Source organism: Dyadobacter sp. HNCC25DJ183 (assembly GCF_056895175.1).
In genome coordinates this window covers 692057-749727 of the sequence record NZ_JBXHAP010000002.1, presented here as the reverse complement: position 1 = coordinate 749727, position 57671 = coordinate 692057, and the positions used below count along the sequence as shown (strand labels likewise).

General features: G+C 47.3%; 39 protein-coding genes and 1 pseudogene (2 of these 40 running past the window's edge). 14 read left to right on the top strand and 26 right to left on the bottom strand.

What is annotated here, in order from left to right; translation table 11 throughout:
* Positions 1-415, top strand: the 3' portion of a protein-coding gene (rfaE2, locus tag AC1XTG_RS07120) for a D-glycero-beta-D-manno-heptose 1-phosphate adenylyltransferase (protein ID WP_056280559.1). The gene continues 74 nt to the left of window position 1, outside the view; 415 of the gene's 489 nt are visible here — the last part of the coding sequence; the start codon falls outside the window, past its left edge; its stop codon occupies positions 413-415.
* A gap of 8 nt (positions 416-423) precedes the next feature.
* Complete coding sequence (locus tag AC1XTG_RS07115) at positions 424-1104, top strand: zinc metallopeptidase (RefSeq protein WP_056280556.1); 681 nt, start codon at positions 424-426, stop codon at positions 1102-1104.
* Positions 1105-1252: 148 nt separating this feature from the next.
* Here the strand turns inward: AC1XTG_RS07115 and AC1XTG_RS07110 are convergent, their stop codons facing one another.
* The gene (locus AC1XTG_RS07110; RefSeq protein WP_056283229.1) at positions 1253-2422 is read right to left on the bottom strand and encodes an FG-GAP repeat domain-containing protein; all 1170 of its coding nucleotides are present in this window, start codon (positions 2420-2422) and stop codon (positions 1253-1255) included.
* Positions 2423-2584: 162 nt separating this feature from the next.
* Here AC1XTG_RS07110 and gcvT point away from each other — a divergent pair, with 162 nt between their 5' ends.
* From gcvT to AC1XTG_RS07075, 7 genes are all read left to right on the top strand, one after another.
* Entirely contained in the window at positions 2585-3667 is a 1083-nt protein-coding gene (gene gcvT, locus AC1XTG_RS07105; RefSeq protein ID WP_484841471.1) for a glycine cleavage system aminomethyltransferase GcvT, read from the top strand.
* Positions 3668-3694: 27 nt separating this feature from the next.
* Positions 3695-4405 (top strand): 2-phosphosulfolactate phosphatase, encoded by a 711-nt coding sequence (locus AC1XTG_RS07100; RefSeq protein WP_056280549.1) that lies wholly within the window; start codon positions 3695-3697, stop codon positions 4403-4405.
* 17 nt (positions 4406-4422) lie between these two features.
* A complete protein-coding gene (locus AC1XTG_RS07095; RefSeq protein WP_484841470.1) occupies positions 4423-6417 on the top strand; it encodes a hypothetical protein in 1995 nt (664 codons plus the stop codon).
* Between the two features lie 59 nt (positions 6418-6476).
* Entirely contained in the window at positions 6477-8291 is a 1815-nt protein-coding gene (locus AC1XTG_RS07090; RefSeq protein WP_484841469.1) for a PorZ beta-propeller-like domain-containing protein, read from the top strand.
* Between the two features lie 53 nt (positions 8292-8344).
* Entirely contained in the window at positions 8345-8983 is a 639-nt protein-coding gene (locus tag AC1XTG_RS07085; RefSeq protein WP_056280536.1) for a uridine kinase family protein, read from the top strand.
* 36 nt (positions 8984-9019) lie between these two features.
* A complete protein-coding gene (locus tag AC1XTG_RS07080; RefSeq protein WP_056280534.1) occupies positions 9020-9739 on the top strand; it encodes a hypothetical protein in 720 nt (239 codons plus the stop codon).
* Positions 9740-10218: 479 nt separating this feature from the next.
* Positions 10219-12003: an asparagine synthase-related protein gene (locus AC1XTG_RS07075; protein ID WP_484841468.1), complete on the top strand. Its 1785-nt coding sequence runs from the start codon at positions 10219-10221 to the stop codon at positions 12001-12003.
* A gap of 3 nt (positions 12004-12006) precedes the next feature.
* On the opposite strand, the gene porU2 (AC1XTG_RS07070) is transcribed toward AC1XTG_RS07075, so the two are convergent.
* Complete coding sequence (porU2, locus tag AC1XTG_RS07070; protein WP_484841467.1) at positions 12007-15321, bottom strand: putative type IX secretion system sortase PorU2; 3315 nt, start codon at positions 15319-15321, stop codon at positions 12007-12009.
* 72 nt (positions 15322-15393) lie between these two features.
* A complete protein-coding gene (gene porU2, locus AC1XTG_RS07065) occupies positions 15394-18417 on the bottom strand; it encodes a putative type IX secretion system sortase PorU2 (protein ID WP_484841466.1) in 3024 nt (1007 codons plus the stop codon).
* A 326-nt stretch (positions 18418-18743) separates the two neighbouring features.
* Between porU2 (AC1XTG_RS07065) and AC1XTG_RS07060 the strand changes: the two genes are divergently transcribed.
* Complete coding sequence (locus AC1XTG_RS07060; protein ID WP_157474563.1) at positions 18744-19427, top strand: hypothetical protein; 684 nt, start codon at positions 18744-18746, stop codon at positions 19425-19427.
* A 252-nt stretch (positions 19428-19679) separates the two neighbouring features.
* The gene (locus tag AC1XTG_RS07055) at positions 19680-21206 is read left to right on the top strand and encodes a malate:quinone oxidoreductase (RefSeq protein WP_056280522.1); all 1527 of its coding nucleotides are present in this window, start codon (positions 19680-19682) and stop codon (positions 21204-21206) included.
* Between the two features lie 154 nt (positions 21207-21360).
* On the opposite strand, the pseudogene AC1XTG_RS07050 reads toward AC1XTG_RS07055, so the two are convergent.
* From AC1XTG_RS07050 to AC1XTG_RS06980, 15 genes and pseudogenes are all read right to left on the bottom strand, one after another.
* A pseudogene (locus tag AC1XTG_RS07050) lies at positions 21361-22612 on the bottom strand (transposase).
* Between the two features lie 117 nt (positions 22613-22729).
* Positions 22730-23326 (bottom strand): Uma2 family endonuclease, encoded by a 597-nt coding sequence (locus AC1XTG_RS07045; RefSeq protein ID WP_484841465.1) that lies wholly within the window; start codon positions 23324-23326, stop codon positions 22730-22732.
* Positions 23327-23412: 86 nt separating this feature from the next.
* Positions 23413-24258 (bottom strand): sugar phosphate isomerase/epimerase family protein, encoded by an 846-nt coding sequence (locus AC1XTG_RS07040; RefSeq protein WP_484841464.1) that lies wholly within the window; start codon positions 24256-24258, stop codon positions 23413-23415.
* A 5-nt stretch (positions 24259-24263) separates the two neighbouring features.
* Positions 24264-25460, bottom strand: a complete 1197-nt coding sequence (locus tag AC1XTG_RS07035; protein WP_484841463.1) for an FG-GAP repeat domain-containing protein — start codon at positions 25458-25460, stop codon at positions 24264-24266.
* A gap of 170 nt (positions 25461-25630) precedes the next feature.
* Entirely contained in the window at positions 25631-29203 is a 3573-nt protein-coding gene (locus AC1XTG_RS07030) for a PVC-type heme-binding CxxCH protein (protein ID WP_484841462.1), read from the bottom strand.
* Positions 29204-29259: 56 nt separating this feature from the next.
* Positions 29260-31035 (bottom strand): glycoside hydrolase family 71/99 protein, encoded by a 1776-nt coding sequence (locus AC1XTG_RS07025; protein WP_484841461.1) that lies wholly within the window; start codon positions 31033-31035, stop codon positions 29260-29262.
* 119 nt (positions 31036-31154) lie between these two features.
* On the bottom strand, positions 31155-32879 hold the full coding sequence (locus AC1XTG_RS07020) for a hypothetical protein (RefSeq protein ID WP_484841460.1): 1725 nt from the start codon (positions 32877-32879) through the stop codon (positions 31155-31157).
* 71 nt (positions 32880-32950) lie between these two features.
* Complete coding sequence (locus AC1XTG_RS07015) at positions 32951-34720, bottom strand: RagB/SusD family nutrient uptake outer membrane protein (protein ID WP_484841459.1); 1770 nt, start codon at positions 34718-34720, stop codon at positions 32951-32953.
* 17 nt (positions 34721-34737) lie between these two features.
* A complete protein-coding gene (locus AC1XTG_RS07010; protein ID WP_484841458.1) occupies positions 34738-37860 on the bottom strand; it encodes a SusC/RagA family TonB-linked outer membrane protein in 3123 nt (1040 codons plus the stop codon).
* 37 nt (positions 37861-37897) lie between these two features.
* Positions 37898-39790 (bottom strand): RagB/SusD family nutrient uptake outer membrane protein, encoded by a 1893-nt coding sequence (locus AC1XTG_RS07005; RefSeq protein ID WP_056280499.1) that lies wholly within the window; start codon positions 39788-39790, stop codon positions 37898-37900.
* Between the two features lie 12 nt (positions 39791-39802).
* The gene (locus AC1XTG_RS07000) at positions 39803-43318 is read right to left on the bottom strand and encodes a TonB-dependent receptor (RefSeq protein WP_484841457.1); all 3516 of its coding nucleotides are present in this window, start codon (positions 43316-43318) and stop codon (positions 39803-39805) included.
* Between the two features lie 22 nt (positions 43319-43340).
* On the bottom strand, positions 43341-44426 hold the full coding sequence (locus tag AC1XTG_RS06995) for a FecR family protein (RefSeq protein WP_484841456.1): 1086 nt from the start codon (positions 44424-44426) through the stop codon (positions 43341-43343).
* Positions 44427-44516: 90 nt separating this feature from the next.
* Positions 44517-45131 (bottom strand): RNA polymerase sigma factor, encoded by a 615-nt coding sequence (locus tag AC1XTG_RS06990; protein WP_484841455.1) that lies wholly within the window; start codon positions 45129-45131, stop codon positions 44517-44519.
* Positions 45132-45275: 144 nt separating this feature from the next.
* Entirely contained in the window at positions 45276-46358 is a 1083-nt protein-coding gene (rhaT, locus tag AC1XTG_RS06985; RefSeq protein WP_484841454.1) for an L-rhamnose/proton symporter RhaT, read from the bottom strand.
* A gap of 41 nt (positions 46359-46399) precedes the next feature.
* Positions 46400-48643, bottom strand: a complete 2244-nt coding sequence (locus tag AC1XTG_RS06980) for a T9SS type A sorting domain-containing protein (RefSeq protein WP_484841453.1) — start codon at positions 48641-48643, stop codon at positions 46400-46402.
* Positions 48644-48761: 118 nt separating this feature from the next.
* Between AC1XTG_RS06980 and AC1XTG_RS06975 the strand changes: the two genes are divergently transcribed.
* The 3 genes from AC1XTG_RS06975 (at position 48762) to AC1XTG_RS06965 (ending at position 51547) form a co-directional block, all read left to right on the top strand.
* Positions 48762-50066, top strand: a complete 1305-nt coding sequence (locus AC1XTG_RS06975) for a UDP-N-acetylmuramoyl-tripeptide--D-alanyl-D-alanine ligase (RefSeq protein ID WP_056280487.1) — start codon at positions 48762-48764, stop codon at positions 50064-50066.
* A gap of 216 nt (positions 50067-50282) precedes the next feature.
* Positions 50283-50834 (top strand): peroxiredoxin, encoded by a 552-nt coding sequence (locus tag AC1XTG_RS06970; protein WP_484841452.1) that lies wholly within the window; start codon positions 50283-50285, stop codon positions 50832-50834.
* Between the two features lie 122 nt (positions 50835-50956).
* The gene (locus tag AC1XTG_RS06965) at positions 50957-51547 is read left to right on the top strand and encodes a carboxymuconolactone decarboxylase family protein (RefSeq protein ID WP_056280480.1); all 591 of its coding nucleotides are present in this window, start codon (positions 50957-50959) and stop codon (positions 51545-51547) included.
* A 167-nt stretch (positions 51548-51714) separates the two neighbouring features.
* On the opposite strand, the gene AC1XTG_RS06960 is transcribed toward AC1XTG_RS06965, so the two are convergent.
* From AC1XTG_RS06960 to AC1XTG_RS06925, 8 genes are all read right to left on the bottom strand, one after another.
* Positions 51715-52473 carry a carboxypeptidase-like regulatory domain-containing protein gene (locus AC1XTG_RS06960; RefSeq protein WP_484841451.1) on the bottom strand — a complete coding sequence of 253 codons (759 nt, stop codon included), beginning with the start codon at positions 52471-52473 and terminating at the stop codon, positions 51715-51717.
* A 7-nt stretch (positions 52474-52480) separates the two neighbouring features.
* The gene (locus AC1XTG_RS06955; protein ID WP_484841450.1) at positions 52481-53305 is read right to left on the bottom strand and encodes a TapB family protein; all 825 of its coding nucleotides are present in this window, start codon (positions 53303-53305) and stop codon (positions 52481-52483) included.
* A gap of 51 nt (positions 53306-53356) precedes the next feature.
* Positions 53357-53836, bottom strand: coding sequence for a hypothetical protein (locus AC1XTG_RS06950; RefSeq protein WP_484841449.1), 480 nt, complete (start codon positions 53834-53836; stop codon positions 53357-53359).
* Positions 53823-54146, bottom strand: coding sequence for a hypothetical protein (locus AC1XTG_RS06945; RefSeq protein WP_484841448.1), 324 nt, complete (start codon positions 54144-54146; stop codon positions 53823-53825). The genes AC1XTG_RS06950 and AC1XTG_RS06945 overlap by 14 nt, the downstream gene beginning before the upstream one ends.
* Positions 54127-54891 (bottom strand): hypothetical protein, encoded by a 765-nt coding sequence (locus AC1XTG_RS06940; protein ID WP_484841447.1) that lies wholly within the window; start codon positions 54889-54891, stop codon positions 54127-54129. The genes AC1XTG_RS06945 and AC1XTG_RS06940 overlap by 20 nt, the downstream gene beginning before the upstream one ends.
* Before the next feature lie 4 nt (positions 54892-54895).
* The gene (locus tag AC1XTG_RS06935; protein WP_056280463.1) at positions 54896-56362 is read right to left on the bottom strand and encodes a PKD domain-containing protein; all 1467 of its coding nucleotides are present in this window, start codon (positions 56360-56362) and stop codon (positions 54896-54898) included.
* A gap of 146 nt (positions 56363-56508) precedes the next feature.
* On the bottom strand, positions 56509-57231 hold the full coding sequence (locus AC1XTG_RS06930; RefSeq protein ID WP_056280460.1) for a LytR/AlgR family response regulator transcription factor: 723 nt from the start codon (positions 57229-57231) through the stop codon (positions 56509-56511).
* Positions 57232-57236: 5 nt separating this feature from the next.
* A protein-coding gene (locus tag AC1XTG_RS06925) for a sensor histidine kinase (protein WP_056280456.1) crosses the window boundary here: on the bottom strand, positions 57237-57671 show its end. It continues 663 nt past the right edge of the window; 435 of the gene's 1098 nt are visible here — the last part of the coding sequence; the start codon falls outside the window, past its right edge; the stop codon is at positions 57237-57239.

Here is a 57671-nt window from a genome sequence, read left to right as displayed (position 1 = left end):
ACAGAAAGTTGTTTTCACCAACGGCTGTTTCGACATTGTGCATCTGGGACATATTGACTACCTGGAAAAAGCACAGGCGCTGGGTGACAAACTGGTGCTCGGGCTGAACACCGATGCTTCGGTAAGCAGACTGAAAGGTCCATTGCGACCGGTCGTAAATGAGTATGCCCGCGCAAGGTTAATGGCCGCACTTTCATTCGTTGATGCTGTCATTTTGTTCGACGAACCGACGCCTAGTCAGTTGATTGAGGCTGTAAAACCTGACATTTTGGTCAAAGGAGACGATTATACCGTTGAAACCATTGCTGGCGCGGATTTTGTTTTAGCTAATGGAGGCGAAGTAAAAACGATAGCTCTTGTCAAGGGTTACTCAACTACGGCGCTGATAGAGAAAATAAAACAAGGATATAAATAGGAAAAGCTATGATGGGTGCATATGTAATCGGTATTGTTGTAATGCTTGTAAGCTTGTACGTCCAGTGGAGGCTGAAAAGCAAGTTTGAAGAATACTCGCAGGTAGGATTAAGCAACGGAATGAGCGGAAAGGAAATCGCTGAAACTATGCTTCGTGAAAATGGTATCTACGATGTTCGCGTATTGTCTGTTGAAGGAAAGCTAACCGACCATTATAATCCTCAGGATAAAACAGTTAACCTGAGCCCGGATGTATTTTACGGCCGGAGTGTAGCTGCCGCCGCAGTGGCTTCCCACGAATGCGGGCACGCGGTGCAACATGCTACTGCTTATAAATGGCTGCAATTCCGTTCGCAAATGGTTCCGTTCCTGAGCATTGCTTCACAGTATATGCAATGGATTATTTTGATCGGTATTTTGCTGATCAATACAACTGTTCTGCCACTTACAATCGGCGTTGCGTTATTTGCTGCAACAACCCTTTTCAGCTTTATCACATTGCCGGTTGAATATGATGCAAGTAACCGTGCTTTGGCGTGGATACAGAAAAACAGGATTGTTACAGAAAGAGAATATGTACTATCAGCCGATGCATTGAAATGGGCTGCAAGAACATATCTGGTAGCTGCTATCGGTTCTTTGGCTACATTACTTTACTATGTGAGCTTGCTGATGGGGCGCAGGGACTGATGCTTGTAACTAGTTAGTCAAATATTTGTCACACTGAGCGGAGTCGAAGTGCATGCACTTCGACTCCGCTCAGTGTGACAAAAGAAGACAATGCAACTTATTAACAACAAGAAAAGGCTGGGAAACTTTGTTTCCCAGCCTTTTCTTGTTACTTCTTCTTTTGGTTCCAGTATACTACTACATTGTGGGTAGCGCGGCCGGAAGCTACGATATCCAGGTCGCCGTCACCGTCGAGGTCAGTAGCCAGGAGATCTTCGCAGGCAATTTTGATTTTTTCGTCTAATGTGTATTCCTGCCACTTTTTACCTTCCGGATCGGATCCTACAAAAATCCGTACACCTGTTTCTCCCAGCACATTCGGGTTACGCCAGCCCATCACCACCTGGTCGCGGCCCTGCCCAAAGAAATCTCCGCAAGCCAATGCGTGTCCTTCCTTGATCTTGTCTGTCAGCACAGTGCGGTTATCTTTCGAATACACAACCAGCGAACTTCCGTGCATTGGTTCGATCGTTGCTGTGAAAAGTTGATTTTTGCCCAAACTGCCCGTCCTGATCTCTCCTACTCCCTGATCGGCTACCATCCAGTTACCCGAAGGCGCCCAACCATCGGCTCCATTTAAAAACACCTGAACACCTTCTTTTCCCGCCACTGAAAGTCCCAGAATGCGCCCGGGTACTTCCATTGGATGCATATTGTGCGTCATATGCATGTTGGTTTCCAGCAAATCGAAACCCCATATCCCTTTTCTGTTTTCCGGAACATCGAATAATATCATCTTGACCCCGGCTCCTACTCCGCCTGCATTACCTTCTCCGTGCAGTGGCAGAACAGCCAGCTGAAAATCTCCTTCGGCCTTTTTAACCCACTGCATCCGGTGAATTGTTACTTCATGGTGCAAACGGACCGGCTCCCACATTTGGGTGCGGTCTTCCGGTGCCGACAAATAGAAAACCGCGCCCGATTCTCTCAGATTTTTTGTCTCAGAAGGATTCCATTGCGCGCCTACCGCTACCTCCACTTTTCCGTCACCATCAATATCCCTGGCGGCAATGCATACATTATCCTGCTCGGTCAGATCTTTTGCAATCACATATTTCGACCAGCTGCCTTCTTTATTACCAGGATTTTTGTACCAGACAATCTCCTTCTTATCAGCGAGCAAAATGTCTGTTTTTCCATCCCCGTCCACATCGCCGGCGGCCACTCCATACCCAATACTTATTTTATCGTCGATAACCTGCCCATTGAATGTAGCGGTTTGCGAAAATGCGTTTGCGCCATTCAGTAAAGTTGCCCAGACCAGTAGTTGTTTCTTCATCCCTTTTTGAAATAATCCACGATTCAGCGGATACAATTTTTAACCTATTTTTTCACAATATACTTCAAAATGAACTGGACGGTCAGTGAATAAAGACTTTTTTGTGCGGCTTTGCGCCGCTTTGCATACTTTTGTGAATTAAAGTGAATCAATTTATTCTACATGAAAACAGTCCCATTGCATCAGCTCCACGTCGGATTAGGCGCTAAAATGGTCCCATTTGCAGGTTTTGAAATGCCTGTGCGTTACTCATCTGATTTGGACGAGCACCATACTGTAAGAAATAACGTGGGTGTTTTTGATGTGTCCCACATGGGAGAGTTCCTTGTTAAAGGTCCCAAAGCACTGGACCTGATTCAGAAAGTATCCGCCAACGACGCAGCTGCATTGTTTGACGGAAAAGTACAGTACAGCTACTTACCCAATGAAACCGGCGGTGTTGTGGACGATCTGCTGGTTTACCGCATGGAAGAAGACAGTTATCTCCTGGTTGTGAATGCATCCAATATCGAGAAAGACTGGAACTGGATCCAGAGCCATAACAGCGAGGGAGCTCAAATGGAGAATATTTCCGACGCTACCTGTCTCTTTGCCGTACAAGGTCCTAATGCAACAGCTACTTTACAAAAGCTGACTACCCTTGATCTTGCTGCGATGGATTATTATACCTTCAAAACAGGAGAAATGGCGGGTATACAGGATGTAATCATTTCTGCAACGGGCTATACCGGCGCTGGCGGTTTTGAGATTTATGTTAAAAATGAATCCGCCGAGGCAATGTGGAAAGCGATATTTGAAGCAGGTGCAGAATTCGGCATTAAACCGGTCGGACTCGGTGCCAGGGATACATTGAGGCTGGAAAAGGGTTTCTGTCTTTACGGAAATGATATAGATGATCAAACTTCTCCTCTGGAAGGCGGATTGGGGTGGGTTACCAAGTTTACGAAAGACTTTATCAATTCGGAAAACCTCAAAGCTCAGAAAGAAGCGGGCCTGAAAAGGAAGCTTGTTGGTTTTGAAATGATTGACCGGGGTATACCAAGAGGACATTACGAGCTCTGCGATGCAGCAGGTAACAAGCTTGGAGAAGTTACTTCCGGTACCCAGTCACCTACTTTACAAAAAGGGATCGGAATGGGATACGTGCCCACAGAATTTGCGAAAGCTGATTCGGAAGTATTTATAAAAGTCAGGGAAAAGCTCTTGAAGGCGAGAATTGTAAAACTGCCTTTTGTAAAAAACTAAACAAAAAAATCAGCACCTGTTTTCAGAATGAAACAACTTGACGTTTGTCTTACCCCCGATCTGCTCCATTTACATAAGCTTGATAATTCAATTGTAGTAGTTGCCGACATTTTTCGCGCGACATCCTGTATGGTTACGGGGCTTGCCTATGGTGTAAAAAGCATTACGCCCGTCGCGACTATAGAAGAATGCAAGCTTTTACAGGATAAAGGCTTTATAGCTGCCGCCGAGCGCGATGCAAGGAAAGTGGAGGGTTTCGACCTTGACAATTCCCCGTTCAGCTTTATGAATGAGCGGCTGATCGGCTCTGAGGTAGCAATGACGACGACCAATGGAACGTTATCCATTTCAAAGGCAAAATCTTCCGCAGTGAAAGTGATGATCGGGTCGTTCTTAAACCTGGGTGCTCTTGCCAATCATCTCAGATCAGAACCTTACGATGTTCTTGTACTTTGTGCAGGCTGGAAAGGCCGGCCAAACCTGGAGGATACATTGTTTGCAGGCGCGCTTGCTGATGCGCTGAAAGAGCAGTTTATGCTGCTGGAAGACGGGACCTTAATGGCGCAGCGACTTTACGATCAAAGCAGGGACAACCTGCTGGCGAGTGTCTCCAATTCATCTCACGTTCGCAGGCTGCAGCGTTTGGGAATCCAGAAAGACATTTCGTACTGTTTGCAGAGAGATCTTTACGATGTAGTCCCGGTACTCCGCGGAAGTACATTGGTTTCAATGAATTAGAAAATAAAAACCTATACATGCTCCGGTTTATCGCTTTACTGTTTTTTGGTTTGATGTTCGTCTGCACGCAGGTGGATGCCCAGAAAAAAACCACGTCGCCCAGAAAGACAATCTTACCACCTAAAAAGAAGGCGACCACTCCGGCAACAAAACCGGCAGCTGCTGCTCCTGATACTTTGCCGAAAGCGACGAGGGTAACTACACCTTTGAGAGATTCTGTCCAGACAAATACCAATGCAGGACAAGATACCACGAATGCTGCCGATCTTTCTACGGAGGCAACACCGGATAGTCTCACGGAGCGGGCATTAGACGAGAAGGTTGAAAAACTTGAAAAAGCACGCGGCGACAGTCTTCATTCATTTACGATAACAATTGGAGACATTTCCTATTTGTCGGTTTGTCCAGGCACTACAATTGAAATTCCTTTTACAGTAAGCGGCCCGTTTGACGAAGCCAATACTTACCTGGCACAAATGATTGATGCTTCGGGGAAAACGGTACCTATTTCGCTGCCGGTTAAGAAAAGCCCGGTAAAAGCAGTTATTCCTTCTTACAAGATTGGCGGTGAAGTGTATCGCCTGCAAATTGTCAGTTCCATTCCGGTTATAAGAAGCCAGGAGGTACCAATCAGGTTATTGCAGACACCTACCGCCCGCATCGACTTCCTGGATGGAAGCCAGACCACCAGAACAATGCCCGGCCAGGAAGTGCAGCTTCGGGTGCACCTTACCGGAACCGCGCCCTGGTCTTTCAGACTTTCGGACAGCACTACGATTTTAAGCACGCTTTCGAATCCGCATTATGTGTCTGTGAAGCCAAAAGAAGTGAAGGCTTACAGGATCTCGGGTGTGGCCAATGCTTGCGGGAGTGGTGTTACGTCGGGTGAGGCTATCGTGAATGTAAACAACAATCCTGAGCCAAAACTGGAATTGAAAGAAGCCGAAAAAATAGCGCGGCTATGCGGCGGGGTTCCATTCCAGGTTCCATTCAATGCAACGGGCAAGTTTAAGGAGGGTAATAAGTTCGTGGTGCAAATTGCAGAGCGCACAGGTGCATTCAAGACAATTTCCGCCCCGGATACCACTGGTTTTATCACTGCCGAAATACCGGCTACCTACAAACCCGGAGAGTACAAGCTGCGGGTTGTTTCCTCGGCACCATACCTAGTTACACAAACAGCCAATGTATCCATTGTTTCTCCCACAGTAGCCACGCTTGAAAAGGATTCGCTCCGGTTGGGTGAAAATGAAACCGGTGAACTGACTGTCAGATTTACAGGCGGCGGGCCTTGGTTCGTGCTGTTATCAGATGGTACTTATGAGAACAATATTCAGGAATCACCCGCAAAAATCAAGGTGAAACCTTTATACGATACCAATTACCAGATCACGTCTGCGGGAGGACTTTGCGGAGTGGGCAAATTCTCGGGAAGTGCGAAAATATCTGTAAAAATGCCCCCCGCCAGCATTACGCTGGAAAAGCTACCCCAGAATATGGTTTGCGCAGGCTCGACCATTGAACTCCCTTATAAAACCGAGGGACGCTACAATGCCGGCAACAAGTTTACAGTGCAAATGACCGATAAGTCGGGACGTTTTGTAAACCTCCCAACTACTATCACGCCGACGGCGATGAAAGTAAAAATCGCAAATGCAGCAGCGGGAGACACCATCAAGACCCAGAAAATCCGGATTGTATCCAGCTCACCAGCGGTTTCAAGCGCCATTGAAGAGATTGACGTAGTTGCACCTGACCGCGCAATCGGCGAAGTTTCGGGAAGAGGCGCCATCTCCGCAGGAAGAACAACCAGAATACAGCTGAAATTTAAGAACGGATTGCCGCCCTGGTCATTCACATTGTCCGACGGAACAGCAATCAATGGAACATTTCTGAACCCATACCTTATTTCGGTTTCACCAACTGCAACCACTGAATACACGATCAGCTCACTCAAAAGCGGCTGCGGCAGTGGTACCGGAAAAGGTTCCGCTGTGATAACGGTTGAATAATCAATCACGATGGACGAAGGGCGAGAGGGGATTGATACCAAAAGGAAACACGCAGACAGATGAAAAATATTCTGGTCACTCTTTGTTTGCTGGGTAACCTTTTGCCCGAGGCCAAAAGTCAGACCATTCCGATCGGACACTGGCAAAACCATTTCAGCAACTTGTCTGCCAGGCAGGTTATGGCTGTTAAAAACCGTATTCTATATAGTACCTACAATGGTTTTTTCAGTCTCGATACTACAACCCGCGAGGTTACAAGTTGGTCGAAGACGGAAGGTTTGCATGATAATGGAGTAAGTGCATTCGCATTTGAGCCTGAAAACAACCTGCTCCTGCTCGCTTACAGAAGCGGCTACATTGATTTCGTTTACCTTGATGAGAATTTAGCACCTGCTGAAATAGCCGGCTGGTCTGTACTGGCTGAAACGGCGGGAATAACAGAAAGTAAGGCCGTTCGTAAGATCGTTTTCAGAGAACAGCTGGCTTATCTGTGTACCGATTTTGGAATTATTGTGCTTGACACTGAAATGCGCCAGGTGAAAGAAAGTTACCGTTATATCGGCGCAGGTGGGATTCAGACAGCAGTGAGAGATCTTGCATTCTCTGCGGATTCGATATTTGCTGCCACCCGCGAGGGTATTCTGGCAGCTTCGATGTCGCCGAGTGTCAATCGTCAATATTTTGCCAATTGGAAGTTGGTCAATGCAAGTGAAAAGGCGATAGCTGTATCCATTTTCAACAATAACCTATATGCTGCATTTTCAGGGAAGGGTGTTTACCAATTGTATAAAGGCAGCTGGCAAACCGTCTTTTCCTCCCCAAGTGAATATTTAAACATTGACACTTCTGAAAATGAAATGCTGGTAACTACTCCCCGCGAGATCGTTTCAATCAACGCGCAAAACAAAGTATCTGTGAAAGTCGATCCGATGTTTAAAGCCCTGGCGACAACCATTCGCGAGAACGGGCGACTGTGGACAGCCGACGGAAAAGCGGGATTACTCACGAATGCAGGGACAAGCTTTCAACCGGTATTACCTGCTCAAACGGATACGACAATCAATGCAAGCCTCGATTCGGTGGTGATCGACTGGGCGGGAACAAGCTGGGCACGTATTCCTGATTATCAGGGCGGCGGCATTCTTGTCAAGAATACCGCTGGTCAGCAACGAATTTTATCTGCTTCAATCGGATCAGGCAGTCTGCCGTCGAACGTGATCAACAGCCTTGCACTGGACTATGAAGACAATGTCTGGTTTGCAAGTGACAAAGGCGCGGGGTACTTTGTGCCTGATAATGTGCTGGACGGCGGGCGCATTGACGCGATCCTTCCCATTTACGGACAACGGAAATTGTTCAGCAATGAAAAATGTACCGCAATTGCCGTGGAGCCGGGCAACAGAAAGTGGATAGCAACTCGGAACGGACTTTACCAATTCAGCGCGGACGGAACGGAGCTTCTGACCATGTTCAACACAGAAAACAGTCCGCTACCTTCCACCGATATTCACGCATTGAGATTTGACCCCGCGCAGGGTTTGCTGTTTGTGGACACTGCAAATGGAATGGTATCTTATCGGAGCGATGCCAGCGAAGCTTCCCAAAACCTTGATCAGGTCACCATTTTCCCTAATCCCGTCCGGCCCGATTTCGGGGGTAAAGTGGGCTTTAAGGGTTTAATGGACGGATCGACGGTGAAGGTAACCGAGCTTTCGGGCAGGCTGATTTTTGAAACGCGGTCACAAGGCGGAACTGCTTCGTGGAACCTGGCTGATTATACCGGCAAGCGGGCGCGGGGCGGGGTTTATATGGTCTTCATTGTATCCGGCGACGGAAGCGATAAACTTGCCGGTAAGCTGGCAGTTATTAACTAATATTTTCTAATTTAATTTTCAGGATATCCTGTTTTCAGGATCTCAGCAGCATTATGATAACCCAGGAAAAACCCCCATACATTGTTGGTATAACAGGTGGAAGTGCGTCAGGCAAAACCTATTTCATGAAGAGCCTGATCGACTCTTTTGGAAAGGATGAAATCACGCGTATTTCCCAGGATAACTATTACCGGCCCATACACGAAATCCCGCGGGATGAAAATGGGGTGGAAAACTTTGACTTACCTGAGACGATAGACCATCATTTGTTTGCCGAACACATTGCTGTTCTCCGGGCCGGCAGAGAAGTGCATCAAAAGGAGTACACGTTCAACAATCCGTTGATCAAGCCGGAAATGCTTATATTTGAACCACGTCCGATCATTATAGTTGAAGGTATATTTGTCTTTTACTTCCCTGAAATTGCGCGGCTTATTGATCTCAAAATTTTTGTTGACGCCAAGGAACACGTTAAAATAAAAAGGCGCATTATTCGTGATAATAACGAACGCGGCTACGATCTAGATGATGTGCTTTACCGCTGGGAGCATCATGTCGCGCCAACTTATGACAAGTTTATATTACCTCTTCGGTCCGAAGCCGATGTTATCATTAATAACAACAACCGGTTTGACACGGGCTTGCAGGTACTGATCGGCTTTTTGAAGGCCAAACTTCAAGAGCGCGTCTAGTCAGTTTGAATCATTTTACAATTAAAATATCCCTCAATGAACACATTTACACACATTGCAAAAAACAGGTCACTTAAAAACTGGGCGTTGATGCTCTTTGCTTCATTGTCACTCGCCGCATGCGATGGCGACAATGCTGAGCCGGTGGATACCTATCAGTATTATCCTCTGGAAGTTGGCCGGTATGCGGTTTACGATGTCCGGGAAGAAGTCTACTCCACAGGCCAGGCTAATCCCGTGATCAAGAGCTGGCAGGAGAAGGACCAAATCGAGCGCGTTAATGTTAATGCAGAAGGTATCTCCACGTACACCTATTCCCGGTCCACCCGAAACAAAGCGGGTGAGTACTGGACGAAAGTCAAAGAGTTTGCTGTTCAGAAATTCCCGGACAAGATCCTGACAAACATTGACAACCAGACTTTCTTTTCAATGGCATTTCCAATTGACACGCGAATGAGCTGGAATGGGAATACTTACAACAATCTGGATAAGGAGGAATACCATTACGAAGATTTCGGGTTACCTGCGAAAGTTGGAGATCAGGATTTCGAGAAGGTATTGAATGTGGTGGAGCGAAATGACAGTTCCATTATCAACAGGTACGTTGGTATTAAGCAGTACGCACTTGGTGTAGGCCTCATTACTGACCTACAAACATCTTTCGAATTCTGTCAGGATGAAGCTTGCATAGGATCTGGCAAAATCGACTCTGGAACCCGAAAAACAAGGAAAATTGTTGAATTTGGAGCAGAATAATCCAGAAATTTCTAGGATTTCCAAACTTTTTCATTTTGTTTTTTCACATTTAATCCCCTCAAAATTTGCATATTAGATTAAAGTAGCTAATTTTACGGCGGATACTGGTAAAAATCATTTTAATCAATTACACATGAGAACAGTGACATCGCACTCTACACAGACAAAAAAGTCTTATCGCAAACCGGTTTTGAACAGATTCGGTAATGTGGCGAAACTAACAAAAGGAAAAATTGGCAGCGCTCAGGATCTAGGTCCAACGTTTGACTTTTCTGAATAGTCTGTAAGTATTTGAGCATTCAAAAAAGTCCGTGAATCAGTTAATGGTTGTTGAGGGAGTAATATCTTTCGAAAACAACATCAACCACACTGAAAACAACCAGTCTGGTACAATTAATTGGGCAAACGGATTTTTAAGATTACAAAAATCAGCTCCGATAAGTAACCTCAGTAAACAGGTTATTTTCGGAGCTAATTTTTTGCATAAACCTCAAAGTGAAATACTGACCCCGGCTGAGGTAGATCTGCCTTCTGAGAACCAATATATCGAGCATCCAGAGCATATTTTGCACGAATTTGAATGGGGTATCTGGTTCAATGAGGTAACACAAACGCTTCACTTAAAGCGTGATATCTTCGGCACTGCTCCTTTTTACTACCTCCACGTCTCCAACCGATTCGTAGCCTTTTCTAATAGCCTGGTCACATTGCTTCAAATGGAAAGCGCCAGAGCTTACCTAGAAGTTGATAAGGCGCGTATTCTTAATTACATCAGCTACCGGAGAGACCAGGCAAGAAGTTATACTGACCGTACTTTCTTTGAAAATATCAGGACAGTACTCCCAGGTCATACAGCCGTTATCAATGCTACGGAAGTAAATTTAGAGCGATACCTCCATTTCTCTCCATCTAAATGGAACAATATCACTACCATTGAAGAGCTCGGCCATACTTTCAAAAAGTTACTTTTCAAATCGGTAGCGAAATCCCTTGAAGGACCGACCGAACCTATTGGTTCCCATTTGAGTGGCGGCTTGGATTCGTCTTCTTTAAGCACTATTACAAATCTGCTGAACCCGGATGCGGAACTGCACACTCTTTATCTGGATACGAAAACAAAGTATTCGGATGAATCTGATTACGCGTCTGCAGTAGCGGATAAAATCGGATCCATTCACCACAAGGTGCCTCCACAAACTAACGATTTCGCGCTTTTCTCGCTTTACACCTCTCTTTACGGGCATCCCGAATGCATGGTGATCAGCCCATCTGCACAGGGAAGCCTGATGAAAAAGGCGGCTGAGTTGGGCTGTAAGTCCCTGCTGATCGGGCACGACGGGGATTCAGTTGTGGGAAGCGGGCTGGAATTGATCAGACAAACTTACGCGAAACGGAATTGGGAAGAACTTAAATCGCTGATCCGGTTACGGATTCAATACACGTCTCTGACCAAGAACTTCCCTCAATGGGATGCTTATAATGATGATAAAAAGTACGAATTGTACAAACGGTCGCTTGTTGTTGAGGAGTTTTATCGTGAGCTAAGACAACTATCTGTAAGCCAGGCGGCAAGTCTCTTACTGACCTCATCCAGTCAAATGAATGTGTCGCTCTGGCACTTCTTCAAGAAGGGAGTCAGCGCTTTTAAGAACAGGCTTTCAAGGATCAGCGGCGATAATCTGCCGACCTCGGTCGCAACGGAATACCTCAACGATGCTGAAATGCAACGCGACTCACAGGAAACGTCCAACCTGCTGAGGGGAGAACTTCCGGAACAATATAAAATGGGGCTTGACGACGTTTTCAATGCACAGTCAATCATAGCCAGTGAACAATTTTTCGCATTAGGGCGCCACTACAACATTGTCAACCTGTTTCCTTTTTACGACAAGGATCTCTTTGAATTTTGCCTGTCAATTCCGATGCGGACGAAATTCGGAGTTGGGTTGGGGCGGCAGCATTTCAGAGAGGCTATGAAGGATCTCTTGCCCGAAAATGTGCGTACCAGGCCACTTAAAGCCAATTTCAGTATCTACGGGAGGCAGGCTGCATTGCGACTGGCTACACAGTCGAAAGCGTTAATGGAAAAAGAGGATAATCCTGTTTGGCAATATGTAGAGAAAAGCAAATTTGAAGAGTGCCTCTCGATCCTTTTTACGGAGGGCTTGCCGGATTATAAACATTCCCGAAGCCAGTTCTTTGTGACCAGGACAATCTCACTTGCCATCTGGCTCAACTGGCTCCGGGAAAACAATCTTTACTGATTACTATCTTGTAAGTGCGATCCGCCCAGTGATCGATTTCTCAGTGTTGCCTGAAAGCTTCACCTGGTAGATGTAAATGCCAGATTTGACATTTTGACGGGGAAGCCAGTACCATTCTTTAATAACCTGCTTCTCAGCACGCTCAGATCCTGAGTCTACCAAAATGCCGTTCAGGTTGTAAATCTTCCAGGTAATTGAATCGTAAACATCCTGTCCAACATTTTCCAGAGCAAACCTCACGTATTCAGATGCCGGGTTAGGACTTGCGATCAATGCACTTCGCTGCACGTTTTCAGGTATCACAAACAGGATCCGGTACGATTTGACAGATGCATTGCCAGAACCATCTTTGCTGCTCACTAACAGTTCATAAGTGCCAGGAATCAGATTATCAAACTGGTAATTAAAGCTCAATGATCGTTCCGAATTTTCTACAATTTCAATCCCACTGGAATGGGCGAGTCTTATAAACTCGCAGGAATCATCCTGACACGATTTAAGAAATATATCGACTAATGATGAGTCCGCAGAAAGCAGACGGTCATCTTCGAGCACAACTTCAATCGAGGGATTTGATGAAACATAATCACCATTCCTGATTGTCCTGCCATCGATCATTACATTCATAATGGGCGCTACAACATCTTTCAAAGGCTCGGTCGGGTAAAAACTCTGATCTTTTGCCCTGTCCCAGTCGATCACCAGATCGGAATAGTTATTCTTCCTGGAAGTTTCGCTGATCGTACTGTCCGGATCTATTCTCACGATAATTCTTGCCAGATCCTTATTGTTGACAACCGCAACAAGCAAAGTATCACGGCTGGCAAATGCATTGACCGTTGCCGACAATGCACGCTTTGTGCCGTCCTTATACTCGTAACTCACCTCCACAGGCACTTTCTGGTCTTTTATGTACCTGCCATGATTTTCAATGATAATGCCGGTAGTGAGGTTAGCCGAATTCCCGATCGATTTATTTTTTTCCTCCGACCGGATAAAGATCGCCTCATCCGCATCAAGTGCGTAATCTGCATTTGCTACACTTACCAATTTCAGGGTGGGATCACCTTGTAGAACGGACTGATGTATGTTCGCTATATCATACTCGTTAGCGCCGGCTTTCAGTACCTTTTCGTTTGCAATCAGCTGTATTTGCCCAATGGATAAGTTGGAAGTTTGTTCATCTGAAAAAATGCCTGCATATAGTTCGTCCAGGTAACCTGTAAGCGGACTTATAAACCCTTCATAAGAATTAGCAATGACAGCAATCGCGCCCTTTTTAGGAGCTATCATCCAATCCAATGACAATGGAGCACGATTGTTGCCCGCACTCGGGCTGGTATTCGTTTTACCGGCGAAGATATTGCCGACACTGCATCCGTTAAAATACATCAATGGGTACTTTCCCGCATTGTCGTAACCACGATCCACATCCGATACATACCCGATATCCGGATCAGTTATAGTGGAACTACCGTGACCGAAAAAGGTAATCATCCCTACACCGGCGTTCACCTGAGGTGTGATATTTACTTTCTCGACCTCCGCCATTGCCTGTTGTTTTGTAAGCGCGATAACCTTGCCACCTACCCTTCCATTCTCAACAGCCGGTCGCTCCCGTTCCAACAAGTTTTTTAGCTGGGTTATTTCAGATACCGATTTCCCACCGCTTAAATGTAATATCTGCTTCTGCCAGCCGCGATCCTCTGCTTTGCTGTGCTCGTACTCTTTTACTTTATCAAGGTAACTTAATACCTGCTCATTTGTAATGGAATGCAGCCTACCGACAGGTATAGCCGCGTTGTCTATGGAAGCGCCTGCAATACCAGACACCAGCAGAAGATCGGAGCCAGGGTACCCAACAGTCGGAACTTCGTCCGGTATTCCTCTCTTCATGCGGTCCACATAAGAAGTGGCAGAACCGATTAGAAAAAGATTCCGGTTTTTGTTTCCATCAGCCAGTATATAGTCCATAAACCCACGTATCCCCAGCGGGCTGGGCTCTCCGTAGTTAAACTGATTATATAGGTCTTTAATATTTGCAACCAACACAGAATGCCCGCCCCCTGCCGCTGAACTGCGGTAAGCGGCGTAAGTCTGTGAGCTGCTAAGCAAATTCTCACTTGTAATTATGATGAATTCAGCTTTTGTACGATCATAGGCTTTGAAATCAACCGTACTGATCTTCGCAGCATCAACAGTAACTACTTCGCTGGTAGCAAGCAATTTCAATTCTTTGCTTGCTTTGCGGGGAACCATTAGATTGGCCGGGTCTCCCGAGATTACTTTTAGTGTATCAGTAATATCGTACAATACAGAACCGGTTGCTAACCCTGCAATATTTAACCGGCTTACACTTTCCTTGGAGGCAGGCAAAGAAAATTCGTATGACTTTTTTGATTGTGCAGATAGCGTTTGTAAATAAGTAACTGTAAAGTAGCCCAGCGAAAACGCCTCGTAAGCCTCATTGCTGGGCGATTTCAATGCAATTACTCCTTTGTTAGCCTGGTCTAAATCTCCCGGTAGAATATCGAATTCAAATTCCGATCCAACGAAATCTCTGCTCGTTATCTTTCCGACTAAACGCAAGTCCTGGGCTGTTTTCCCAATCGAAACCTCCACATTTCGCAGGTTATTACTCCTTCCATGAATAAGCATTTTCAGCCTTGGCCTATTTGTAGCTACATCAATCGGGTTGGTGAGTTGAACGGGATAGGTTACTTGTGTATTTTTCACGACGGCCGGACCTGTGCGACTTGCTCCATCCTCAAAAAAAGAGTTGGACAAATGCGGTCTCAAAGGACTCGGGGTAATGAGAGAGTAGTCTGTTTTAAGAATATAAGGATCTTTCGCGATGTGACTTACCGTGGCAGGCACCTTCATGTCCACTGCCCTCGTAATTGTTTCTGCCCGAAGCGATTTTGAAGTCGAAACAGTAAGAAAATATGCGGTTTCATCCGAATACATACTGAAATAAGGATTCAATCGCGCGCTGTAAGGACGATACAGCAGGGAATCCCTTTTACCTTCATTGGGAACTCCGTAAAATATGATTTCATTGTTGATGATCGAAATAGCTACCTGCTTTCCATAATGCCACAGTTGCAATTTGGCCTGTTCAGAAACGGGAAAGCTGGCTGGCAGAGCCGAAAGCGGCACTTTGTGAATACCTTTTGCACTCACCAGAATTTTGAGATAAGGCTGGTCGTACTTAATCCAGCTGTTATCATAAGACTTGCCCGCCTGCCCAAAGGACAGATTTGCAGTCAGAATAAAAATCAGAAGGGAGATGTTGTAGAGAGTGTGTCGATAGTTCATTTATGATTTTGGTTTATAATAAAGAAGGTATAGCAAATAACGATCTGCTATACCTTCTTTATTATACGTGCATTATTTCTTGATCAATTTCTTGGAATAGGTATCTTCTGCTGTTGTGGTTACCTCCAAAACATACTCTCCGGAAGGCAGGTCGCTTGTATTGATTTGATTCGAAGTCAGACCCTTACGTCTCACTTTTCCGTTCAGGTCAATCAGTTTCCAGCTTTTCATTGAAACTGGCAGGTCAAGCTTGATTTCAGCCTGGTCCGTTGCCGGGTTTGGAGAAATAATGAGCGCGCTTGAAAAAGGTCTGTCAACTGGAACGATCTGCGAAGTTGTTTTTTTACCGTCAACATTCTGTCCATTTTCAACAGTACTCCTGTCTGTCTGAACCAGCCTGTAATAGCTTTTTCCGGAAAGTGGTTTGTTATCATACCAAACATAGCTGCTTGGTGAATCAGTGTCGCCTTTTCCTTCCACGAGACCAACTACCTCAAAATTCTTCGCATTATAGCTTCTCTCAATTATGAAGTGGCTGTTGTTCTTCTCAGAAGCCGTTTTCCAGGTAACTTCAACCGAACTCTCGCCTACTGCTTTTGCATTGAAGTAGCTGAGATCGACTGGCAAACCACCTTCTGTGCTGAACAAGATCTGGATAGCAGGATCTCCGATCAATACCGTCTGATGCAGTTGTGCCCTTCTTTTCTGATAGTCAGCGGCAATTCTCGCATTATCAGCTGACATTCTGTAAGGATTCGGATTGCTTTTTGTTTCGTGAGAAGTAGCCCTTAAAATATTCCCCAATGTCTGGCGGGCTTTATCAGGTGTACCAAAAATCAATGGATAAAGCTCCTGAAGAAACTCGTTGCAGCTTTCATTATAACCTGAGAACGAGTTACCAAATACAGCAATCGCGCCACGGTCCGGGGTTAAAAGCCAGTCAACTGACTGAGGACGTGAAGAGGAAGAGTTCACACTTGTACTTCCAATGTTGTTGCTGAAAATGTTCAGGATATCACATCCATTGTAGTAAATCACCGGGTATTTTCCATTTGTCGCCGTGTAGCCTTTGGCCGCATCAGAAACATAACCGAAGTTATAGTCCGTCTGATAAGGCGCGCTGTGCCCGAAATAGGTGATCATACCTACTCCTGCATTTACCTGCGACGTGATATCAAGTGTCACGGGGATCGTACCAGCCTGTGCAGCGGGCTTTTTATATTCACTTACAACTCCGCTAAACTGGGTTGTAATTCCACTTACAGTAGCAGCAGTAGCCAGGTTACCAGCATGCAGGTTGATTTCTGCGCTGCTTTTTCCTCCGCTCACATGGATTACTTTTCTTCTCCATGCAAGATCCACATTCGCACTCTCGTAAGTCTTCACTTTCTCAAGGTAACCGTGTGCAAGGTCGTAACTTACCGCAGGGATCCTTCCCACCGGAATAGCCGGCACATCTTCCAGCTCGCCACCAAGACCTTCTACCAGCAATACGTCAGAACTCGGGTAACCAACCGTAGGTACTTCGTCAGGCATTTCTCTCACTGCCTTGTCGTTCCTGCCAATAGAAGGTCCCATTAACAACAAATACTTTTGTCTGTCGCCATTTGAAATCATGTAATCAACAAAGCGTCTTATCGCAACAGGGCTAGGCTCTCCGTAGTTGAACTGATTGTAGATGTCGATAATCTTGAACACGCCTGCTTTATACTTCTCGCCCGGAGAACCATTTGTGCGGTATTCCTTAAATTCATCAGCAGCAGCTTCCAGTGTTTTATTGGTGACGATCAGATAGTTGAAATCAGCAGGATTGATATTCGAGAAGCTGATACTGGCTATTTTGGCGTCTGTAACTGTATATGGAGTCTGGTTGGTTGCCAATAAAGTCAGCTGACTGTCATTGATCCTTGAGAATTGCAGGTTATCTGTTGCGCCGATGACCTTCCTTGGTTTGTCCGGATCTGAAATGTCATAAAAAGAAGCTCCTGCCGGTACATTGCTGATACTTACCTTATTTACGGTTCCTGTCGCTGCACCTGGAAACACAAATTCCGCTGCCGCGGCATTCTGCATATTCAGTGTCTGCGAATAGGTTACCTGATAATAGGTAACCGAAAAACTGTCGTAAACCGTTGTACCCCCAACATTCTCCGAGTTGCCGAGTGTTGTAAATCCGAGTACTGCTTTTCCGTTCGCATCCAGATCGTCAGGTTGTACATCAATGGTGAATTCAGCGAAGTAGAAGCCAGGGATGGATACTTGTGTAGCCTCTCGTAATGTAGCGGCGGTTTTCCCAATGTAAACTTTAATCACCCGCGATCCTCCGAATGAAGGGAAGTAACTTCTTCCATGGATCAAACCCTTGATCTGCGGATTACCGGAGCCTGATTTATTCGTTACCTGAACCGAGAATTCTGCACCGGTTGCACCATTTTTTGTCCAGGTTGGATTACCGTCATCATAAAGGCTCGCGCCTGTTCTCGTCTTCCCGTCTTCAAAGAAACTGTTGATATTTGGCGGACGCATTGGAGAGTAAGCCGCGTGCGAATAGTCGTTCTGGAAAGTTTTCAGGTCGGTTTTAACGTGCGCATCCAAGACAGTCGCGCCAGGATTATTAAGCTGTACAGAAGCTGCGCGGGCGCCCGCCTCTGCTCCTACTGTGAGGAAGTAAGTACTTTCGTCAGAATAGGCGCTCCAGTAAGGATTTACGCGGGAAGAAGTCGGACGATAAAAGAGCTCATCAGACTTACCGTCATTGGGTACCGCGTAAAAGAGAATTTCAGTATTATCAGCTTTGATGATATCAACCTGCCTGCCGCGGTGGTACAGCTGCAACAGCGATTTGTCGGCATTCTTGATCGAGCTGGGCAATGCCGCAGAGTTCATTGCAATCCTGTAAATGCCCTTTGAGCGCGTGTAAGTGTTGTTACTGCCTGGAATTGCACCTGCTTTGATGCTTACCCAGGGTTGATTGTACTTTCCCGCAAGCCATTCATTTCCGTACGCCCCGCTCCATTGAGCATGCAATTCACCAAAGCTGATCAATGCAAAGACAAGTAGTACTAAGAATTTTTTTGTAAAATTTTTAGATTTCATAAGGTTTAACAAAATGTTATAGTGTTTCTGTTTTCAATGCGAGAGCCTGGAAAAGGTCTGCGAGGTGAAGGGTATCCGTGGAAAAAAGCTGTAACTGATAGAAAGAATGGATTTTAGCATGAAATTACAACATCTTGAATAAGCTAACAAATTTTCCGCAAGATCAATAGAACATATACTACAAAAACTTACCGCGGCATCTACTTTGCTCTCCGAATTGGATTCACTCAGTGCATATGATCGGGGACAGCGGCAATTCGGGTACAATTTTTTTGCAAAGAACGTTACGTTCACAAAGCTTTACTTTGTGACCAATAGTGTATTTTTTGCCACCCACTTTAGGTATTTCTATTATTCACCGTTTATTTGCACAATCTATTTCTATTTATTTTAACTTAATCGATACAGCTATGCTTAAAAAACTAATTGTAATTGCTTGGATTGGTATTGTTGGGGTATCCCTCAGCTGCGAAGGCCCACAAGGGGAAGTTGGCCCTGCCGGCACAGCAGGAGCAGCAGGCCCGGCGGGACCCGCAGGACCAGCAGGACCGAAAGGTGATACCGGAGTAGCCGGTAAGGACGCTCTGGGAGCAAGAGAACTGATTACAGCTCCTAACCAGCCAAGTACCAATGGCGGCTACACAATGGGAAAAAACAACCTTTCAGCAGCCGATACAGCAGCGCTTGCAAAAAGTGTAGTGGTCGTTTTCATTCAAAGCCAGAACCTTTGGTGGGCAATTCCTGGAAAAGTTGAGTTTGGAGAAGGAAAAAGCACAACCTTTAACTTCATCACACTGCTCAGAGGAAACCAGTTCTTCATAGATATTCGTCCGGTAAGCTGGTCTGAAGATCAGCCAACTGCTCCGGAAAGAACATTTCAGAGAATTCGCGCGGTCATCATTCCTAGCAAATCGTTCCGTGCCAATGCAGGTGTGAACATGAACAATTACGAGGAAGTTGTAAAGGCTTATGGCATCAAAGAATCAGACATTATAGAAGCAGATATCTAAGCGATTGGAGCTGCCATCAGAAAGGTACAGGTGCACTTTGCATACTGTACCTTTTTTTATGCCTGAGTTCTTCGCTTTTTGAAACTTAAGAAGTTTTAATTGCCCGTAACCAAGAACTTGTAACCCGCCATAAATTTATTTTTTGAAATTATACTATTTTCGAAACAAAAGGCACTAGCTAATTTGTTATCTAACTGCATTTTGTACTTTTCCGGGTTTGCATCCCGCTAAACATATCTTACTTTTTTCGTTATGAATACCAAAAAGTCTTCAAAAACGAGCTCTCCTGACGTGGTTTTGATTGGTGCGGGAATCATGAGCGCAACCCTGGGCGTCTTGCTCAAAAAGTTAAATCCTGCTACTACTATTTCCATATTCGAGCGCCTTGACCGTGTTACTGCCGAAAGTTCCGACGCATGGAACAACGCAGGCACCGGGCACTCTGCTTTTTGCGAACTCAATTACACACCGCAGCTTCCTGACGGTTCTGTGGAAACCAAGAAAGCGATCAAAATCGCTGAATCGTTTGAAGTATCAAAAGAGTTCTGGGCGCACCTGGTGGAAACGGGCGTGATCGACAGTCCTGCTGACTTTATCTACAATATTCCGCATATGAGTTTTGTGTGGGGTGATGAAAATGTAGACTACCTGCACAAGCGTTACGAAGCGCTGACCAGCCACCACCTTTTCCGTGGAATGGAATATACCGAAGACCAGGAAGAAATCAGTTCCTGGATCCCGCTCATTATGAGAGGCCGCGAAAAAGATCAGAAAGTGGCGGCTACCAGAATGCAACTGGGTACAGATGTAAACTTTGGCGCATTAACCCGCGCTATGTTTGACTATCTTGAAAAACAGGACGGTGTAAACCTTTACCTGAACCATGAAGTAGACGATCTCACGCGCAACCGTGACCGATCATGGAACATTGAGGTGAAAGACCGTGATACACGCAAGTCGCGCAATGTTCAGGCTAAATTTGTATTCATAGGCGCAGGCGGAGGCTCTCTCCCATTGCTCGAAAAGTCGCGCATTCCGGAAGGAAAAGGCTTTGGCGGATTCCCTGTAAGCGGACAGTGGCTTGTTTGCAACAAACCTGAAATCATAGAAAAACACCAGGCAAAAGTATACGGAAAAGCTTCGGTAGGTTCGCCTCCGATGTCTGTCCCTCACCTGGATACCCGCATGATCGATGGGAAAAAGGCGTTGCTTTTTGGGCCGTACGCAGGATTTTCAACTAAATTCCTGAAAAATGGTTCTTACCTGGATTTACCATTATCAATTAAGCTGAATAACATCAAGCCGATGCTTGCAGCCGGGATACACAATATTCCGCTTACCAAATATCTGATCGACCAGGTTCGTCAGTCTCCTGAGGACCGTGTTGAAGCATTAAGAGATTACTTACCGGATGCAAAGCTGGAAGACTGGGATTTGTTGAAAGCAGGTCAGCGCGTTCAGGTGATCAAAAAAGATGAAAAAGAAGGTGGTGTGCTCGAATTCGGAACCGAAATGGTAACTGCCGCTGATGGTTCACTTGCTGCATTGCTGGGCGCATCTCCGGGTGCTTCTACATCGGTATCCATTATGCTCGATCTGATTAACCGCTGCTTCCCGGAAGCAAAATCTTCGGATTGGCAGACTGCATTCAAAACAATGATCCCGTCTTACGGGCAGTCTCTTGCCAAAGATTCGGAGCTGGCTGCGAAGACCCGCGCCTGGACCACGGAGATACTTCAACTGAATGCTTCCAGATTAGAAGAAGAATTAACAGCCTGATTTCTCAGGTCGATATAAAAGTAAAGAGGGTGTCTCATTTTAAAAATGGGGTACCCTCTTTTATTTTGGTTTTTGTTAATCAAGAATAGCTGTTCAAAATCCTGGATCCAAAGCTAATCAGCTTTATCTGACAATATTGATGTAAGCAGTCCTTCTAGGCCACCCTTTTTCTGAGATTTTGGGCTAATGCGATCAATCCCCACTCGATTTCGACCTTTTGTTTGCCACGGAGCATGAACCGGCGGAAGCCGTGGTTGTGTTTTATATTTCCGAAGACAGGTTCGACATCAAAACACCGCTTCTTTCGTTTGGCAATGCCTTCTTCACTTGTTAGTAGCTCATCTGCTTGCTGCTTTTGCCTTTCCAGATTGACATTTACCTGAATGATCCGATCTGCTTGTGATTTGTGGCAAGCTCCGTTTAATGGGCAGCTTTGGCAGTTTTTGGCTTTGTAAAGCCTGACGGTCTGTTCAAAGCCGGTCGTTGTTTTCCTTGTCCGGTCACCTATGTAAGCCATTTTCTGGCCCATCGGGCAGATGTAATGGTCTTGCTCAGGATTATAATAAAGCTTGTTAGTCGAGAACGGATGTTTCTTGTTAAAGGCGTGGTTTTGGCGTTTGTCAAACAGGTTGTACTTCACAAAGGCGGTCGCCTAAAATAGCCTCTTGTTGCTCATAACGGGTGATATTGGCCGGGTAGTGTTTGGTTACGTAACCCAGTTTGGCTTTCATCTTCTTGTCAATATTTTCTTTCTTGCCAAGCACCTGGTTAAGCGTATCGACCGTATCCTGCACTTTCTCTTTGTTGATTCCGGTCAGGTCTGGCGGTTCTGGCAGGTTGTCCTCGGTGGCAGCCACGCTCTGGGCATACGACCAGATCTCGGACAGCTGCTTTTTCATCTTCTCTTTGTTGGTGGCGATGGCCTTCTTCCAAACAAAGGTGTATTTATTAGCATTGGCCTCGATCTTAGTGCCGTCGGTATATACTTCCTCAATACTTAAATAGCCTTCCTGGGCAAGCAGACTGACTACTTGTTCAAAAATCGTTCGGAACGTATCTTTTAAACGTATGCCCCGAAACCGGTTAATGGTGTTATGATCAGGGAAGCTCATCGAGCTCAGATACATAAAGTAAATGCTCTCTTTGCATGCTGCTTCTAGCTTTCTACTCGAATATATATTGCTCATATAGCCGAATACGAGCACTTTTAATAGCATCTGAGGATGGTAGCTCGCAGGACCAGTGAGGTAGTAGGCAGCATTGAGCGGCTCTAAATTGATCTTATTGATCACATCATCGACCACACGCACAACGTGGCCTTTTGGGACCAATTCTTCTAAATTTGGAGGAAGCAGCATCAGCTGCTGCTGTTGGTAAGGCTTGAAATTAGGCTGTCGGCGACCCATTTTTCCGGAATTGCTTATGTCTAAAGATAATCAATTCACAAAAATCAAACAACCCTTAAAATGAAAAGAGGATGCCTCATTTGAGACCCCCTCTTTTTGTTTTAAAACCAAATGCCATTACTTGTCTGCAAAAACCTGGGACAAATCAATTGTCAAATCCGGGAGAACAGTTGATCGGAGCAAATCTTTGCTGGTTTTTGGGTGCTGCCCAACATATTTCCCCGCCTCAGACAATGTAAATATTAGTACGTGCTCGTATTCAGGATATACAACCCAATACTCCTTAACGCCGCTTTCTTCGTATATATCAAATTTCTGGTTCATCTCTTTCGCAGAATTACCCGGCGAAAGTACCTCAATAACCAGGTCGGGAGCTCCAATGCAACCCTGATCATCCAACTTGGAGCTATCGCAGATCACGCATATATCGGGCTGCAAAACCGTAGAAATTTCCTGGTTGCTTTTTTTATCCCGGATTGGAAGACGAACATCAAAAGGAGCGGAGTAAGCTTGCGAGGGCTGATCTTTCAAATACGCCCCAATAGCCCCGTTTAAGTTCCAAATAATTTTCTGGTGTTGGCGTGAAGGTGCTGGTAACAAATGAGAAACATACCCACGGATTAGCTCAACGCGTTCTTCAAACTGCCATTTAAGATAGTCCGCGTAAGTATATTGCTTACTAAAGTCGAGTTGTTCAAGTGTGTCTATTATCATGGAGATGTTTTGTTCGCAATGATATCAAATATAGGAAAGCTTTGACATAATCAGAACTGTCCCGCATTGGGAACCTCGTACTTGACTTAAAATGCCAGCGACCGCAAAAAGTGAAGTCCGTCAACTGCGATTGCTTCTTTTGAAGGTTCGATTGTTCGCCAGATTGACGCGGCTTTGGCGATGATCTTGACGTCGGGAGTAAATGATTCGATGACAATGTCACCCTGATAATGAATGTGGTCGAGTGCGGCGAAAATGCGGTCCCAGTTGATCTGATCACCACCCGGCGTGCCGCGGTCACTGCCTGACGCGTGGAGCAGTCCCAGCTTATTTCCTGCTTTTCTGATCGCCAGCGCAGGATCTTTCTCTTCCAGGTTCATGTGAAATGAATCCAGATGCACCAGCAAATGGTCACTTCCCACATCAGCGATCATTTTCAAAGCCTGCTCACAGGTATTGACCATATCCGTTTCATACCTGTTCAATGGTTCAATAGCCAGCATGACATTATTTTCCTTTGCATAAGCAGCCAACCTGCGCAGATTGGTCACAGCAGTCTGCCACTGTCTCAACTTTTTTTCCTCATCATATAAATCAGCGCGACCTACCGATGAATAAATAGGTCCCGCCACCAGCTTACTGCCAAGCACCGGAGCTATATCAATGAGCTGCTCCACATATTCGATGGAAGTGAGCTGCTCCTTTTTATTTCCTCTCAAATCCCTACCCGGCCCGGTTGCCGCACATACCGAGCGACATTCCAGCCCGGCTTCGTCCAATGCTTTTTTAACAAATACGGGATCGATATTCGCAGGATCTTCGATTGCTATCTCAACAAAGTCAAATCCCCATTCTTTAAATTTCGGAAACCAGGAAACACCCTCATTGGTAAAAGGCGACGCAAACAAATAGGTATTGATCCCGAATTTCATATATGTTACTTACCTTTTTGCTGCGTGAAAACCCGTACTCCTTTTTTATTTCCTGTCACGATATCCAGCAAGCCGTCATTATTAATGTCCTCCACAGTCACGTGCAACCCTACTCCTGAATTGTTATCAACCTCGTGCCTGGTCCACGTTGGCGTTTTCCCCGGTTTATATTCAAACCAGTAAACTACTGCGGGCTCAAACTCTCCCGGATCGTTTCCGTGGTGGGCAAAATACCTTTTTCCCGTAATGAAATCCATGTTCCCGTCACCATTGATATCCTTCATTTCCAAACCGTGCGTCTGCGAAAACGAATCGTCGATTGTATGATGACGCCAGATCACATTGCCTTGGGCATCTTTCTGCTGCTCGTGCCACCACACCCCATAGTCATGGGCTGAGGCGCTGAGTACGTCATTCAATCCATCTCCATTTAAATCCATCACATACATTTGCGAACAGTCTTTACCGAGGTCGGCGGGATGAAATTTCCAGTCTTCTTCTTTCCCGTGCTTTGCCGGCCCCTCCGCCGGACCTTCCCACCAGCCTGCTTTCACAAGCACATCTTTCCTCCCATCGCCATTGATATCTCCATACCCGATTCCATGCGTGTACATATGGGTAGAGTTATTAGGATCATTGCTGATTACATACTTTTCCCAGGCTACTTCACCTTTTTTTGCGGGAGATTTCAGCCAGATCACTTTCTTGGCAGTGGGATCGTTACAAAGCAGATCGAGCCTGCCGTCGCCGTCAATATCCACCATCATCGGCGATTCGTTTCCCACCGAGGAATGGATCAGATGCGCCGGCCAGTGTCCTGGCTTTCCTTTCAGGTTTTCGTGCCAATAGGCAGCCTTACCCGGCCAGTCAATCCGTACCAAGTCGATCCAGCCGTCCTGGTTCACGTCCATTGCATAGTCCAGAAACGAGTTACTATAACCGCCATTTACCTGAAAAGTATCGGGTTTCATAATTTCATGTGCCTTCCAGGAAGGCGCCTCAAACCAATACGCCCCTGCCAGCACATCCTTTTTTCCATCCTTATTCACATCCCCCATCGCAGCCCCTTCGGAGATAAACCGCTTCGTTAACTCCGTCTTCTTGAATGTGATATCGCTGCCCTTTTTAGCCTTGGTCTGCGCCTTAGCAAAGCAAGGCATTAAAGCAGCCAGGAGGCAGAGGAATTTAATTTTATGATGCATTTCAATCTTATTTATTTTTCTAAAACCAATATTTTATTCAATCCATAAACCTTTTTGTCACCCTGAGCGGAGTCGAAGGGCGGGCGACCACGCTACTCCCTTCGACTCCGCTCAGGGTGACAAAAAGAGGGTTCAGGAGACAAGGGAGTAGCCTCGACCACTTCCCCCCATCACTTCACACTCAGCAAATAATGCATTAATGCGTAGAAATCCTTTTCCGGGATTATAGTCCTGAATTGGTCGGGCATTAAGGTGTACTTGGAAGCGCGATATTCTTTCATTTCGTTGTTGGCTACCGCAAATTCTTTTCCGGTCATATCTGCAAATACCATTGTTTCGCCTTCTGTCCTGCGGTACAAGCCCGTAAGCGTCTGGTCATTTTTCAATGTGATATTATAAGTACGAAATGCCTCGGTTATATTCCTGTTAGGGTCAAGAATCTTTTGGGTCAATGCTTTGTGGCCCCAGTTTCCAATACCATCGAGCTGCGGGCCTACCATTCCGCCCTGCCCTAAAATTTGGTGACAGCCGCTGCAATTCTGCACAAAAACAGCTTTTCCGGCATCGGTTAAGCCAGTTGCTGGCTTAAAGTTGACAATGCGCGCATCGATCAGCTTTTGCCGCTCTTCCCGCTCGTCCGCCCCAGCCGCAAGGTATCTCTGCATTTGCTCCCGCTGACCAGCATTGGCATTCACATCCAAACGTTCTTTTACCGGAATTTCATTGGCGATATCAGGATTAGCGGCTTCCTCTTTAAATGCATTCAGCAGGTAATCAATACCTTGTGAAGTATTGGAAAGTACCGTAGCGATCGCAACCTGCAAGTTTCGTGCACCGCCCGCCAGCTGCTTTTTCAGCATTTCATAAATAGAAGGTGAAGGCGCCTGGCTCATCGAAGCCGCTAGTTTTTCGCGTAGTATCGGCAGCTCCGCAGGATCATCAAAAGCTTCCGCAAGCACATTCACATTTGCCTTCGGATCAATATTCATCAATGCATTTGCCGCCGCGCTGCGAACCGGGTAATCCAGCCATTTCGCTTTGACCATTTCTCTTAATTTCGGTTCAAGTGATTTGATCCGAAACTCATTAGCTATCTCTGCTGCCGCAACCCTTTGATCAGAAATAATGCCAGGCGCCTTCGCCGGAATTTCCAGTACAGCCGGTTCCAGTTTCCCAAAACCCACCGAGCCGGTCTGCGAACTGTCAACCGCCTCGATATAGCCCATTTGTCCGGCGTATTTACTCAGATTAAAGGTTGTATTTTTGATCAAATCCTTCCATTGCATTGTTTCTTTCTGGTTCAGGCGGTATTCCTGAATGATCTTTCCACCTTCTGCGAGTCTTACCCGAATAGCATTTCTTGAAACACCTTTTTTCTCAGGCAGGTTGTGGATATCGTTGTCAAAAACATTCATCTTCAACGTAGCCGGCAATTTGAATGGAACTGAATAAAGCGCAGCAGTGGGCACATAGCCATTTTTCTCACTCAAAATAATTCGAAAAGCAGGTGTGATATCCGTCAGAAACTGTTCTGAGACTGTCCATGTATTACCGGCATCAGCCGTTTTCGCCAGTGGTCTGTTTTTCCAGACTTCCGAACTTTCGGAGATACCTTCCAGGAACCGCGTCGCCAGACTGGTACCCCAGGAAACCAGTTTCTCTCCGGGCTCCATCCCGCTCTGCTTTACACCCGCCTGGATCGTTTTATATAAGGAAAGCTGTGTTTCAAGATCATTCGCGAACAGCCTATTAATAAGATCAATTGCCTTTTCCAGCTGATAAGGTGAAACGTACCGGCCAATGTATTCGAGATTTTTGACCAAATCAGCCGAATTGAGCTCGTGTGTTAACGTATAATCCAGCACAAATGCAGCCGCCGCGCTTGAAAGCACATCCAGCATTGCTTTCGCCAAAAGCCCAGCCTGTGGGTCCGTCCATTTCATGCCCGGAATGCGCCACATAATATGATCATCTTTCAAATTGTCACGTATCGCTAGCATTGCGGTATACTTCAAATGCGTATCCTCCGCATCGGTATTAGCATACAGATTCATCAAAGGAACCAGATTTTTGAAACTTTTGACTTTCCCTAAAATCTCCGCTGCTATGCGACGAACATTTGGATCCTCATCATTTAATGCTTTCAATGTTAAATCCTGGAAACGATCGTTTACTCCTTCGCCCTGCGAATAAATCCTGAATGCATGCAGCTTGACAGTTGGATCATGGTGGGTGAGCGCGTCCGACATAATGGAGTAATTGAGCGCTCTAAGCCTGTGCAATGCCCACATCGCGTGCACCCGGGAAGCGGCGTTCTCATTTCCTGGAATGGACGCTTTCAAATCCCTTATAGCTTTCTGTCCGAATGTATCCACAATTCGGTCCGCCACTTTCAATCTGGTATTCAGCTGCGGGTGTTTCAATCCCTCGATCAGTTGATCCAGCGTCGCTTTTGACCAATCCACCACCTTCATATCCTGATGCGGTAAGTCACCTTTGTAGGTAATCTTCCAAATGCGTCCGCTAAGCCGGTCGCGACCGGGGTGATTTAATGCAACTTCATAATGACCGATGATTCTGTTATAAAAATCAGCAATGTATATAGCGCCATCAGGCCCCAGCTTCACATCCACCGGCCTGAACCACGGATCTTTACTTACCAGCAATGGTTCTTCCTTTTTGGAAACGGGCGTCGAACCTTTATATGTGATCGTATTGCGGTCAATGCGGCAGGTTACCACATCTCCCGTATAAAAACTGTTTCGGTACTGCTCGGGAAACTGGGTGCCCGTATAATAAACCAGACCAGCCAATGCAGTTGAACCCAGATCGTAGTCCATCATCACCGGAGCAAACCCCAGTCCGGCCGGTGCTTTTTTACCAAAATGCGGATATTCTCCGCCGAAAATGAGCTGCGTGATCGGCTTCGTGTGACAGTCCACCGAATACAAATACCCTTTTTCATCATAAGCATAGCCAAATGGATTTACCCGACCGAAGGTGGTCTGCTCCACGTGACTCCCGTCGAGTTTCACCCGGAATGTATTCCCCGAAGTCATTTTAATGGTATCCCCGTCGGTACCTGCCACATTGGAAGTATTGGAAAAACCGTGACAAACGTGGAGCCAGCCGTCGTAGCCGCGCACCAGGTTGTTCACCATTCCGTGCGTGTCTTTGTGACCGAATGGTCCCAGCAGTACTTTTTTGCTGTCTGCTGTCCCGTCATTATTATCATCTTTGATATAATACAAATTGGGAATGCTGTAAGCAATCGCACCGTCGGCCACGGGCATTACCCCGATCGGGATATTCAGATTGTCGTCGAAATGCGTAAAGGTATCCGCCTTTCCATCGCCATTTTTATCTTCCAGAATCGTGATTCGATCCTTCCCGTCACCCCGCCCCGCAGCCACCGGATATTCCGAACTTTGAGTCACCCAAAGCCGGCCGCGATCATCAAACTCCATATTAATGGGCTTGGTAATATCGGGCTCAGAGGCGAAAAGCGTGACTTCAAAGCCAGGAGGCAGGATGAAGTTCTTGCGCTCTTCGTCAGGCGTTTTGAATTCGCTGGTTCTGATATGCTCAGCGTAAAGATCAGGCGAAGGCTGGGCATTCAGGGCAATTTTGGAGCTCTGTCCGGATTTGCTTTTCGGCGCGCTGCAACTTTGCGCATAAAGAAAAAGTACCGCAGATAAAACAACGGTACTGCCAAGGCGAGACTTCTTGAAATGATCATTCATTTAGGAGTTGATTTTACCCCACCCCCCGACCCCCTCTTAGGGGGCAGGGGGTGGTCTCACGGCTGATAAATGTAATTAGCTCTTCCCGCAGGTGCCACGTCTCCATTAACCCAGAAATCCATGATATTGCCCTGCTCCTGCATATTGTCGCTCCATTTAAATTCAAAATCGGGCTCACCGGTTATGCCGAGCATGGATTTTGGCACTTTGATCTCCATTTTATTTTTGTTGACAGAGAACTCGGCTTCACCTGCCTTTGTCCAGTTCCAGGCTGCATCCGTTTTTTCAACAATTGCTTTTTTATCAGGATTAATGCGGTTGATGACCACATCATATCCTTCCCAGCCCGTGTTCTTATCCTTATCAGTATTGATAAAAAGACGCATCCAGCCCGGATCTGTTTTAGGCGAAAGCGGCTGTGCGGTTTCTACATAGAAGTACACGAAATCCGCGTCACGAGCTACTTTTGAAAGCACAATATCATTCCGGCCGGTCGTATTTGTGTACACCAGACTCCCCCAGCCCGGACTGTTCCGATGCATCGTACTGCCTTTATGCGCCGCGAATGCAGGAGTTACCTGATCCCATTCTGTAAACTTCCCATCGATCGCAACCGTAGTAGCTGCCGAAGTTCGCTCCCGGGCAGGCAGGCCCTTGAACTTTCGGATATTCGCCGCCATTTGGTAATAATAATTATCGCCGTGACCGCCTTTCATAGGCTCGATATCTCTGCTGCCTTCCTGGTCAAATTCGTCGGGAAATGCATTGGTTTGCTCCTGCCACACATCGTAGCGGCCTGCAATCCACTCGTTCCAGCCGGTGATGAATATCAGCTCGGGGTTAATTTCCAGCGCCCTGTCAAACTGCTCCTGAAAATTAAAGCCGTAATTCACTGCGCCAGGCGTGGTAACCTGCCCTTTGGTGTGCGTATAGCTTCTGCCAAATGAGCCCGTTGCATTCAATGCAGTCAACCCGCGTGCTTTGGTCCAGTTCTGGGCTACGCCTACCGTCGCCTGCTCGAAAGTCCCGTCTGCGTTTTTCTTATATCCGTGCTGCGGGTAAATTTCCAGCCAGCCCCAGTGATCTGCTTTTTCCGGCCCTTTGTTATAAACCGGCTGCCCCGGACGGAATGTAAAAAATTCACGCAGTTCCTTTTCCAATGCAGGCTCAGCCGTTTTTCCTTTGATGGTTTCGGTAAATTCAGGAGAAGCCATAATGAATGGTTTTCCCTTCCACATAAACCACAGATCCTTGTACTTTCCCGGCTTATAAAGGTCTGCGTAAATCTCCCTGATGATCTCTTTTCCGCCGTCGGTTGTCCAGAAAGGCAGCATAAAGCAGATCTGCGGCGTTTTTACACCGTCTTTTCTGGCTTGCGTAAATACCTCGCAGAGTTTCATATAGGACTCTTTCCAGGTCAGGTTTCCATTAGTACAATCAAAAATGATCATATCCACACCTGCGTCGGCCAGCATTTCAGCATGTTTGCGCAGCAGCCACTCGTCGGTATCCACATAATACCCAAAAAGCGGCTCCGCCCAAAACCACGGACTTTTGCGCTTCGGCCAGATCGGATCATTGTAATCGTGAATCGCTTTGGGATTGCGCGAAAGGTATTCGGTTACATTCAATGCAGGATTATTCTTCGCCTGCTGCGTATGCCACGTCCAGTAAAACAGTCCCACAAACTTGTCCTTTTTAAAATCTCCTGCCTCCTGATGCGAAGGCAACCTGCGGCCGACTGCGTCGGTGGCAGTGACGAGTGGGCTGTAATTTTGGGCGAAGGCTGGTGGTGCGAGGAGTAGGAGGATAAGTTGAAGTTTGATTTTCATTTTTCAAAAGATGGTTTGTAAGTTTTTGTCACCCTGAGCGCACCGGGCCGCCGGGCGGTCGAAGGCCCTTCGACTGCGCTCAGGGTGACAAGTGTTAATGCGCTTGGGTGAGAAACACGCTACTCGTTTGCGATAAAATTAAACCTCCCGCCAGGCGCAACGTCGCCGTTTACATACCAGTCGAGCGGGTTGTTGTCTTCCTGCATGTTGTCCGACCATTTGAACTCCATGTTCAGGGGGGATTTCAGATTTGTTAAAAAGGATTTAGGAATAGAGACCATCATTTGATTGCCTGCAACCTGGTAGGTCACTTTCTTGACGTCGTGCCAGTTACCCGATTTATATTGCTGCAAAGTGTTCCCTGAAACAATGCGGTACTCGTACCCTTTCCAGCCAGTAGCCGCTTTCCGGTCGATATCCAGGTACAGGCGCATCCAGTTGTCGCCGGAGTTCGGCGTGATTTCAGCTACTGTTTTTACATAGAAATAGAGGTTCTTTTCATCACGGGCCATCTTCATTTCGTCAAAATCATTTCTTCCCGTTTTGTTCACATACACCATCGCAGGCTCTGTTTGCGCACCGGGATGGTTTCGCGCCTGAGTATCACCTGTGTAATCTTTGTAAATGGTCGCAATGCCTTTCCAGTCTTCCAGATTTTTGATGCTTTTTACCGGCCCCAAAGCCGGATTGGCTTCCACACCCTTGTACCTGCGCACATTGGCGACGAGCTGCATATAATAATGGTCTTTCAAACCTGCCGTGAGCGACGGCTCAATATCCCGGCTGTATTCCGGACTCGCCTGATCGCAAAACCACGAATGTTCCGGGTTCTTGTCGTGACTCGGAAACTTACCCGCAATCCATTCATTCCAGCCGGTCACATATACAAAAGGCGTATTCTGCTTGATCGCGAAATCCCATTGCTCCTGCACATTGTAACCGTAAACAATATCCTTCTTCGGATCGCCGGGCGAGCCATTGCGATAGCTCCTGCCCCAGTTGTCTTTGTTCCCGTAAAACGCCGACCCGCCCATTCCCGCAGTGGGATTTGGATGCTGCGCAACCGAGACATTGATAATCTCCGCTTCGCCTGCATTATTATAATGTACTTTCTGAGGTCGGGTAAAAGAAATCCACGGCCAGCCATTTTTCTTCTGCGCCTCCGTAGGCCATTGTGACTCGCGGAAAGTAAAAAAGGATTTGTAGTTGCTCCCTTCTGCCTCTTTACTGATCCCGATGATCAAAGGCTTGCCGTCGAGCATATACCAGCTGTCAGGGTGGCGGTAAGGGGCGCCTTCTTTGTAAAACATATTATACGCTTCCTGCATCGTTTCACCAGATTGCGTATTGGTATAAAAAACAATCTTGGGTGCTTTCCGGCCCTGCGCGCGCACTGCGTCCATTGCTTTCATCAGCGCGTCGGCCTGCTTCGGGTAAGTGAGCCGGTTGGTTGCATCAATCACCAGAAAGTCAACTCCCGCATCAGTGAGCAGCTGAATGCTCCGCAGATGTACCCAGTAATCATCGCCTTTATAGTATCCATAAATAGGCTGTCCCCAGTAGTACATTCCTACGCCATTCTTGGGATCACCTCCCCAATCGGGATGATCAAAGTCTTCCAGTACCGCGGGATTTTTGGAAACGATCTCATGAAGGTCCCAATGCCGTGCCGGCGCCACATCGTGCCACAGGAAATAGAACATACCTACCTGGCGGTCGCTCTTTGGATCGCCCACAACGTTGTTTTGCGGGATTGTCCTGCCGAGGTCATCAGTACCTGCCAGCGGCTGCGCAAAACTTGCAGTCGCTGTCAGGCCTAACAGTGTGAAGATTCTCTTTAGCATTATTAAGGATTTAGGATGTATTTGCATTCAATGGCCGCCACGCAGTAGGGCAGCGCCGGAGCTGTTCAGATCTAATCCAGCCAGCCGGGATTTTGCCAGTCTGCACCGGACAGTCCGACGATCTTGTCCACTTCGGCCTGGTCTATCGGGTAAAGCAGGTATTTGTCTGAAAACGCATTGCGATTGGTGAACTTAAACCGGCGATAAACGAAGTTGGTGCCGCTTTTGGTAATCCGCATTCCTGTTACAAAACGGTCGGTCTGGTCCAGGATCTTCCAGCGGCGTACATCAAAAAACCGGTGCTCTTCAAATGCCAGCTCAACGCGCCTTTCATTTCTGTATTTTTTCTCAAATGCCTCTTTTGTCATCGCAGCCGGAAAGCCGGGCATTCCTGCCCTCGCCCGCACTGCATTCACAGCCTGCCGCGCAGACATGGTTTGTGCGCCTACCTTCACAGCTGCATCCGGTCCGGCCGACTGGTTCGCAGCCTCAGCAAAATTGAGATACAGCTCTGCCAGCCTGAACAGCCTGATCGCACCGTCTGCATCATTGTTCTGTCCCGACCTGAAATTGTTGAACTTCCTGAGATAATAGCCCGTCCGCGTATGTTTCCGGTTGATATCTGAAATCTCCTCAGCCCCGCCGACAAAGGTTTCGACCTTCTTTCCCGCAGGCTGGTCCAGGTTCCTGACAGCGCCATTGTAGTAAATGGAAGCGTAAAAACGGGGATCGCGTCCTGCATAAGGATCCGTTTCTTTGTAGCCCGAAGTTGCGTTGATAACCGGCGTGGTACGATTAGCATCGGAATACCCTGTTATCGGTGCTTCCCCATTCGCCATTTCGTAGCTGTCTACCAGTTCCTGCGTGGGGCACGGGCCCGTTCTTTCCATGCCAGGGTTGGTCGGCATGCCTGCATACCGCCAAACCTGCATAGCATCTCCGGCATGATAGATGGTTTCTTTATCGGTAGCGCGCTGGTCATTTGAACTGGTGAAAAAGTAAAGCGCGTAGCTGTTTTGAGCGATATCAGCTGATGGTTTTTGGTTGAAAAGCTGATAACCGTTTGCCAGGCATTCTCCCAGCGCTTCGGCAGTAATTGTAGTGGCCATTTGCCAGTTATAGGTACCGTCGCTCCAAAGCGGGCTTGCTGCATAGGTAACCGCCTGCGACTTGACAGCATAAGCAACTGCCCGCGTCATGATCCCATATTGATTGTCGAAAATATCCCAGGGCAAACCCTCCCGCGTAGCAGGATATGAAAGTGCCTTGTCGCAATCCGCCAGAATGAAGGTTACTACCTCCGAAAAGGTAGCACGTTTATCCTGCGAGAAATCGTGGTCAATCGCGAGCGGCTTATCGAAGATAGGCACGCCGCCATAGCGTTTGATCAATTGCAGGTAATACAATGCACGCAAAGTGTGCGCCTGCGCTATCCAAGAATTCGTCTCTCCTTCGCTCGCATAAACCGTAGCGGTTTTGATGTTTTCAATAAATACATTGCATTTCCGGATCCCTTCATACAGTTTCCCCCACGGACTTCCGTCTGCTGAATTGGTCGCGTAAGTAAGAGAAGTCACATTGCCGCCGTACCAGACAATGTATTTTGAGCCTGGCGTGATATCGTCTGCGTCCTGGGCCTCATCCGTAAAAGAGGCACGGTCCATGTAAGGTTTCGGGGTAAAGCCGTAGCACGAATTCAGATAGCCGCGTGTCCGGTTATAGTCGCTGAATACCTGGTCCATGGTAATGCGGCCGTCGCTTGGCAAGTCCAGCTTTTCGTTACAGGATACCAATATGGAGGTAACTGCAAGTGTCAGGAGAAGTATCTTATATTTTTTCATTTTGTAAAATGACAGAGTTAGAAAATGACACTGATACCTGCATTGAACACGCGGTAAACTGGGAATCCGGCAAAGCCGCCGCCTTCGGGACCGTAATCCTTCGAGCGCATTTTATCCCACGTAATCAGATTTTGTCCGCTCACCAGTATCCTTATTTTTTCGGAAAGAATGTAGCGTGAAATGGAAGCAGGAAGCGTGTAGCCGATCTCCACATTTTTCAGGCGCAGATAAGAGCGGTTATCCAGATAGTAGTCGCTCGTTTCGTGGTTGACGCTCTTGCCCAGCGAGAGTGCGGGTGCAGTAATCTCCTCCCCGTTTGCATACCGTTCGGGTGTCCATGCATTGCGGTGCAGCGAGCCGAAAACGCCGTCGTACTCAGTTTCCCAGATACCCGTGAGCGTGCCTGTTTCAACCGTTGCGTATTTGCCTACGCCCTGAAAAAGGAAGCTGAGATCAAGGTTTTTGTAAGTAAATCCGGCCGATAAGGAATAGATCGTACTCGGCAGCATGCCCGTTCCGATGGGCGCTTTGTCACGTTCGTCGATCTTGGCATCGCCATTCAGGTCGCGGTATTTAAGGTCGCCGGGGCGCGGTGTGCCAAAACCGTAAGTAAGTCCGCTCTGGTCAATCTCCGCCTGCGAATTGAAGTATCCGTTTCCATTGCTGCGATCCACGAGGTACCCGAACTTCTGACCAAAAGAATAACCTTCCTGCCATTTACGATAAGCATAGTCCTCCGTTTTGAGCGCCTCATTCTGATTGATGATCTTGTTTTTAGCGTAGCTCACCATCAGTTTACCAAAAACTGAAAAGTCGCGACTCACTGCTTTGTTATACCCGAGTGTCAGATCAACACCCTTGTTTTCAAAACTACCTGCATTGAGCTTGGGATAGTTAACGAGCTGCACACCCTGGTAAAGCGGAATTGTTGATAGCGCGCTGACGATCATGTTGTCCATTTTTTCATGAAAAACATCTACCGACAAATTCACTGCATTCAGAAATCCCAGATCGATCCCGAAGTTCTGCTTCTTGGAGATTTCAGCTGCAATGTTGGGATTACCCACCTGGCCTTCCTTCACCTCATATTGCAGTGAACCGATCGGCCCGCCGCCCGTCACCGTCACATTGTCCAGGTATGCATACCGCGCGAGCCCGCTTTCATCATTGGCCGTTTTCCCGTAAGAAGCGCGCAGTTTCAGGTAAGAGAGGAATGCATTGTCTTTTAAAAACGCCTCATTAGAAATCACCCAAGCCGCCGAAATCGCGGGTGTGGTTGTATAACGCGAGTTTCTCGCATACTGCTCAGATCCTGAATAGCCGAGATCCAGTTTCAGCAGGTACCGGTTATCAAAACCATAATTGACCTCAAATCCTGAGCTAACCCTGTTGTAAGGCAGCATTCGCGCCGAATCATTTTCAGCTCTTGTGAGGTTTTGGTAAAACATATACGCCATTGCTCCCACCCGGTGCCTGCCAAAGTCGCGCTGATAGTTCATTGCCACATTGTAGGTCAAATGGTAATAGTAGGAATGCGACTTGGAGTATGCCAGCGGCGTGTTGTTCTGCGCACCTTTTTTAATGAATCCGGTACCCGAAGAATCGCTCGTCTGCACCCAGCGCTCATAATCCTGCTTGGTACTCAAACTACCCACGGAGTTGGTCTGGTAAGCCAGTCTGCCGGTCATGTTCAAACCTTTCGTCAAAAAACCCATATCCAGGTCGAGACCAAACTGCGAGGTAATGTTGGTAACCGTGTGGCGCACATAGCCTGTCCGGTTGAGCAAACCATAGGTGGGCGATTCCACACGTTCGGTCGTGATCACTTTTCCACCGGGATCTGTTACTTCGCCGGAACCGTCCACTACCGGCTGCGTTACCGGACCGTACACCGTAGAAGGAATCCGGAAAATGCTCGAATACACATCTGCATTACTTGCGCCAGGCGTACGTTCGCGCTTCACATTCCCGCTCAGCCTCACGAATGCTTTCAGGTAACGGTTCAGGTTCATATCCACATTGGAGCGATAGTTTACCCAGATATTGTTCGCATTGGGATTGTAGCGCTCCTGGTCGGTTTTGAAATAGCCGCCCTGGTGCATGAAATTGATGTTCGAGAAGAACTGCACTTTGTCGTTTCCGCCCGTCACATTCACACTCGCCCGCTGCATGTTGGCGAAATCCTTGATGAAGCGTTTGTACCAGTTGTTATTAGGGTAAAGAACAGGGTCTGAGCCTGACCGGTAACCTTCAATCTGCTGCTGGCTATACAGATAATTGGCTCCCAAACCGTCATTGAATGCAGCCTGGTTCCTTATGGTGGCGTAGTCGGCCGAGTTATAGAACGGCGGGGTTGTAGTTACCTGCTGCATTGATTGGTCAAACCTCGTCTTGATCTGCAAAGGCCCTTTTTTACCTCTTTTCGTGGTAATCACCAGCAGCCCGTTTGCACCCTGAATACCGTAAAGCGCCTGGGTAGAAGCATCCCGCAGGATCGTCACCGTTTCGATTTCATTGGCGGTAATGTAATCCAGCGTCTGGTTACTGTTGTAAGCGCAGATAATCCCGTCGATGATCACCAGCGGCCCACCGTCCCGTGCCGCAGCAAGCCCGCGGATGTACAGGTTGGTATTTGCCCGCGAGAGTTCCGAGAAGGTTTCCTGCGTGGTAAGTCCCGGCAGACGGCCGGCAAGTGTTTGCGTCAGGTTAGCGACAGGCGCTTTTTCCAGCTCTTCGCCTTTCACTGTCGCAACCGAACCCGAGATATCATTCCTGAACTGCGAGGTGTAACCCAGCTGAATTACTTCGTCCTTCCTGTGCGCGTCCCATTCCAGCTTCACATCAAGCTCCTGCTTGTCGGTGACATTGATTTTCTGGTTTTTGTAACCATATAATGAAAATACAATGGCGCGGCTGCCGTCGTCGATACTCATCGCAAACTCTCCCTTACTATTCGTAGAAGTTCCATTTTTCCCGTTTTCAGAATTGATCACAACACCCGAAAGCGGCTTGCCAAACTCATCGAGCACGAGCCCGTTGATCGTTTCTGTCGGTTCCTGCGCCAAAGCTGCCGTGCTGAATGCGGACAGGATCACAAAGGCTGCGAGCGAAAGGATACCGGATTTTATATATGTTATCATAAAAAATGATCGTATAAATCGTTGAAAACTATATTGATTACCAACCCGGACTTTGCCAGTTCGCCCCTGTAATAGACCGCAGTCTGTTTGCCTCATTCAATGGCATAGGCACCCACAGGAACTTGTTTGTGTAATTCTTTCTTTCCGTACCGCGCACATTCCGCCGTTTATAGCTAAAAGTGCCGTTTGCATTCCGGGTGATTTCCATGGCTGTAATCCAGCGGTCGGTTTTGGAAAGATCCTCCGTCGGCATGGACCATCTGCGCACATCGAAATACCTGTTTTCCTCCATTGCCAGCTCTACCCGGCGCTCGGCGCGCACGCGCTTGATCAAGGCATCTTTGGAAAGACCCGCTGGAAGATTCGGCATTCCGGCACGGGTGCGGATCTCGTTTACGGCTTTGGCCGCATCGGCAAGCTGGCCAGCTTCGGCTGCTGCCTCAGCAAAGTTGAGGATCACCTCGCCCAGCCTGAAAAGCTTCCAGTTGGCACCAGCGATCGGATTGTCGCCGCCTGAATTGGGATGTAAAAACTTGCGCTCATAATACCCCGTGCGCGTTGCCCGGCGCGTGGTCGGGTGAATGCCCGTTTGCGGCTCGCCGGCGTAAGTGGCGATAATGCGCGTGCGGTTCCCGATAGGTGCCGGATAGTTTTCTACGGATTCCGGTGCTTCGGCGAAGTTCCACATTGCTTTGCGCTTTGATCCATTGTAATAAATGGATGCGTAAAAACGCGGGTCGCGGTTGGCATAAGGATCATTTGGATTGTAGAGCTTGTTGGCTGCATTGTAGTTGGGCTGCAAATGCTGGTCGTCGAGGTACGGCCTATCCAAGTCAAGGATAGGCTGACCGTCGATCGTTTCATAAGCATCCACCAGCTCCTGCGTAGGACAAGTTCCCGACTTATAACCATCCTGCGAGCCAATACCGTCGATATTCCAGATGTTACCCTGGTTTTCACGGCTCTGGTAAATGGTTTCACGATCCACCGGCGCAGCCGAGTAGTTCATGGTCTGGGTAAAATATTCATTATAAATGGCGGTATTCACATTTTTGTTCGGGCCGAGGAAAGCTGTTTCAGAAAGGTAGGTCTGCGGGAAATTAACCTGATTGTACAGCTGGTACCCATTTGCTTTCAGGTTTTCCAGAGCCGTTTTATTGATCTGGTAAGCCTCCTGCCAGAGATTTTGACCGGCATTATTGAGCGGACTGGCTGCGAACAGGATCATTTTGGACTTAATCGCCTCCGCCAGACCTTTATGTACGCGCCCGCCTTCGCTGGCTGTAGTAACCCGCCACGGAAGCTCGGCCGTATTCAATGCTACGTCGCAATCTTCGATAATGAATTTGACCACATCATAATAGCTCGCTTTTTCCACGGTAGAAAAATCCTGAGAAAAGTCGTAAGGCTCTCTTTCGATCGGCAGCACGGGGCCAAACCATTTGAGCAGTTCCGAATAGTAGTAAGCCCGCAGCAAATGCGCCTCCGCTTTCCAGCGGGCGCGATCGGTCGGTACACGTACTACTGCCTCATCAATGCGGCTGATAAAAACGGTACAATTCCGGATTGCAGCCCAGTATCTTGCCCAGTACTCGCCGTTGCCGCCGTCAGCGCTGATGTTCGTTACCGGGTGACTTCCTGCAGATGCATCTCCATTATACATTCTGCCCGACATAATCCACGATTCTGCCTCCGCGTCGGTATCCCACGATTCGTCACTCCAGTTCACAGGCCCGCGACTCCAGAAGAAGTAGCGCGTTCCTTTTACGGGTATATTGGCATAACAGGTGTTCAAAAAGGCACCCACTTTGTCATTGTCTGCAAAAATCTCGTCCATGGCCAGCTTACCGTCGGGCGCCATATCCAGCACACCTTTACAGGAAGTCAGCAAGACAAAAACAAGCATTGAAAAACGATATATCTTTTTCATTGATCTCTCTGATTAAAAGGTGACGTTAAGACCGAGGTTCGCCATTTTCGTTACCGGGTAACCGAGGGAATCGTCGTTTTCCGGATCGAGATGGTTCATTCTGAGCTTGTCCCACGTGAAGTAGTTCTGCGCACTTACATATACCCGGAACTTGCTGATACCAATAGCTTTCAACGACCCGGAAGGCAATGTGTAGCCGAACGTCAGGTTTTTGAGGCGGGTAAAAGACCTGTCCATAATGAAAAAATCATTGGAGGTATGGTTGGTTGTACTATGTGTGCTCAATGCAGGATAGGTAATGTCGTCGCCATTTGCGTAGCGTTCGGGTGTCCAGGCAGATTTGTGATAATCGAAATAGGTACCCCGGATAATGTATTCATACACACCCTGCTGCGCGTAGTTCATCGTGTATTTCCCAACCCCCTGGAAGAAAGTAGTAAAGTCGAACCCTTTGTAATTGAATGTAAGCGACAAACCGTAATTGACGCGGGGAATGGTTGAGTAGCCGATCGGCGCCTGGTCTTTGTCATCAATGGTACCGTCGCCATTCAGGTCAACATATTTGAAATCCCCTACCCTCGGCTCCCCGAATCCGTAACGGGTTTTGGCGAGATAGGAATCAAGTTCTTCTTTGGAGTTGAAAAAGCCGTTTCCATTGCTGTAATCAATTTTGTATCCCCAGGATTGATTCAAAGAATAACCAGCCTGACGGTACCTGTGCGCGTAGCTTTCATCACGGATCGATTCATCCATGAATTTGACCGTATTGTGGTTGTACCCGTAGTTTCCTGAGATCATGATATTGAAATCTTTGGAAAAAGCCTTGTTGTACGTCAGCTCGATCTCGTATCCTTTGTTATCCACCAATCCCATATTCACTTTGGGGATATTACCGAGCGAAACACCCTGGAATTCAGGTACAGTACCTCTGTTGATCAGGATATTGCTGCGTTTTTCCTTGAAGTAGTCAAAGGTGAGGGTCAGGTCTCTCAGCAGCTGAAAATCAATCCCGTAGTTTTGTTTGGCTGCGACTTCCCAGGTAATATTCGGGTTACCCAACAAACCAAGGTTGATCTGCTGGCCGAGGCCCAGGCTGCCCAGCGGACCGCCGCCGCTCATTGTGATATTGCTTTGGTACAAAAACCGCGGACTGGTCTCACGCGACGCGCCCAGAATGTCGTTACCTACTTTTCCGTAAGAAGCGCGGAATTTAAGGTTAGTGATGTACCGGTTGTTTTTCAGGAAATTTTCGTTGCTCATTACCCAGCCAATCGAAACCGCCGGGAAGAAACCAAACCGGTGACCAGGCGCAAACTGCTCGGATCCATTGTACCCCATATTTACCTCGGCCAGGTATTTCTCATTAAAACCATAAGTAGCCCGCGCAGCGACGCCCAGTACATTGTAAGGAATTTCGCCGGCCGTAGTCTCCCAGGTATCGCGCTGGGCAAGGATCATCCCGCCGATATCGTGTTTCTCGCCAAACAAGCGCTGGTAGTTAATGGAACCCTGCATATTGATGTTGTAGCGGGAATCAGCGCCTTTGCCAAGTGACAACAGCCTTTCATCTGACCTTTTAACTGCGTAAGTGAGCACATCGGTAGCCGGGTTCACTTCGGCCAGGTATAGGCGCTCTGACTTGTCGCCCTGCATCGCAGTTGTTGATTTTGAGTCGTAAGAAATCATCCCTTTAATGCTCAGCCCTTTGGTAACTGTATTCCCCAGATCCCATTCCATCCCGAAAGATGAATTCAGGTTGGAGCGGATCTCATTGCGGTAGCCCATTCTGTTCATGATCTCAAATGCAGAGCGGTCCATATAACCGGGGTCGACGATCTGGCCTGGTGCCACGCCAAACCCGTCGATCGTAGTTGGTCCGGGCGTAATGGGCAGGATCGTTTGTGCCTGGTAAAGCAGGTCGCGCATCATCCAGTTGGTATCATTTCCGTAAAGCCAGGCTGCGGGCATATTCACCTGCTCAATGTAGCTGCCTATGTTCAGGAATGCTTTGAGGGAGTTGGTAACCTTGTAATCCAGGTTAGCGCGAAAGCTGTAACGGTCCATTTTGGAAGAAGGATCATAGCCGAGCACTGATTTAGGCTGTGTGTTCAAATTCCCGCCCTGGTGCAGGTAAGCGCCATTTACAAAGTAAGAAACCTTGTCGGTCCCTCCTGTTACATTCATGTTAACACGCGTTTGGGGCGCATATCTCGAAATGTATTCGCGGTAGTAATCATGATCGGGGTACATATATCTCCTGACCATTGATTTTTGCGCGTATTCAGGATCGTTAGGATCGAGTCCGGCGAGCGGATTGGCGTATTTATCCATTTGTTCCTGGGTAAAAGGCAGCGGCGTGATCCCGTCATTTTTGGAAGCTTCATTGCGCAATGCCATATATTCAAGCGAATGCAGGCGCTCGGGCTCGCGGGTGAAGGACGAAAAACTTTGCTCGGTATTGATCGTAAGCTCGGTTTTTCCGGCGGTACCCCGCTTCGTGGTAATCAGGATAACCCCGTTTGCACCGCGCACACCAAATACTGCGGTAGCCGATGCATCTTTCAGAATGGAAACAGAGGCGACCTCATTTGCGTCCAATGTACGGATGTTGTCCCTGGGCACGCCGTCGATCAGGATCAGCGGGCTTTTTCCATTGGTGGTGGCAGCGCCGCGCAGGTACATCGTAGCATCATCGCGTCCCGGCTGGCCCCCACCCGATTGAATGGAGGTCAGGCCCGGTAAGCGCCCCGACAAGGAATTGGCCAAGCTTGCTGATGAACTCTGTTGTAATATTTCCGAACTCACAGACGATACTGCGCCGGTAACGGACACTTTCTTTTGCTCTCCAAAACCGACAACTACCACTTCTTCCAATGCTTTCTCGTCAACTTTCAGCGTCACATCCAGCCTGGTGGTTGCGCCTAATGCAATTTCCTGGCTCACATAACCTACGAAACTGAAAATCAACACGGCATTATCTTCTGGAACAAGGATCTGGTACTTTCCGTCGATGTTGGTGGAAGTACCCTGTGTGGTACCTTTTACTACCACACTCACCCCCGGAATGCCTGCACCTTTCTCGTCAATTACAGTACCGGTCACGTCCCGGTCTGCTGCCGGAGAGGTTTGCGTATTGCCACTTCTTTCTTCCGAAGTTTTCTTTTCTCCGGCCCTTTTCAGCAGAATGGTCCTTTTGGAAACCTTGTATTCAATACCCAGCGGACCAAGCAGATTTTCTAGTACGGAATCCAGTCGCTGGTTGGCTCCCTCGAAACTCACCTTGCGCTCGGCCCCTATCATTTCGGCACTGTATACAAAACGCACTTTGGTTTGCCCCTCGATTTTTTCGAGTACCTGTGCTACATCCATATCACTAACTGTAATGGATATACGTTGACTCAGAATTTCCTGTGCACGCAGATTATTGGCCGTCGCGATCTCCACAAACAGCAGCAGGAGCAGACATTGGCCGACGGTAAACTTCATGATCGGAAAAATGACCTTTTTACATTGAAGAAGTCTTCTCATAGATGGTTTAGGTTAAGACTGTTTAGTCACATCCGTTGGAAGTGACCGTAATTACACCGTTACTGAGCTCGTATTTTGCATTTACAACTGAGCAGATCATATCCATTTTCTCGGATACTGGCTCATCTCCCAGTTTTGCAGTAATGGTACATTCGGAAATAGCGTCGGCGTCGAAGCGGATCATGATCCCGTAGGTTTTTTCCAGCATCGTAAATACTTCGGTCAGCGGGGTGCGCTTGAATTCAAAATCCTGCTTTTCGACTGTCAAATCGAGTAAGACTGGTTTTTCGACCAGTTTGGCGGTCATTATCTTATTCTTCTGATTGAAAGTTACCTGCTCGTTTGGTTTCAGGATCAGCTTGCGTGACGCCGGCTGGCCTGCCACTTCATCTTCACTTTCCAGCGCCGATACCTCCACGAGGCCGGATTTTACAACAAGTTCTACTTCATCGTCCCCATCATTGGCGCGGATACTGAAACTGGTACCTTTTACTCTGGTCACCATGGATCCTGCGAAGACGATGAAAGGCTGTGCGGGATTTTTAACAACTTCAAAAAATGCCTCGCCTGCCATGCTCACCTCCCTTTTGCTTTTATCAAACTGCTCGGGATATGTAATGCGCGCATTGGGTTTCAGGATTACCGAGCTGCCGTCGGGCAGTGTTACCAGCCGGATGTTGCCGGTGTGATTGGTCACCTGCATGCTACGGGCCTTTTTGGGCTGCTGAACTTCTGCAAATGTGAATGCGAGTTCGTTCAATGCGCCCGGCCTGCGGTACAAGCTCAAACCGATTCCGAAAGCAAGGATTAAAATGGCCGCTATTTTTAGCCAATTGCCTTTCCACCAGAGAAATGGCTGCTGGTTGGCAGCCGGAATAGCGTCAAGGATCTCAGATACCCTGGATTTAACTTCGGTTTCGGAAATAACGTCCTGTTCACCGCGTATCGACAAAAGGATTTCTCTTGCCTGCTCGATAGCGGAGAGCTGCGAAGGGTTGTTCTGAGTGTAACTTCGAAAGAAAAGGTCGGATTCGCCCTGGTAGACCCAGCGCCGGAATTGCAGATCTTCCACCCAGTCTTTGACTTCGAAGTCTTTATAGCTATTCATGGATTTCTTGAAAAGTTATTTGCTTTAATACGATGAGTATCGCCTCAACAAATAGTACCCATGAACTTTCAAATATTTTTTAGGAATTTATCAATACCAGTTAATGTCGGAGAGAATCGCCAGGAAAACAGCAGCGTGGTGCCAGTATTCGCGTAATTTCTGAATACCATATTGCAGGTAATTGGCCACAGCCTGGCGCTGCAAGCCCATAATCACGGCAATTTCTTCATAGGAAAGGTTCTCGTAGTATTTCAGGTACAGTGCCTCCCGCTGCCTTTTCGGGAGCGAGTCGATCGCTTGCCTCAGCCTTGTGCTGGTGAGGTGGTCGGTTTCGTTGATGATCCAGTCGGACTCCGGTGAAAGGTCGTCAAAAGGCTCATTACCCCCAATTTCAGAAAATACAGACTGGCGCCTGCACCTGCGTACCAGGTTATTGCGCAGCGACTGAAACAGATAAGGCTTGATCGCAGCGATTTCTGCCAGGGATTCCCGCTTTTCCCAGATGGAAAGAAACAGGTCCTGCAGGCAGTCCTTGATCATATCGCGGTCCGGAGTAAAGCGGGTTCCATAATGGTACAACGGAGCATAATTCAGCTCCGTTATTTCACCAAATGCACTTTTATCACCAGCACAAAACTGCTGCCAACGTGTGACCAGGTAGGCTTCGGGTAAATTATCTGAATGCTTCACAGGAATCAGGGACAAAAATCATTGATAAACATTCCACTTCAATACATCCAACTAAATCTTGTAATCAGTATGTAAATATCAATGCTGATGTTACCTTAACTATCCTGCGCTATCATGCTTTTATTTAAATATTTCTCCGATTTGGTCAATATTTGAAAACTATTTCCGTAAGTAGTTACCATAACCCACCACAAGTACCGAAAGCACTATGACAAGAATACCGGTGATCACCGTTGTAATGGTTTTCTTGCTCACGCCTTTCCATTCGTTCAGGATAAGCCCCCAGGTGTTGGCAATGAGGATAATGAACGCCATGTGGAGTATCCACGAACTTGGTCCGTTGCCCAGCTTGCTCTCTCCCATTCCGTAGAAAAAGAACTGCATAAACCAGGTGGTACCGGCCAGCGCGGAGAAAACGTAGTTTCTAACCAGCGGCGTAGCTGAATTGGTATAGTCGCCGAAAGTCCTGTTGCGTGCATTTAAAAACATACACCAGATAAAGTTGGTGGTAAGCCCGCCCCAGAGAATGATGATGTAGGTGACATTATTTTGAAACAAAAACTCTCCCTGACCCGGATTAGCTGCTTTCCAGATGTTGTTGGCTTCTTCCGCCATGATATTGCCCGCATCGATCCCGAATGCAAAACAGGCGCTCAATACCCCTGAAATAATGGAAACTGTCAACCCAAGACCGATCTTGAACTCTGATTTATCGTCAGGTACGTAGCCGCTTCTTGTAAGGTCTTTGTCTTTCATGCTGCCCGCTTTCCCGCAGATGACGATACCGATTATGGAAATCAGCAGCCCAAGCAAAACCATTTGACCCCAGGTATTGGTAAAGAGGTCTGAAATGCTGTCTTTCCCGGGTCTTGGTTCAAATTGATAGTAAATTGAAGGTATTAATGCACCAAAAACGGAAGTAAGTCCCAGGATAATGGAGCTGCCGAGTGACACGCCGAGGTAGCGTACGCCTAAGCCGTAGGTTAACCCCCCGATCCCCCAGAGCAACCCAAAGATGTAGGTGATCAGCAGGGTACCACTGTCTGTATGTGCAATGATTTCTGAAAAGCCGGGAATGGTCAGGTAAGCGGCAAGGGGCGGGACGATGAGCCAGGAGAACAATCCGCCGACGATCCAATAGGATTCCCAGGCCCAGCCTTTGACTTGTTTGTAAGGAATATAGAAACTGCCGGAAGCAAAACCACCGATAAAGTGGAAGATAACGCCAAGAAGAGCTTGCATGAGTTTAGGATTTTATCATGTAAGAGCCGCCTGGCGGGTATCTACTCTACAATCACCTTTTTTACAAACCGCCTGCTGCCGCCTTTCCATTCCACCAGATACAAGCCCGAAGGCCAACTCGCAGTAGAAATTGTCCGCTCTGCATGGGCATTGACGCGCTGGTTTTGCAGGATCTTTTTCCCTCCTGCGGTGATGATATCGAAGGTACCGGTTTCTGTGGATGCTATTTTTAAAAAGTCGGCTGCGGGGTTCGGAAAAACCCGGATAGGACTGATCTCAGGCTCTGTGCCTGTAATTTCAACGGGTAAAACATTGGTGAGCAAACGTACGCCCCCTGCATTGTTCCCGATCGCGAGATCAGGTTTGCGGTCGCCGTTGAGGTCGGCAGCGGCAATGGACAGGTAATTTCCGAAGTTAGGTGCGCCGGGCTTTCCGCTCACTGCTACCAGCTGGCTTTCGCGCGCTGTCCATTTACCAAATTCGGCACCGTGGAAAATGCGGAGGTTACCTGTATGGTCCGCGGTTGCAAGGTCGGGCAGACCGTCGAGATCGAAATCGGCAACTGCCAACTGGGGTGACCGGCCTGCGAAGCTGATGCCGACACCAGCCAGCGCATCGGTTTCGAGCCTGAATGTAAACTGCTTGTTACTACCCGTATTGCTGTAATGGTAAATATTTCCCTGGCCTCGCCCCACGAGCAGGTCAAGGTCGCCGTCCCCATCGGTATCGTAGAAATGCGGTGAATCGCTGCTGATCAATTCAGCTGGCAATGCAATAGTTATTGCTTCGGCCACATTCAGCTGGGCCGGTGCGCCAGCCGCCGCTTTGTTAGGAATGTACCGGTATTCGAGTTTCAGATTGCTGAGCGAAACGCCTGAGAAACCCAGATCTGCGACACCGTCCCCATTGAAATCAGCCCATTGAGGTTTCAGGTTAAAAAGTCCGAGCGAAGCTGGCAGGCCGAGGTAATTTTCAGAAGTTACTTCAAAGCTCGGCGCTGCTGCGGTGCCTTTGTTGGTAAGCAGCCAGAACCCACCCCTGAAACCATTGCTCCGGGCTGTTCCGCCTGTTCCTATAAGCATATCAAGGTCACCGTCTCCGTCGATGTCGAAGAATGCGGGTACTGCATTTTCACCCACATCCAGCATCTGATTTTGCAGAAAATTCTTTTGAACCAACCGAAAATCGGGTTTCGATGCTGTACCTGCATTGTGATAAAACCAGCCCGATGATTTGAAATCGGTTAAATTCAGATCATTGGAAGGCAGGCTGGGCGCGATCAGCAGGTCGGGTACTCCGTCAAAATCCACGTCTTCATAAAATGCAGCCGGAAATATGTGCAGCAGCACCGGGTCTTTTGTGGGATAAACGTTGGAGTAAGTTGTAAAATCGGCGATGATGCCCGCAGCCGAGTTGGTAAGCAGCGAGATGTGCTCGTTACTTACGTGACCCACGAGCAAATCCTTCTTCCCGTCGCCATTGAGATCATGCAGAAGTATGGAATTGCCTGCATGCATTTCGCGGCCGCCCGGATTGGTAACCACACCACAGTCCACATCAAACTCAAATCCTTCCCCGTCGCCTTTGCGGAAATTCCCCCAGCAATCTCCATTACGCTGGAAAATGGGACTTCCTGCATTGCCAAGACTATCCGGCACGCCGAACTTCTCGACGCTGAGGTTTTGGTGTAGTTCGATATAAGTACCTGAAAAGTCAAATGTGAGCAGATCCAGGTCTCCGTCACCATCGATATCAGTAATACCCGGAATATCTGTGCCGGAAACCTGCAAATTGATATTTCCTGAAAAACCTTTGGTGTAGATCACAGGCTGCATCAGCTTCCACGTCCACGAACCGGCGGTTTTCACCTGTTGGTAAACGCTTATCCCGAGTGAGGTACTTGCAAAAAGATCTTTGTTCCCGTCACCATTGTAATCGGCCAGTATCATCCAGTTATCAGCCTGCGGAAAGCGTGTTTCGTAGTAGGGTGCGTGTATAAAGGCTTTTTTAGAGGGATTAGTGGGATCAGTCCCGGCTACGAACGTGGTGACCTTGCTATTGGTGCGATCAAATACGACAAGATCTTCCTCAGCATCGTTGTTCAAATGCATTTTCAGGAATTGCGAAGCATTCAGTCCGCCTGCCCAAGGATTAAGCATTTTGGCGCCGCCGGAAGTTACACTGGTAGCCGTATCCATTTTGAACCAAACCTGCTGCGAAAACGCTGTGCCCGTTGTCAGAAAAGAAAAGATCAGAAGAGATAAGGAGGTATAAATGGTTCGCATCGTTGAGGAATAATCTATTAGTTTTGCAGGTGTCCACGGACACCGCGCCGGCCTGAGTTTCTGCTCTTCAAACCTAACGAAATAAGGCCTGATAACTTTATAACGAACACCTATTTCCATGTTTACATCCACCGAAACCCTTTATCAGCACTTTAAAAAAGGCGCTTCCATTTGTACAGACACCCGCAGGATCACGAATGGTTGTATATTCTTCGCTTTGAAGGGGGATAAATTTGACGGTAACCAATACGCGGCCGAGGCACTGCAAAAAGGCGCTGCATTCGCGGTTGTAGATGATGAAGCTGTGGCGGCCGACGCACGTTTTCTATTGGTTGAAGATGTACTCGCTGCCTTGCAGGACCTGGCGCGGCACCATCGCAAAACGTTCGCATTCCCGGTTATAGCGCTTACCGGCTCTAATGGAAAAACGACAACAAAGGAGCTGATCGCGAAAGTGTTATCGATGAAGTTCAACACTTATGCGACTGTGGGCAACCTCAACAATCACATTGGTGTGCCGCTCACGATACTTTCCATTGACCCGGTAAAACAGGAAATGGCGGTAATCGAAATGGGCGCGAATCACCAGGAAGAAATCGCACTACTCTGCTCCATCGCGCTGCCAACCCACGGGTTGATCACCAACATCGGCAAAGCGCACCTGGAAGGTTTCGGCGGGCCGGAGGGTGTAAAAAAAGGGAAAGGCGAGCTGTTCGATTTTCTTTCCAAAAAGAAGGGTACTGTTTTCGTAAATTCGACTATTGACGTGATTATGGAAATGGTAAGCAAACGCCGCGCATTCGGCGAGATCGTTTTTTACTGCTCCGAAAACAGCCCGGTCAATCCGAAGCTCGTTTCCGAGAACCCGGTGGTCGTTTTCCAGTCGGGGGGCAAAACGGTGACGACGCATTTACCCGGCAGCTACAACTTCGATAATATCTGCGCAGCACTGGCGGTTGGGAAGCACTTCGGTGTAGCTGATGCGGATGCGCTTGAAGCAGTTGCTACTTACCAGCCTGACAACAATCGCTCTCAGTTTGTCAGGAAAGGCTCAAATACGGTGATTATGGACGCTTATAATGCAAACCCATCTTCGATGTCTGCCGCCATCGCCAACTTCGCCAGACTGGATGCGCCACGTAAAATGCTGATCCTGGGAGATATGTTTGAGCTGGGCGAAGCCGCGCCGGAAGAGCACCTTGCACTTGGCAGGCAGATTGCGGCGGAAAAGTTTGATATCGTGATCCTTGCAGGCGCATTAATGCAGCACGCATTGCCCGCATTGCCCAAAGCTTACTACTTCCCTGATAAGTTTTCGCTGCATAACTGGGTGATGGACAACCCGCAGGAAAATACATATATTCTTATTAAAGGATCAAGGGGAATGTCGCTTGAAACAGTCCTGAACCTGCTGCCCGGATAACCGTCACATTAAAGTAAATATTGGCATAATCCTATTGTGTACATCAATAGAGTTATCGATAATATTTATAACATTGGTTTTTGTATAAACAAAACTAAATTCATTTGTTTAAAACAACTCTTTCCTGCCATAGTACCAGGTTCAATCTTGCCTAAGGATACGCACGGTTATAAATTTGTAACACTAAAAAATACAAATTATCAACTCCGACCAATCATGGCAAATAGAATTTTATCAGTAGGATCTCAATTCCCTGAATTCAAGAAAACATCAGTAGTATCTCTGGAAAAAGGAAACGAATTCTATGATATTACCTCAGAAGATCACAAAAATGCTGACAAATGGATGGTGATGTTCTGGTGGCCAAAAGACTTCACTTTTGTATGTCCAACAGAGATCGCTGAGTTCGGCAAGCACGTGGGTGACTTTGCTGACCGCGACACTATCCTGATCGGTGCTTCTACTGACAGCGAGTACGTTCACCTTGCATGGAGAAAAAACCATGACGATCTTCGCGACCTGCAATTCCCGATGCTGGCTGATACTTCTAAATCATTGGCAGAAGAGTTGGGTATCCTGGAAGAAAACGAGAAAATCGCTTACCGCGTAACTTATATCGTTGACCCACAAGGAATTATTCGTTGGGTAAGCGTAAATGACCTTTCAGTTGGCCGTAACGTAAGCGAAGTAATCCGCGTTTTGGATGCACTTCAAACTGACGAGCTTTGCCCTTGCAACTGGCAAAAAGGCGAGGCGACTCTTGCTTAATTTAAGTTTATGAGTTTAAAGTTCATGAGTTTATGAGTTGTCGTAAAGTGTACTCATAAACTCATAAACTCTAAACTCATAGACTCATAGACTCATAAACCTCTTCACTCAAACTTCCCTACATGTACCCATTTGCAGCAACAGGAAATACGAAGGATTCCCTGTATAAAGAAGTTAACCTGCCCGCAGATTTTGAAAGTGTACTGATCAACAAGCTGGCAGCACTGGATCACCGCTATTTGAAGGACCTGAAAGTAAATGTGAGCAATGTATTGAAATCAAATACATTGAACCGCAAAGAGGCACTTTTGATCGCGCTATCGGTAGCTGTGAACGAAAAGAACACCGCATTGATCTCTGCGCTTGAAGAGCTTTTGAAAACAGAAGGTGCTGAGGAAAAGGAGATTGCAGAAGTTACTGCCTGTGTTTCCCTGATGAATGCAAACAATGTGTTTTATCGTTTCAGACACTTCATGCACAAGGAATTTTATGATAATGCACCGGCAGGTATCAAAATGAGCATTATGGTAAATCCTTTACTTGGCAAAGAGTTTTTTGAGTTGCTGAGTCTGGTTGTATCGGCGCTGAATGGTTGTGAAATGTGCGTTACATCTCACGAGCAATCCGTACTGAACCACGGCGGCACACAGGCGCGTATATTCGACGCAGTGAGAGTAGGCGCCATTTTCAAAAGTTTTTCAGTGCTAATTTAGTTTTAAGCTCCGTCGACTGAAGTCGACGGTAATAGAATTTAAATTAAAGAGGGCCTTCGGCCCTAAAAAGATCCATTGCCCCGGGCTTCAGCCCGGGGTTTCTTTTAAAATGAATTTTGAATCAATATTTGAATTGATTTTGAAATCAATCTCTGACTATTGAGTTATTATTCTTTGTAACTAATAATCGAAATGTTCTTTCCCCAGATGTTTTCGGGTTCGAAATCGATGGTCAGTTCATCTTCATATGCATCTTCTGAAAAGTGCTTTCTGAGTTTCAGCGGCATTTTCCCTGCTTCTCCATTGTAGTAAGCCGTCATCCTATATCTTCCCAAAGGCACATCTACCAGGCGCCCGTATTCTTTTGAGAAAGGCGCGCCGTGTTTCAGTTTCAGTGACTTTCCCTTTGAACCATCGATCAGGTTTCCGACCGGGGTTAAGGTGAATTCAATGTTTTCAGAATCGTATATTTCGCTGTTCACTGATTTGTTTACTTCAATGGACGCGCCATAATATCCTTCGCCTTCCGGTCGCCGGCCTGTCAGTTTCCAGGTGAAATTCCGGACGGCGCCATCAATACTGAATTCTTCGTACACGTCAGGATCAAGATCAAGCTCATATATCTCGCCGTTATACTCCTTCTTGATCTGAGCAGAAGCCATGAATGTACCGACCTTGGGCAGCTGGATTTTGTAGTTGCCGTTTTCATCAGACCTGCCCAGTGCGTACGAATTATACAACATTGTGTTATCTACCACAATCTCCACACCTTTCAGCGGGCTGCCGTCGGTGCCGGTGACTTTCCCGACCGCATATCCTTTCTCGGACTGAACACCGTCGGGAGAAGGATTATTGTCAGTTTTACAGGCATTGAAAAGCAGGATCATACCCGCCAGACAATGCAACCAAATCAGTTGTTTTCGCATAGCAGCTCTATTTTTCAATTTTCTGCAACTCCGTTTTGGTCACATCCGAACCCGAAAATTCTTCTGACTTTACAATCCCAACACCCGGCGCAGTCCAAAGGCGGACTGTATAAATGACGCCCGATTCCTCAGGAGGGAATGCGTCGGAAGTGAGCTTGGTTTCAAGATCGTAGGTATACTCCCATTTGGTACAATTGAATGTTCCTGCGGGCGTAGTAACCGATTCCTCTTTCACTGCCTTGCCTTCGTGATAGGTTACCACGCATTCAATCTCTGCCGACACAGGATCGCCGTCTTCAATAGGGATTTCGAGTTCCATATATTGTCGCACAGGCGCGCTGCTGAATGTTACCTTGCTGCCTACCGTTCCTTTATTCTCGAAAATCTGGCGCTGTGGCAGGCCGCTCAGTTCCGTGCTTTTAATTATCGCAAAACTTCCGATGTATTCAGTAATCGCATTCAAGCCGGCGGCCTGGGAAATTTCGTTCGTGGTTAACCCATCTTTACTGAAAGCGCGGTATTTAAGAACCAGTTTGCCGGCTTCCTCATACTGGATCGCATTTTCGATATCATACACAGGCACACCCGCCGAATCACGCTCGGCAAGCACCCGCGTAACAGCACTTGATTCTGTGTTGTCGCTTTCGAGAATCTTGTAGAGGTACCGCTGGTTTTTAGCCGGAATAATGGCTTTTTCGTCTTTACTGATTACATCCGGCACAACATCCGGGCCGTTTTCCTTGCAGGCGCCGAGCGAAAAGCTGGCAAAAAGTACTGCCAGCAGCGCTTTTCTGCCTGGGAGATTTGTAAATGAAAGAAGTTGGTTTTTCATGGCTATTAGAGTTTAAAAATGATCCACTGAAAAGGCTATACGTCGACCCGATTAATTTGACTTAAAGGCCAGCTGTATGACAAGCAGCGCGAAGCCGGTAAGAGAGAGGTATCCTCTGATCAAGATGAACTTTAACCATTCGGACCTTGCATTGGAATAGCCTCTTTCTGTGTTTAAAAGGTTGCTGTTGATCAGGTCGTTGACGGGCTCGCTGAACCGGAGTATGAAAACCATATCGGCCACCAGCAGGAGAAATGCAAGCAGGATCAGCACATAAGACCAGAAACCTGCCGATTTATCTGTCAAAACAACCCACAGCAGCATCACCGCCAGGGCAGACAGGTAGAGCACTTTGAACTTGCTCCTGACCACCGGGTCAACCACTTTGCGCAGCTCAATAAAATGCTCGGCGGGTATCTGATATAGTGCCTTTCCAAATCCAAAATGGTAGAATGCACCTTGGGCTGCAATGAAGAAATACAATGCAAAACCTGCCAGGCGCACGATGGATATTACTTCAATTGATTTCATAAAGTTTGGGCAGAGATTGGGCGATTGAGTCTTTTTCGAGTGCTTCTTTCAATGCATTGTTCAGGTATCTTCTCACCGAAAGCTTTTTGATATCGAGCTCTTTATTCTCTTTTCTTTCAGATACCAGATAGTTGCTCGCGGCGTAAAAGCGGACGGTGGTTATCCGGCTGGCAGGGTCTGTTTCGGTTACCCAAAATCCCTTTTCGGGTACCGGCTGGCGCCACGATCTGGTTTGCGGCGGAATACCGTAGGACAGGCTAATTACCGCCAACAAAGCGGCAGCGAGTACATTAATTTTGATGCTTTCCATGGCTGGCTAATGTTTTGATCATAAGCTGACGCAGCAGATAACCCGGGTCAATTTTGTTTTTGGATTGGACAGAATTGCTTTTCACCAGCAGGCGAATGGCGGCCAGGTGCGAGCAAATGACCAATGGGATAACAACAGCAGGTAAAAACACGAATGGAAACTGGAACAGCGCAATGTTAGGCTGTTCGAACGTGGGGTTTTCAGGGATAAAGGCCGCAGAAAATACAAACTTCAAGGCAACACTTATCGCCAGACCAAGCCCGAGCAGGTTCCAGCAAACCATCAGCTGCCACCGGATTTTTTCTTTTAAAACACCGAAATAGTAGATCGCAGGTGCAGTCAGCCCGGCAACCATATCCAGATTACCGCCCTGGAGTGTGATTTCAGCAGGTACCACCCGACAAATAAAGAGCCAGTACATGACCACTTCCGTCGGAGCGCGAACGACGTGGATTACCGTCAGCAGATGCAAATCCATGCGGTCGAGCAGTGATTTCCCGGACCTGGCTAGAAAAAGCCAGGCCATCAGGATCACAGGCGGGACCACCATAATGAGAAGCGTCGGGAATGCAGTACCGGTAATATGATAGAATCCCGAGGCTGAAATACAGATCTGCAATGCAATCCAGGAAAGAAGCAGTATCCCGAATCTGGTACCGCTTCCTGCTGCCTGGAAAAATGTGAACACAGTGAGGAATGCAATCAGCCCGAAGATCAGGCTGATGCAGGGAGTCAGGTTGTCCATCAGGCTACTCTTTGAACAATTTCCCTTCTACATTGTCCGCAAAAGTATTTGCAGTTTCAATGTCTTCATTTACAACAGCCTGATAGTTAATAAACACACCGTACCCACCGCTTCCTGTAATTTGAGAATTCCGGATTTCGAGTCTTGCATTACCTCCGTAAACAGCGATGTTGGTTTTCTTGCCAGATACAAGTGCAGTGCTGCCTCCACCTGAAATATCCACGTAATCCATTACATTTTTGCCGCTTGTCGAGAAGCAGATCAGTCCCCGCCAGTAAGCGCGGGCATTCTCCGCCGGCTTGATCACGATCTTGTTGGTTTTCGTGCCCACCGCATTGAAGTAACCGTCGTCGATGGATAATCTAGCTCCGCGGCCCATCTCAATCGTTACGCCCGGCATCAATTTCCAGTTGGCGTCGGAGCCCATTCCTTCCAGGATGCGATACGGCGTTTTATCCTTGAAACCGGCCCATACTACTTCGGAGGTGACATTCTTTTTCAGCGTAGAAGCGAAGATCTCCACCACGTTCCGGCCATTTCCATTGGTAAAACTTGAATTGTAATCCAGACTGCTCACAATGTCGGCACCGACGTACACGGGCGCTTCCAAGTTGTTTTTGAATGTATTTTTCTCAAAACCTGTAATCGTTACCCCTTCATCCACATACAAACCATATCCTCCGTTATCTTCAAAAAGCGAGTTTTTGATTGACAAATTAGCTTTGTAAGTACCAATTACCGCCAGTCCCGCTTTGATCGTAGAGATAATCGGTCTTCCTCCTGCGTGCAGGATCTGGATATGTTCCATTTCGTTGGCGCTGCTGGCCGACCTGAAAATCACGCCTGACCAGTATCCTTTACTCGCTTCTTTACCGATTAACCGAATGGGTTTCGTGGAATCACCTTTTGCGATCAGGATACCGCCATTATAGTTGACTTCCAGCCTGGTATCTCTTGCAAATGCAATTACTACGCCCGGCTTCAATGTAAGTTCTGCATTTACCTGGGTGTTGTTGTTGACGATATAGTCGGGTATGTTCGGATTATCGATGCGGTTTTCGAGAACGGTTTTAGTCCTGATGTCCCTTTCCAGTTCAATGGGCTGGATAATGGTTGCTGTTACCAAAACTTTGTCGGTATTCTCGCCGCTTTCATTGAAGATCGTCATATCCACTTCGTAATCACCCGGAAGATCTGGCGTGAATGTAGCTTTACCCTGCGAGGGTGTTGCGAGGGTCACAGTACTTCCAGCCGGCTTTTTGGTAACATTCCAGCGGAACTGGAAAGGCTTGTTGTCGCTGTCCGTAGACCCGGTACCATCGATGGTCACCTGCTCCCCTACTTTCACATTCTGGTCGGCGCCTGCGCGTGCAGTCAGCTGTGACGGTTTCACTTCTTCATCTTCTTTGCAACCTGATACAAGCAGCCCCAGAGAGAGCACTGCCAGAAGGATTCTTTTACTTTTTAACATGGCTAAATGGCTTTTTACTTAAAAAATGAGAGTGCCAATGCAAATGGCGCTGCAATTTTAAGTTGAAAACCCGAGGAGAAATAAGGCGGGGAAGTTACTGTCGATCAACAACATTTTTTATCGACAAACGCCACTGATAACAGATTTTAAAAGATCAGTTTGAATTTTTTCTGGCAATCATTTCTGAAATTTCGGCCGATGGGGAGTTCTTTTCCATCGATCTCGATCTTGTGGGAATGGTAGCTTTCTACTTTTTCAACCGAGACGATGAATGAGCGGTGAATGCGGATAAAGCTGTCTTCAGGAAGCAGCTCTTCCAGCAGGCTGATCTTTTGTTTTGTAATCAGCACTTTGTCTTTCAATACCACCTTGATGTAATCGCGGAGACTTTCGATCCAGTAAATGTCATTTACATTCACCTTCACCATTTTACGGTCTACTTTGAGGTAGAGGAAAATGTCTTTGTTGGCTGTTAGATTCTGCTGAGCAATGGAAACGGATTGGTTGCTGATATTTAATCCTGTAAAAACCTTGTCGATCGCACGCAGGAAACGTTCAAATGGGATTGGTTTGAGAAGGTAATCAACTGCATTGAGATCAAAACCTTCCACAGCATAATCCTGGTAGGCAGTTGTAAAAATGACTTTGGGCGGGTTTTTGAGGCTTCGCAGCAAATCTGTGCCTTTTAGTCCGGGCATTTTCACATCCAAAAACATCAGATCTACCTTTTGCTGCTGCAATACCTGAAAAGCCTGTATCGCATCCTGGCAGCGGGCAACCACTTCTATTTCCCCGAAATTGCCCAGGTAATTGTCCAGTACCTCAATGGCGTGGGGCTCGTCATCGACCAGCATGGCAGTAATTTTCATGTCAATCAGATTTCCAGTCGTTTGTCCAGTTCTATCTCCAAAATTACCGCAAACACATCATCCTCTTCCAGTATCCGGAGCTGGTGCGCCGAAGGATAAAGGATATCGAGCCGCTTGCGCACATTTGCCAGTCCGATGCTCACATGATGTTTCCGCACTTCTTTTACGGTCGTTTCGGGCTTGCTATTGGCTATTTTGAATTTAAGGTTATTGTTTTTAATGCGCAGATCTATGTTGATCCAGGCTTGTCCGACCTGCTCACTGGCTCCGTGTTTAAATGCATTTTCAACCAGCGGCAAAAGCAGCAGCGGCGCTATTTTAAAACCTGGCGACAGTCCGTTTATACTGAAATTGATATCCAGCCGCTCTTCATACCGGATCTTTTCGAGCTCGATATAGCTTTCAACAATGCGGATATCCCTTTCCAGCTCCACTATATC

What these genes read in the sequence shown, in the direction of transcription:
- AC1XTG_RS07115 (WP_056280556.1), top strand. Translation starts at nt 424, where the DNA reads ATGATGGGTGCATATGTAATCGGTATTGTTGTAATGCTTGTAAGCTTG.
- AC1XTG_RS07110 (WP_056283229.1), bottom strand. Translation starts at nt 2,422, where the DNA reads ATGAAGAAACAACTACTGGTCTGGGCAACTTTACTGAATGGCGCAAAC.
- gcvT (WP_484841471.1), top strand. Translation starts at nt 2,585, where the DNA reads ATGAAAACAGTCCCATTGCATCAGCTCCACGTCGGATTAGGCGCTAAA.
- AC1XTG_RS07100 (WP_056280549.1), top strand. Translation starts at nt 3,695, where the DNA reads ATGAAACAACTTGACGTTTGTCTTACCCCCGATCTGCTCCATTTACAT.
- AC1XTG_RS07095 (WP_484841470.1), top strand. Translation starts at nt 4,423, where the DNA reads ATGCTCCGGTTTATCGCTTTACTGTTTTTTGGTTTGATGTTCGTCTGC.
- AC1XTG_RS07090 (WP_484841469.1), top strand. Translation starts at nt 6,477, where the DNA reads ATGAAAAATATTCTGGTCACTCTTTGTTTGCTGGGTAACCTTTTGCCC.
- AC1XTG_RS07085 (WP_056280536.1), top strand. Translation starts at nt 8,345, where the DNA reads ATGATAACCCAGGAAAAACCCCCATACATTGTTGGTATAACAGGTGGA.
- AC1XTG_RS07080 (WP_056280534.1), top strand. Translation starts at nt 9,020, where the DNA reads ATGAACACATTTACACACATTGCAAAAAACAGGTCACTTAAAAACTGG.
- porU2 (WP_484841467.1), bottom strand. Translation starts at nt 15,321, where the DNA reads ATGAACTATCGACACACTCTCTACAACATCTCCCTTCTGATTTTTATT.
- porU2 (WP_484841466.1), bottom strand. Translation starts at nt 18,417, where the DNA reads ATGAAATCTAAAAATTTTACAAAAAAATTCTTAGTACTACTTGTCTTT.
- AC1XTG_RS07055 (WP_056280522.1), top strand. Translation starts at nt 19,680, where the DNA reads ATGAATACCAAAAAGTCTTCAAAAACGAGCTCTCCTGACGTGGTTTTG.
- AC1XTG_RS07045 (WP_484841465.1), bottom strand. Translation starts at nt 23,326, where the DNA reads ATGATAATAGACACACTTGAACAACTCGACTTTAGTAAGCAATATACT.
- AC1XTG_RS07040 (WP_484841464.1), bottom strand. Translation starts at nt 24,258, where the DNA reads ATGAAATTCGGGATCAATACCTATTTGTTTGCGTCGCCTTTTACCAAT.
- AC1XTG_RS07035 (WP_484841463.1), bottom strand. Translation starts at nt 25,460, where the DNA reads ATGCATCATAAAATTAAATTCCTCTGCCTCCTGGCTGCTTTAATGCCT.
- AC1XTG_RS07030 (WP_484841462.1), bottom strand. Translation starts at nt 29,203, where the DNA reads ATGAATGATCATTTCAAGAAGTCTCGCCTTGGCAGTACCGTTGTTTTA.
- AC1XTG_RS07025 (WP_484841461.1), bottom strand. Translation starts at nt 31,035, where the DNA reads ATGAAAATCAAACTTCAACTTATCCTCCTACTCCTCGCACCACCAGCC.
- AC1XTG_RS07020 (WP_484841460.1), bottom strand. Translation starts at nt 32,879, where the DNA reads ATGCTAAAGAGAATCTTCACACTGTTAGGCCTGACAGCGACTGCAAGT.
- AC1XTG_RS07015 (WP_484841459.1), bottom strand. Translation starts at nt 34,720, where the DNA reads ATGAAAAAATATAAGATACTTCTCCTGACACTTGCAGTTACCTCCATA.
- AC1XTG_RS07010 (WP_484841458.1), bottom strand. Translation starts at nt 37,860, where the DNA reads ATGATAACATATATAAAATCCGGTATCCTTTCGCTCGCAGCCTTTGTG.
- AC1XTG_RS07005 (WP_056280499.1), bottom strand. Translation starts at nt 39,790, where the DNA reads ATGAAAAAGATATATCGTTTTTCAATGCTTGTTTTTGTCTTGCTGACT.
- AC1XTG_RS07000 (WP_484841457.1), bottom strand. Translation starts at nt 43,318, where the DNA reads ATGAGAAGACTTCTTCAATGTAAAAAGGTCATTTTTCCGATCATGAAG.
- AC1XTG_RS06995 (WP_484841456.1), bottom strand. Translation starts at nt 44,426, where the DNA reads ATGAATAGCTATAAAGACTTCGAAGTCAAAGACTGGGTGGAAGATCTG.
- rhaT (WP_484841454.1), bottom strand. Translation starts at nt 46,358, where the DNA reads ATGCAAGCTCTTCTTGGCGTTATCTTCCACTTTATCGGTGGTTTTGCT.
- AC1XTG_RS06980 (WP_484841453.1), bottom strand. Translation starts at nt 48,643, where the DNA reads ATGCGAACCATTTATACCTCCTTATCTCTTCTGATCTTTTCTTTTCTG.
- AC1XTG_RS06975 (WP_056280487.1), top strand. Translation starts at nt 48,762, where the DNA reads ATGTTTACATCCACCGAAACCCTTTATCAGCACTTTAAAAAAGGCGCT.
- AC1XTG_RS06970 (WP_484841452.1), top strand. Translation starts at nt 50,283, where the DNA reads ATGGCAAATAGAATTTTATCAGTAGGATCTCAATTCCCTGAATTCAAG.
- AC1XTG_RS06965 (WP_056280480.1), top strand. Translation starts at nt 50,957, where the DNA reads ATGTACCCATTTGCAGCAACAGGAAATACGAAGGATTCCCTGTATAAA.
- AC1XTG_RS06960 (WP_484841451.1), bottom strand. Translation starts at nt 52,473, where the DNA reads ATGCGAAAACAACTGATTTGGTTGCATTGTCTGGCGGGTATGATCCTG.
- AC1XTG_RS06955 (WP_484841450.1), bottom strand. Translation starts at nt 53,305, where the DNA reads ATGAAAAACCAACTTCTTTCATTTACAAATCTCCCAGGCAGAAAAGCG.
- AC1XTG_RS06950 (WP_484841449.1), bottom strand. Translation starts at nt 53,836, where the DNA reads ATGAAATCAATTGAAGTAATATCCATCGTGCGCCTGGCAGGTTTTGCA.
- AC1XTG_RS06945 (WP_484841448.1), bottom strand. Translation starts at nt 54,146, where the DNA reads ATGGAAAGCATCAAAATTAATGTACTCGCTGCCGCTTTGTTGGCGGTA.
- AC1XTG_RS06940 (WP_484841447.1), bottom strand. Translation starts at nt 54,891, where the DNA reads ATGGACAACCTGACTCCCTGCATCAGCCTGATCTTCGGGCTGATTGCA.
- AC1XTG_RS06935 (WP_056280463.1), bottom strand. Translation starts at nt 56,362, where the DNA reads ATGTTAAAAAGTAAAAGAATCCTTCTGGCAGTGCTCTCTCTGGGGCTG.
- AC1XTG_RS06930 (WP_056280460.1), bottom strand. Translation starts at nt 57,231, where the DNA reads ATGAAAATTACTGCCATGCTGGTCGATGACGAGCCCCACGCCATTGAG.